Origin of the sequence: Vibrio scophthalmi LMG 19158, from assembly GCF_000222585.1 — a bacterium.
Classification (GTDB): domain Bacteria; phylum Pseudomonadota; class Gammaproteobacteria; order Enterobacterales; family Vibrionaceae; genus Vibrio; species Vibrio scophthalmi.
The window spans coordinates 1-57,671 of the sequence record NZ_AFWE01000200.1 but is presented as its reverse complement, the minus strand read 5'-3'; the positions used below and the strand labels follow the sequence as shown (position 1 = coordinate 57,671).

Sequence of the window (57,671 nt, the reverse complement as noted above, 5' to 3'; positions counted from 1 at the left end):
CCTGATTTCGCCAATAACTTCGCACGCTGATACTCTGAACGTTTATCAGTGCGAATAGCGATGATCTGAGCAAGATCGCGCGCTTGCACTGAGCCAGGCGCCACGTTTTTTAATCGTTGATACGTCTGCTTCGCCTCGGCCAATTTTTGACGTTTCAAATACATATTGGCCTGATAAAATAAGCCTGTAGGATTTGCATCTTCTATCGCAAATAGCCTTTCTAGCGTACTTTCAACAATGTCATCTCGGCCAATAGCATCCGCCAGCTTCAACTGCTGAACCAACCAATCCACTGAATTAACTCTAGTTGCCGACGTTGAAAACTGTACAAGCTCTATAGGTTGATAAACGCCCGTAAGTTGCTCTTTACTCAAAGGCTTGGTGCTAAAGCCAGCGGCGTGAGCGGTACTCACTCCCCCTGCTATACAGCATAATGAAACCAACCATGAAACTCGTCCTTTTACTGGCATGATTCACCCCAAGCTGGGGACAATTCACCATTCAAACCAAAACGATAACGGCCTTCATACCAACCTAGACCAAACAAAGCCAACACATTATCGTAATAATGATCATTGCTATCGCGAACCAAGGCACTACTCGCTCGTGTCGCTTGCTGCTTGAGCAAATCAGGATTATTTGTGGCGTCAATCAGCGGCAGAGCTGCTGCAGAAAAGCCAGCACTCCCCACTTTGCTATACTTGCCACTTTGTGTATCCACTTCTCGAGGTGGGCCGCCAAGTGCACGCGTTGCTTTAATAAATGGCTGCATCGCGCTGACCAACTCAATTTTATGCGGCGCTCCATCATCAAGCATTCCCGCCCACAGATAAGTACGGATTGCGTTATAGCTGCCAATTGGCCCCGTTTCGGGATCCACTTTGTACTCACCATTGATCTCTAAGGCCCAGTCAGGACTGAAACCCGCAGGCATAGTGTTAACAATCATATTTACGCTACTGTGATACAAGCTATCCCATGGTTGCTGAGGAAGTAGCGCATGCATGCGATCAATTAATTGCAGCGGCACATAGCTCGGGTTCACTCTATAACCCGCTTGTGTTTCAAAACCATGAGGAGCAGGTAATAGTAGAACCTCCCCATTCGTTTGAGTGATTGTTTCTTCACGTAAAATGCGACTAGCCAGTAGATAACCTAAGGATTGATAATAGTAATTATCCCAAAGACGCCCTGCTTCAATCAGCGAATAAGCAATCCATAAATCCGAGTCAGAAGCGGGATTATTATCTAATACTCCCCATTGACCATTGGCTCGTTTTCCCCATAACCAAGCCGGCAATTGAGCGGTTAAGTCGCCCCCAGCAAGGTGCTGTTGAGTCCAAGAAAGTACGTGAGAGAAAGCCTGTTTATCATTTGCCACCAGCGCAAAAAAACAGCGCGTAAGATTGCCCTTCCGAAGTCGTAATAGAACGCGAATCACTGCCATCAACCACACGACCTTGCTCTATATAAACTGACTTAAAGGTTTGCCATTGTGGCCAATCACAGTTATTTGCCAGCACTGATGAAGAGAGAAAAAGGCTTATGAAAACCATCAGCTGTTTCATTCTTGCTCCTCATTTTTCTCCAATCGCTTAGTCGCAACCTTTCGCAATACACGCCAAAGCACGATAGTCACAATCACAACCAGTAGCGCGGCAAAACATGCGACAACGATCGGATGATTAGAAAAGTGGTACCAAACCAACTTCCAAACCGGTAACTGACCAACGTAATAATGTTCGCCAACGTTGTAGCTTGCCACTTCATCATTTCGCAACGTCACCACTGAGCCGAACATATAGTCAAGCTTGCCTGAATCAACCAGCGCTCGATCGACGACCGCAAAATCACTCGGTTGAGCGGCCATAATGGCAATAATGCTGCGATTACTTGTAAACGGGCTTTCCTGACCATAAAGCGCCGCAAAAGGACCATTTGCTTCAACTGAAACAAAGTCAGCCGGTTGTTGACCGCTCGTTGTTGGGTTCATCCAATTCAAACCGAGCTGTTGTTCGTTTTTACTCGGTAAGCGAATTTGGCGTTCGCCAGCCTTTATCACCAGGTCGACTTGGTCAGGATCACTTGCTGCCTGTAATAGCGAGCTATCTAAGCCAATACTAAGGATGTCTTTATCTGTGAGTGTTTCTGCATTCCATTGATCAGTTAGTAATACTTGAAAACCCGGGTAGCCTGAATCCCCGCCAAGTGAGCCCATGACGTTCAAAAAGGTTTGTAGCACCTCGACTGGCGCATTTTCTGGGATCACGACAGCCGTTTCAGATAAATCAGCCATCCGCGTATATGGGAACCCCGAGGTCGCAAATGCGCGCATATTCGGCATTTCGATATAATGAGGGAAACCACTAAAATCGATGGTTGAATCACCATCGACCACCGCATATTGTTTGCTTGGTTGAGTGACTTGGCACTGCCCATCCGTGACAGAAGCAAAACCAAATTCGAACTCAATTAGGTTTTTACTTCCCACTTTAAACGCCGGAATTCGGACCCGATCTTCGCCTCCTAATAGCGTATCATCAAGTAGTGGAACGCGAATTCTGTTTGAATCCCCACCTTGACCATCTGTAGTAAGATTAAATGCTTCGATAAACTGGTCATTGATACTTAACGTTAAACGAGAACCCGAATGATCTTCTGTTGGGGGGGAATAACGATAGTTGAGATCCATCGGAATACCACGACTTTGCCATGTAAACAGATCTGGCGGTAAACGCAAACTGACACTAATTGGTGGTGGTGTTCGGCCTTCAACCTGAAGCATTGCTTTTTGTTCAACTAATTCCGAAAGAGCAACCGGCCTCTCTGTTGTCACCCAATTAGGCGCATCGTATGCAGTTCGCGGCTTAATTTGCTCTACAGAATTAATCTTGGCGATCGGTCCTGTCAAAATCTGATTACCGAGCGCTAAACCTCGGACTGCGGTATTTAAATCAGCACTATCACGGCCAATGACCAAAAGTAATTTAACGAACGGATCGGTTGGATGAGTGATCACTTGTAAGCGTGGGCCATCAGTATCTGGAAAATCGCGCAAAAAGTCAGGCTTATTGTCATTAGTCACAAATACGATCGCATTGCGCTCAGGTAGAGAGTCAAAACTCAAAGGGAACTGCGCGCCACGCCAGCCCGCAAGTGAACCAAAGTATGAACTCGCGACACCAGCCGCTTTTATCTCTTCCAGATCGTATTGATCCCCCATCACGAGAGGCAAATTCAATTGGCTAAAGTCACGAACATCAAAAAACGGTGCCGGCAATAAGCTTAAATCGCTCTCCAGTCGTGTCTTTTGCACCAACATTTCAATCCGGCTAGTCTGACTAATTTCAGCCCAAATACTTGCATCATTAGGATTGGCACAATCTTTTTGCGTATTGCCAATCAACTCAAAGCGGATCTGATTGTAGTTACTAAAAAATCGAGTATCCAAAGGCATAGATAAACTCAGTTTCTTGCCTTGCTGGCCATCAACAATCGGTGTGACACCCATGAGTTCATTATTCAAATAGACTTTGATATGAGAGACCAATGAAAGCAGTGCTGGAGACGGTGTAATATCAAAATAGAGCGTTGCTTGCGAAACGACCTCATCCAAACGAGAACCAAATCCAATGTAAGCACTGGTTTCACTGCCTTGAATCGCGATCGAGCTGTTATAGCCGAGTTGGCTAAAAGGCACCACTCGCTTAAATACCGACGAATTCTCAAGCTCATGAGAGGATGCCTGAGAGACATTGACTGACTGATTTACTTCTTGTGCTGCGAGACTACCCGACATACTCATTAGAGTTATGGCCGCCGTCAAAGCTGTTAGTTTTTTATTTTTGAGCATGACTTAAGGTCCTGGTTGGGACATAGCGAGGTCTAAAAGACCAAATAAATTTAATACAAATTATCAGTGCGGTCACACAGACTCTAATCAACTTAGGACTATGTTTTAGCAAGCGTTTGTATCCATTAAAACCGACATGAAGAACGGCGTGCATACTAGATAGAGGCTTATCAGATTGATAACCTTGTTGCCATTTCGCCCATGTATCTGCACGAGCAAAAGTACATTGAACGTATTGGATTTGTTGTTGATGAGATAACGCATTAAGTTGCAAGCCAAAAATGCCTTTATGAGCATAGGCGACTGTCATCGGAAAGACGAAATCTTGCCCCCCTCGATTCAGTACAACTTGTAAAACTTGACCTTTTAGGTACTGACACGCGTCCTCATCGATACCTTCAATTTCGATCCGCACACCGCCTAGTGAAAAATCTTTCATCACGGCTTGAATTAGGTGCCCGGAATTAAGCCTGACTGTCATTGGAATGGACACTTCAACACGGTGATCTTTTCGCACTTGTTTTGCCTCAACCGCGACTGCGACCGCCGCACCTAAGATCAACAAGTTATACATCGTCCAAACTAAGTTCACGATGACCGTGCCAATCTCATCTTGAGGTCCCCACCCTAAGCGATAAAAGCCAACGGCAAACCCGAGAATATTGAAAGCGACCAAAATCAAATATGGTCGTGATATCACCCAGTCATAGTGCGATTTTTCGACTAAGCCACCCTTAGCCGTTACATTAAACTCCCCCTTGTGCGGAGCAAATAACGCGACGGTCGTTGGTCGGGCGATATACCAAGCGAGGACGGTTTCATATACCTCGCCCCAAAAGGAATAACGGTAGTCTCCCTGCATTCTCGAGTTGGTCATGCTGGCGTGAATCATATGTGGCAGCACATACAAGATAATGGCGAGCGCTGGTGCATAAATCACGTACGAATGAAGCAGCAGAAATGCCAACGGAGCCACCAAAAAAACAATCCGCGGTATACCAGATAAAAAATGCAACATCGCATTGGCATAGCAGAGCCGTTGCGACCATTTAAGACCTTTACCGGTTAACGGATTATCCACTCGAAATATCTGCGCCATACCGCGTGCCCAGCGAATCCGTTGCCCCACATGAGCAGACAACGTTTCTGTCGCTAAGCCGGCTGAAATAGGCTGCTTCAAGTAAGCGGAGTGGTAACCTAGGCGATGCATACGCAAAGAGGTATGTGCATCTTCAGTAACGGTTTCGACTGCAATTCCACCCACTTCTTCTAAAGGCTTGCGACGCAAAATAGCGCAAGATCCACAGAAAAATGTTGCGTCCCATAAGTCGTTACCATCCTGAATTAAGCCATAAAAGAGGCTGCCTTCGCTCGGTACATTGCGAAAATTGGACAAGTTTCTTTCGAACGGATCCGGTGAAAAGAAATGGTGAGGCGTCTGCACCAAAGCCAGCTTGGGGTCTTTAAGAAACATGCCCATGGTTAACTGGAAAAAAGCTCGAGTTGGGATATGGTCGCAATCAAAAATGGCGACATACTCACCATGCGTTTGCTTTAAGGCATAATTGATGTTGCCCGCTTTAGCATGTTCATTGGTAGGTCGACGAATGTAATTCACGCCCACACTTTGAGCGAACTCGCGAAAACTATCTCGCTTACCATCGTCCAACACATAGATATTGAGCTTATCTTTTGGCCAATCGACGCCTAAGGAAGCATATACTGTCGCCTTAACAACATCTAAATCCTCATTGTAAGTCGGGATCATCAAGTCGATGGTCGGCCACGTCGAAGTATCTTTCGGCATCTCTAAAGGCTTACGACTAAGTGGCCAAATATTTTGGAAATAGCCAAGAATCAATACAATCCATGAGTAGGATTCAGCGATAAGTAATACGCCCCCCAACACTAATGCTATGGGATCATCCCAGTTCAACGTGGATGAATAGCGCCACCAAAGGTAACGACAAGAAGCGGTCACCGACATAATGATCAGCAACATTGTCGGAAAGCGCCCCGGTAAACGACGCACCATCATCGCCAGCGCCCAAAGCAAAACCACAAACACTAGCTGCGCTTGATAACCAAACGGTACGGTAAAACAGATCAATGCCAAGAAAACAACGCATATCAATAGTAAGTAATTGAGCACTAGAGCGGACTTGCTGGATCGGGCGGCTTGGCGCAACTCCGGCTGGTTAACCTGACTAGCCTTTTTTTCTAGCCAACCCACTATTTTTGCAACCGATTCAAAAGGTAGATAAAAGATGTGGCGTAGTTGAATGATTGCGCGCGAGAGAAGTCTTCGGACAAAATCAGAGCCCGAATGGGTGATGCATTGCTTGAATAAAATCAACCAAATACTTTGAACAACAAATCTAATGGAATCAAATAGACGCGGAGCGGCAAAATTAACTTGTGGGAAATACACTAGCGGCAGTTTCCAAGAGGGTACGCCAGCAATCACAGGTTGGAGAAAAACAAAACTAACGCAAAACCAAGCACTTAAAATTAGCTGCCCCATCCAGTTCGAACTGCATTGCCATTTCTGTTCATAGACTTTCTTTTGCGTTTCAAATCGTTCAACTATCCAACGCTGAAAAATTAAGTTTAGCCCCTTCATACTTAGCCCTGTTCTGCGCTAGAAGAGAAAGCAGATACACACCAAAACGCGAGAGCTTGGTAATCTTTCGCTGCTTGGCTAATAGGTGAATAATGTTGAATTGTCGTTAGATTAGCAGCGCATTCTATTAGCGCGGTATCTTGATGCATCAATACAGGTACCAATAAGGTTTTTAGTTCTTGCTTGAGAACCAACGCAAGATCGCGCCCAATTTCAGTTTCCGGTTGATATTGATTGAGAATAAAACGGATTTTATCGTTATCCATGAGTTCACGTAGGACATGGTTGTGCTCAAAGAGCGACTGGAGTACTGCGTAATTCATCGCATCAGCCTTAATCACCACAAATATCATGTCCATTGAAGCAATAAAATCTTGCCATACTGGCGTGGAAATTTGCCAAAATTCACCGTGAAATAACTGCCACTGCGATGGCTCACAAACTGAAAGCAACCCCTGATTCAAGTCGTTGATCGGTTGGTTATTTGTTTGAGTAAAACTCTGATGTAGGATTTCATTTGATTGGCCATATGGTAAAAAATCCACACCTTGAGGGCTTGAAAAACCAGCCTCATTCCACAGCGTTCCCCCCATCATACGGACCGCCCAACCATCATTCTCATCGTAGGGTGTACCAAAATGAAGGCGTAACAAGTTCTCCGCAGATACATCTATAGCGAGCACAGGTTTATTGATCTTCACTAATGACTGAGCCAAATTCGCAGTCACTGTTGTCGAGCCACATCCTCGTCTTAAACTGACGACAAGAAGGCGTTTCATGCTGTTTCCGTTGTAAGAACTAATGATTTCGAACTCCTGTCCGCGGCGATAGAACCAACATGATGGCGCTGACTCTGTAACACTAGCCACTTATTTTTCACTTGTATGTACGATTCATTTTCAGCGGTTTCAACATATTGATGTTGAACCAAGTCATATGAAGAGTAGATCGAATTGATATCTTTTGCGGGCTGTGACAAAACATCTTTTCCACATTACAGGCACATTCGTTTGGAGTGCGGACTTCCTCGTCGAGCACTATCAATCCAAATAAATGACGCTAATAACGACTGATGCACCTAACCTGCGCATCCAAAGCGATACAACACGATTCGATATCACAATGTAAAACATTGCATATTCGTGCTGTGTCTCCTTAAGTGATGTTTTTCAGAACTGAGTTTGAAAGTAAGTTGTAATTATCCGTTTACGACATATAAGCTAAAATCTCATTCACCGACATAATCAATACACCCGATGAGAACACGAAATTTGCTTATAAACATCAAGGACAACAATGCTATATGTAATTTTACTTTTGATCAAATTGGTTTAATATCTGCACGTCATTTTTTTGTCATAATCGACTAGAATTTCAGAACAAACAAGCATAAGCGTCTGGATTATGGCGCAAAAAACCACATTAAATCACTGAAAGAAAGGCAATTATCATGTCATCAACAATCGGATTACCGGCAGCGACCAGTGAGTTAGAAAATAAGTCTACCTATGTCAATTTATTTACTAACAAGCACATGACAATTGAGTTTCTTTTAAATGTTTTGAATAAAAAACAAACAAACATTCTACTCAGCTGCATCGACAAACAGTCGATTCTATCGGGACTTGATACCACTCAAACCGCAACGTTCAATGCCTTACAAAATCATTATTTCAGCTCAAGGTATTTTATTAACGAGAGAAGTCAAAAAAAAGCGATCAGTCCTATCGCTTTAACGAAAGACATCCAAGCGATCAATGTCCCACCACAAACACATGTCATTTTATTGCTTTCCGACGCATCACTTGCCCACTACAGTGATGAAGAAATAGACACATTTCTAAGCAACTTAGCCGCTTTCGCTAGCAAAACGAAAACCAAATTAAACCTGTGTATTTTTGGTCATTTAGCCACCTCAGTTCTAAAACCTAAACTGTTAACTCACAATCGTACACTTGCAGGGCTAGCAAGCATGACCGCTCTTGATGAATCGCGCTTTAGCTATTGGATTGACTTTTGGTCTAATCGCCATGGCGTCATCGCTGCACAAGAATTTGTATTAACTCGTCAGAATGAGGCATCTCTGTTAGCTAGCCAACACAACCATAGCCCTATTCAACCGTTAAGTGAGGATAAGTCTGATAGCGAGCGTGTCTATATCGTAAGAGCGGCTTTAGGTGATACGTCAAAAGCCCCTCCAAATATGCATGTTGCCGAGAGTAATCAGCATTTAATTGGCCTATTAGATAGCCCTAGAGCATCAACCATCATTTTTAGCTGTTCAAGCCAAGAAGAAGTACAGCAACTCGCTATCGCTTGTTACCAAATGAGGGTAAAAGCTGGCTCACAATTAAAGATCATCATTAGAGAAACGCAGCAATGTTTGCGCTATGCCGATGAAAAATACCTACTGCGATCAGGAGTCAATCTTATTTGTCCTGTCCAAGTCCCCCCAATGCGCTTTATGACTCAAGTAGAAGCCATTCAAGGGCAATTGTTAACGCGCCCTATTCCTTCGAGCCTAGACGCTTTAACCAAATACGACTTATCATTTGGCAGTAAAGGCTATCTACGCGGTAAAGAGTTTACCCGCTACTGCAATGATGTAATTTCAGTTTCGGCACAATCAAAGGTCAACTTTGCCTTAATAAAACTCACTTTTTTACCAGGGATGCAAGCAGAGGAATGTCTACGACTTTGCCACGTTAAGCGCGATGGTGATGTGGTTACCGCCACGCAAAAAGCTCTGTATGTGTTATTCAGCGCCATACGTCACAGCGACATTGATATTGCATTAAACAATATTTTCGAATTCCCCGTTCGCGATTTGTTTCACTCAATGCGTACATTTGAAACTCAGTATGACATTGACTCTGAACTAAAATACATCCTAGAGGATGAAGCTTTGATCTCAAAAGAAGTCACGGATCTGACGACTGAGACGCAAATTTTTCCCGAACAGAACCCAGCGATAACGGATGTACCAACTCTCTTTGCCATCAAAAAAACGATCGCGCTAAAAGGATAACTATGAACATCAACGATTTCTTGCTCACAGTCGGTATTAGCTTATTTGTTGGTATCGTTATTGGGTTTTTCCTACGAGATATGTTGCACGCACTTCGCACCCTTTATACAAAACGATTTAAACGCTCTGCCTATTTTGAACTTGACACAAAACAAGAAGAATAACCCATGACATCGAAAACGCTTGCGAACTCCATACCGTCAATCGGATTGGGTTGGTGGAACATCTATTTCATCATCAAAATCGCCCTATTTTCACAAGGGGTGATCGATTTTCACCCTCTGTATAACTTCGCATTATTATTCGCTATTTTGCTACCAATTAAGAGCAAGGGGCTTAATCGTACCCGTCATGTTCTGGCCGCGTTTATCGCAGTATGGTTGCTGCATTTTGACTCTTACTTACCCCCTCTCGAGCGATTGTGGGCGCAAGCTGGGCAATTAATGCAGTTCGAATTAAGCTATCTAATCGAACTGCTTGGGCGCTTTGTCACGCCTCATGCAGTGATAGCGCTGTTTGTCATTTGTGCGGCTTACGCAATCCTCAGCAAGTACCTACGTGTATCCGTACTGGTTGTCATTGCGATGTGCTATATCAGCTTTCCAAGTATCACTACATCCAAGCCTGAATCGATCACCGAGAACAAAGAAGCCGAACAATCAGAAGTACAAGTTACCGACAACGCACCTGTATCCGTTGCTGAAATCAACGACAACACGCTTAATGCTCTAACCGCAGAATTTTTTGCTCAAGAGGCATCACGAAAGGTCGATTTCAATCGTCAAACCGCACAAGATGCACCCTTTGATTTACTACTACTGAGTATTTGCTCGGTCGCTTGGGATGATATCGAAATTGCAGGACTCGAAAATCATCCACTGTTTAAAGAGTTCGACATTATGTTCGACAACTTTAGCTCTGCCACCTCTTACAGTGGGCCTGCTGTGATCCGTTTATTAAGAGCAAGTTGCGGCCAGCCAGAACATAGCCAATTATTCGCTCCTGCACCAAACAAACAGTGCTACTTGTTCGATGATCTCAAACAATTAGGCTTTGGTGAAAATTTGGTCATGAACCACAACGGCGTATTTGATAGCTTTTTAGAGCTAATTAAAAAAGATGGTGATATACAAGCAGACTTAATGTCACAACAAGGCTTCACGCCTTACCAAAAGTCATTTGACGGCTCAAACATCTTTCGCGATAAACAAGTTCTCGATAACTGGTGGCAAGAGCGACTAAAAAGCGACGACGACAAAATTTTCACGCTATACAACTCAATCTCACTGCACGACGGAAACCGAATCATCAACGCCAACTCAACCACGTCGATGGTGAGTTACAAAAAGCGCCTCAAAAATTTACTAGACGATTTGTACGCGTTCTTTAAAACCTTAGAAGCATCAGGAAGGAACATCGTTGTCGCACTGGTCCCTGAACATGGCGCGGGAATGCGGGGAGATCGGATGCAAATATCCGGCATGCGTGAGATCCCTGCCCCAACGATCATCCATACCCCTGTCGGCTTGAAGATTTTTGGTAAAGATATCCAACGCCAAGGCGAAACCAAACATGTAGAAGCACCTTCCAGCTATTTGGCGCTATCACAATTAATTGCCAATATTCTGGATAAAAATATCTATCAAGTTAAACAGTTTGATCCTGAAAACTTAACCGCCAATTTGCCTGAGACTAAAGTTGTCGCGCAGAACTCTGGTTCCACCGTGATAGAAGTGAATGGTAAATACTACGTATCATTAGATGGTAAGAGTTGGATTGAATATCCTAATTGATATTGGATATCCCAATTGATAAAAGGGGCAGCCTATCCAGTTAATTAGCGCCTCACTCAAACACATCAAAGATAATCAAAGCCCGTCTGACTAGACGGGCTTATTGTCGATAATATCGAGAACGACACCTTAACGGACTCTTAAGCTGCATATAATGCAAACTGTTTACTTGATATTACAATGGGTTAGTGACCGACTGATTTAGATAGCAAATTAACGATCAATACTCCTGAAATAATAAACGCAAGACCAATTACCGCCGGTAAATCAAGCTTTTGGCCATAGAGAAAGTAGCTAACGGTTGCCACAAGTACGATACCAGCCCCACTCCAGATTGCGTATACAATGCCGACAGGCATTGTTTTGACCGTAACCGATAGCAGAAAGAACGCAACGCCATAGCCGAAAAGAACAATTAAACTCGGTGAAAGCTTGGTAAATTGTTCAGTTTTCGGTATGAATGAAGTTGCTATCACCTCGGCAACAATTGCAATACTCAAGGCGATGCCAGCAGGAATAGACGTAATATATTGAAACATAAATCAGGTACAACCATTTAACAGAATAGGAACGGCTCATATTCTTAACGAGCGAATTATAATCATAAATCCCATCATTGCTATGATTAACTCAATGGTGTTGTTTGGTTGTAGTACGCAAGGTAAGGACACGAAAATTCGGTTAAAAAAAGCAGTTCACAAACCGATTTGATTACTATTCAAAACGAAAGATACGCAAAAACACGCCGTTAAGCGCTTTTGCAATTTATTTCATATGATGGGAATTATGATGCCAATTGTTGAAGACTAAATTATCTATTTTCTAGATGTCAGGCCAAATTCACTATGCCCCTCTATATGGCATGACATGACGCCCGCTGATCTCTATAGCGAAAGCCCATAATTATAGGGTCGGATAACTGAGTAAAATGATCCACCTAATCGGGGATTGCGTACAAATTGAGACGACAAAAAAATAAAGTAAATCAATAGCTCCACTGACGAAGTTTTTACTAAGGGATGTACACATTGTGCTAGAAAGAGATACTAGCGCTTGCCAAACATGATACCGAGAAAACATTACAAACAATCTATAGTAGAGCCTTTTTAGACTACCCTCAGATTGATACGGACGCAGCCAATACCATTTTGTATGTTTTAGGAAAGCTACTGCTGGGTTTAGGTATACACTAGCAAGCATGGAACTTTGTAATGAACCTTGATACCCAAAGAGAGCCTTTATGTCGACAAAAGAAAGAAGTCTACCTACCCATCGCTTTTCAAGATTCAGTAAGTTCGCATCGCTCGCGACTCGAGTAGCCGGAAGTGTCATCACAGAAGGCACGAAACAGCTCGCGCAAGGAAACAAACCCAAAGCAAAAGACTTGCTATTAACACCCCAAAATATTGCCCGACTCACCGATCAACTGGCGCATTTACGCGGCGCAGCGATGAAACTCGGTCAAATGCTGTCGATGGATGCAGGTGATATTCTTGAACCCGAGTTAGCCAACATTCTCGCTCGCCTGCGTTCAGACGCCGACCCACTGCCAGCCAAGCAGCTCAACCAAGTGTTAGAAAATTCACTCGGAACAAACTGGAAAGCAGAGTTTATCTCCTTCAACTTCAAACCCATCGCCAGTGCATCCATCGGTCAAGTTCACCAAGCCTACAGCGATGCCGGTGATAAATTGGCCGTCAAAGTTCAGTATCCAGGGATCAGAAAAAGTATCGATAGCGATGTGAATAATGTCGGTACTCTGCTCAAAATTGTTGGCTTGATTCCAGAATCGGTCGATTACAAAAGTTTGTTGGAAGAAGCAAAAAAACAACTACACGATGAAGCCGATTATGCTCGAGAGGCAGATTACGCGACTCGATATTACAATGTACTAAATGGAAGTTCTCACTTTGTGGTTCCCAAAGTTTACCTACAAAGCTCATCCGAATCGGTGCTAGCGATGGATTTCATCGAAGGCTGTTCTATCGAAAAAATAGAAAATGACGACCAACAGACACGCGATTTTGTCATGCAAAGCCTGCTTGAGCTAATGTTCAAAGAGCTGTTTGACTTCAAAATGGTGCAAACCGATCCCAACTTCGCTAATTACTTGTATTTAGAGCAAACACGTCAAATTGGCTTATTGGATTTTGGCGCTACTCGTGAATACAGCGATCGATTCAGTGATGGTTATCGTTTGGCTTTCACATCTGTAGTTAATCATGATGAGCAGGGACTAAACAAAGCCCTAGAGCAAATTGGATATTTTAGCGAGACCATTCTCCCAGACCAACGCCAAGCCATTCTCAACTTAGTAAAAATAGCATGTGAACCCATGCTTGTTGATGAAGATTACGACTTCAAAGCCAGTGGTTTAGCACAAAGGCTTCGTGAAGCAGGAACCATACTCAGTATGGAGCAAGAGTATTGGCATACACCTCCAGCCGATGCCCTATTTCTCCACCGCAAGATAGGAGGCATGTACCTACTGGCATCTCGCCTTGGAGCCAAGGTGAATATTAGGCGCTTGGTAGAGCCCCATTTGCTCACCGATAGCTGATTTTTATGCGATTTCGGTCTTTAAAGTGAATGCAAAGCAAATCCGCGCTAAGCGCTCTAGTCAGCCCCGGTTATCTAGACAATACACAGATAAGAAAAAGTAGGTCAAACCACCTGTGAGTGATTCATGAGATTGGGCATACGGGCATGAAAAGTGACATTTCTGAGCCCAAAAGCGCCCCATAAAGGTTCTGGACAAAAATCGTTTAGCGGGATTGCTCTAAACGACTTACGCCAGATTAGAAAAAGTATCTTGAAACCTTAAATGATTGTTAGCTCTCGGACTTAAATACTTCATGCGATAGATATATGTTCATATTTTCATATATTGGGGTGATATACCTTATGACCAATGGAGCCAATTCCTTGCAGTTAATCAAATCACTTACCCATGAAGAGCAGTCATCTTCCATGAAGGACGCTTTAGACTTTACACCTAATTCAGTCATTATTTCTTGTACTTTTTTGTTTGGTGCTTGGTCCTTTTCTAGCAACTCACCCTTGTAATGAACAAGTTCGTTACGTAGTGCTTTTACCATGTTAAATGATTTAAAAGGTTCTTTGGTGTGCTCCCAGCATTTTCCATCAGTAACCTTGACGATCATATTCCACTTTTCGGCTGTCGATTTACGCGAGTATTTTTCCTGAACTTGTTTCCATATTGAGTCTTCGTCACCAATAGATGCATACATACTGATCAGTTCATTTAGCTTTGCTTCAATTGCTGAAATTGAAAACAAAATACAAGACATATTAGCAGAACGAATTTGGTAGATTTTGTCGGAATTTTTAGCAATATGAGCATTGTACTTACACCCTTCAAACAAGTCCGTAGAGAAGTCATACATCGAAGCACCAATAGTTGCCCCCTCACATGTATCACCATTTGTTTCATCATAAATCCAGAACTGCATATTTTCTCCTAGATAGCTATATACCCCACTGAACCAGCCAAGAACACCAGACTCCGAACCAAAACCGCCGAGTGTAACGCAGCACCTTGATTGCCACTTGTTAGCACTACGTATCTAGCATATCCCATTCTTCACCAAGCACCCAACGTAATGCGGATACTTTCCCATTTAGCATTCCCCATTCAAAATCATCCCAACCGAGATTTTCTTTTCCAAATTTATCTTCAACTTTTTTAGCTGAGGCGAGTGCACCTTCCCAGATTTCAGGGGCGACTTTCTCACCAAGAAATTCAACTTTATAACGCAAATTTAAATGACGGTTATACCAAACCTTTTGGATCATATCGTCTAGTTCAATCAGTATTTCATCAACACTACGGTCGTAGTCATGCTCATGCATGTTCAACGTGTAATTTTTAAACTCACTATAATCAGCGGCTAATAGTTCTAATTTTTCAGTGTAGAAATTAAGCTTATGCTCCTGTTGTGCAAAGAAAGCTAATTGCTCTTCTTTTGTTAACTCAACATCAAGATACTCTAATCTAACTCCATAATTAGAAGGTTGATCAAGGATGCTACTCACTCTTTCCAAGTGATATACCGTCACCTCAAAATTAACAGATTCGTCTAATGTGTGGCGCTGAGATAATGAGAGCTCTTGATTCGTAATAAATACAATTCCATCAGCTTTATTTTTTATTACACCAAGAGCATCGCCATCAAATTTACTCTTTATTTCGCTGAACGACTTTTGACCTCGAGGGAAATATACCGCACCAACATATTTCTTTGAGTTTTTGGCACATAAAATGTCTTTCCCTCCATCCCGACCACCTAAGGGGTGAGAAGGGTCAACTGAGTGGTATTGCTCAGATTTAAGGATATGAGCTGAAATTCTTTCTGCTGCTTTCTGCCCCTTTGTCCAATTTAGTAAACGAAACCAAGTTTCGTCACCCTCAGAAGATCTTCTATTGCTCAACTTTCTCTCCAAAATATCCATGTAGTCCTGTTAAGGTATAAGCAACGCTACCACCAAACCTAAACCTTACCACCGTAAACACAAAACCCAACACGGAGCTGAAAATGCCAAGCGTTGGGAATCTGCTTGAATTGCTTGTATGTGTATTACCCAAAGGTTTCCAAAATACTATTTTCTAGCTCTTTCTTTTTCATGACTGTCTTGTGATTACGAGTTTTGAACCTAATACCAAAAGAGATAAAGTGATGAAATATAATGAGATGGCTTCTGTTTTTTGACCAGACAACACACTCATCTTCTGCGACAACCCATGATTTTGAGTTGGATTCTAGGTCTTTGATGGGATTGCTAGAAAACTTGTTCCCATAATTTTGCGCAAAACTTGAATGAACCTGTTTATTGAAGAAGCGAATATGCATAACGTCTCGCTTTTCGCTGAATACTCGTTGATGCTTTAGGAAAAACAAACCCTTACCAAAAAACGTTGCATAGTCGATCAACTCTTGGCCATAAACTGGCATTTTAGCTTCAACGTGGTCACCTACCTCTACAGCACTATCATACATTTCCCAAAGACGGTTAGGCACGTTCTTACGTTTAGTAAAAGCACGAACTAGTGCTTTTACAGCTAGCTCACTGTCACTGGATTGGCATCGGGCAATCAGACCAAATATTTCATCCAATGTACCTTTTTCAGAATTGCACTTACGACAGGCATAGAAGTCACCCTCTCCGTTGTTTCTCTTTCGCGATAAAGTTGTATTTGGAACAAGATGCTCTACAGAACGACTGTTGAGCAAATTCTCGCCTTTTACCATTGCGACTGAACAATAAGGACAAATACTGTTTGCGATCAATTTGTTAGTTCCTCTATACACATACCGCTTATTAGCCGAAAAATTGTCGTCTTTCGCCCCTCTATAATGCAGCCTTTCTCATATCAGTTCAATTAATTAACAATCAATAGGTTAAGTCAAGTGAAGGAAAGTTAGGCTGCAAGATGTCTCCTAATAACGGTAATGCTGATTTATCAACTCGTTCGGATAATATTTGGTAGGGGAAACACACGTTAATAAGTATGTTACGAACTTCTACTCTAAGAAGCTTTGGGGCATTTTTGATTTTGACTGATTTGTGCAACAGGCTGTTGCAAAATTGAGAGACGGCTTGTTTTACGAACAAGCGAGCCTGATTTTAGCGAACAACCTGTTGCCCCAATTTTTCTTATGAAGATTTACCGTGCTCTAAACACATTACGAAAACGCACGGGGTCAGGTCTTGTAGTTTGGGAATTAACATTCGAAAGCAATCTGCTACAAAATACTAATTAGTAGAAATTACATTTTGGCTTTGATTGTAAGTGTAACAAAAGAAGGTGTTACGTTTAGCGGATTAGCATTTCTAATATTGAGCTGATAATTTGGGACCATACCAAATGAACTTAACGTAAATAGCGCTAGTCTCAATATGGTCTCAGCAAAGAAAAAAGAATAACTAGGATTACTATTCCAAACGACAGATACGAAAAAACACGCTGTTAAGCGTTTTATTTTCAATAACTTGGGATTGGTAAAACTTTAGAAAGGATTGGAGCGTACTGCGGGAATCGAACCCGCATCATCAGCTTGGAAGGCTGAGGTAATAGCCATTATACGAAGTACGCACACTGTGTCTCGAAGACGTAGTTAATATGCCACAGATAATTGAAAATGAAAGCTATTTTTATCTAACTTAGGTTTGTTTGCTTGGTATTTGTTCACCTTGCTGGTTAAAAGCACAATCTGGTAAGTCATCGGTGAGTTGAGCTATTGCGTTATTGGTTTTAATGAATCACTGCCCTGCTCTACAATTTCCATCACAACTTGATCTTTTCCTTTCATCTTCGCTTGATACATTAATCTGTCTGCCTCTGAAAGTGAGATCGCCTCACTACTCTTCTTATAGTAAGCACAGCCGAGGCTTATCGTTACATGTTGGGCATCATCAAATACTTTAAGTTGACGTACAACATCACACAGTGCTTCCGCGTAGTACGAGGCTTCTTCAACCGTACTGTTGCGACAAACCGCAGCAAATTCCTCGCCACCTATTCGGCCGATCAAATACGAGCTTTTTGAGACTTGTTTCACCGCTTTACCGACTTGTTGAATCACGACATCACCAACCTGATGGCCGTAGGTATCATTAATCGTTTTAAAGTCATCAATATCAAACAGCAATACACTCACGCTACTACCTTGAGCCACCGTCTTACTAAACTCTTGATAAAAGTGGCGTCGATTACTCAACCCTGTCAGTTGGTCTGTTTCAGACAAACATCTTAGTTCGCTATTGGCCTTCTCTAATTGTCGCGTTTTTGCTTTTACCGCCATTCTCAACATAATCATGTAGCTGATGATCGCGATAATCATCAACATAAGCAGCAGCGGCATTAAATAATTAGGGTAAACAGTTTCGATGTACATCCAACGATTAAATATACGATGCTTATCTTCTTCACTGATTTGGCTCATGCCTTCCGCTATTTTAAGTAGCATTCCTCCATTGCCTTCCGCTACTGCGGGCCTCACGATTCCAGAATAGAGGTGAAAAACACTAGCGAATTGATCACTTCGCCCGACGCTTTGAAAATAGAAATTGGCCACTTGGAGATCAGCGACAAAAGCATCGATACGCCCTTCAAAAGCGGCTTTGATCAGTTCTTGGTTGTTGGAATAGTTGACTGTCGCCAATTTGGGAAAGTTCTTACTCGCATATTCTTGTTCAAATCCGCCTTCAACCACGCCAAGTGTAAAGTTATGCTCTCCCGTTATGAGTTCTGAAATTTCATAACTAAGCATTGTCTTATTAACAAATAGCTGGGTGTCAATGGTCAGAATAGGTTGGCTAAAATCTAAATATCGGTCTCGCTCTTTCGACAGTAATAAGCCTGCATGGAAATCGGCACGCCCATCAGCCACCGCTTTAAGCGAATCGGCCCAATCGAGTAATAAAAATTCAACGGGCTGCCCTGTGACACGAGAATACTCACGCCAATAGTCAATCAGTATTCCTGCAGGTTGACCGCTACTGTTGATAAATGAAAATGGTTTCCACGCTTTAGAGTTAGCGATGATAAGAGTTTCGCTCTGGTCGGTCTGTTCAGCAGAAGATGCTGATGCAATAACAAATAGAAGCAGTGATAAAAAACGAGACACAACAGCCACCAAAACAACAGACAACGGATCACTAAATAAGACTTAGCAATATGAATAGGAATTATTCCCTACCTGTATATAGTCTAAATACAGTAATCATTCGTTACGCCATTGAGTTTATACGACAGACATCACATACCTTTGCTGGGCATTTTCCGTCGGGCACAAAAAAGCCCTCAATTTTTGAGGGCTTGAAATCCTAGCGCTTCAATTAGATTTGAGCTGAGGTAATGTAATCGCTCAACTCTTGGTTAGAAACGGTTGTTACTAACTCATCATTCAAGTAAAAGTCTACACTTTCAGCGCCTTTGACACCGCGCAACACTTTGTGTTGGCCGTCAATATAGGTAATGTCCATCTGCATGGTGTCTTCATCAATTTGCGACATGGTCGCATTCTCGATGTTATTGGTGCTGGTTAGCGGTACGCCCGTTAATGCAGGATCCAATTGACCATTCACTTTGATGTAGTTTTTGGTTGGCGTATCGACAACCGCTGGAGAACGACCCGATACCGGGTTAGTACCCGTCCAAAATTCAATTGAGTTGAAGATGAATAGGTCAATCGTACCAGCCAAACCATATACTGGTGATAGAAGTAAGAATACACCTTCACGACCGTAGCGGTTGTCGACAATCTCAAGGTTGAATTTCGACACAAGTCCAGTTGTCGCCATTTGACCCATACAGCCCGTTAGAGACGAAACGCTCAGCGCCGTTACCACCGCCATTGTTACTGCTTTTGCTTTCATTATTACTACCAAAATTTCAAATTCGGCGCGCATGCTACTCTCAGTCATCTATCTTGCAAAGAGATATAAGCCTTAATTGACAGAAAACTAACCGGTTTCAAATAGTGCTAACCGCCAGTTAATATCTCTTCATATAGAAATAAATACAGTAACTTATTCCTTTTTGGATGCATTCGTTTGGTTGATGGATTCAAGCCAATTCCACTCAGCCTTTAAAGCACAAAGAAGCAACATAAACACCAAATTATTAACATACAGAATTAATTTTAAGAATCGCAGAAAAAGAGATTCCAATCACACTTCAATTGGTTATAATTCGCGCCCATTGCGCTTTATGTTGATAAACGCAAACTTATTTTTAATATATCGAGTGTTAACCATCCTCAGAAATGGGGACAAATGAGAAGAATATGAGCAAGATTGATAAAGCTTCACGTATCCTTTTAGCAGGATTCTGTATCAACCTTTGTCTTGGCATCCTGTATGCTTGGAGTGTGTTTAATAAAGCGTTAGTCACTGAATCTGGTTGGAGTGCTGCAGAAGCATCTGCACCATACGCAACAGCAACTATCACTTTCTCTATCTGTCTTCTTGTTGCAGGCATCCTTCAAGACCGTATGGGTCCTCGCATGATCCTTATCCTAGGTACAGTTCTTACTGGCCTTGGCATGATCGCGTCTGGTTTTGTTAATACACCAATGATGCTAAACATCACTTTCGGTGTAATTACTGGTGCTGGTATCGGTTTTGGTTACGCGTGTCTTTCACCTTCAGCGATGAAATGGTTCCACCCGTCGAAGAAAGGTATGGTTAACGGTCTAATCGCTGCAGGTTTTGGCCTTGCTGCTATTTACCTTGCACCAGTGACTTCTGCACTGATCGATAGCATGGGCATTCAAACCAGCTTTAAGATCCTAGGTGTTGGTATTTTGTTGATTGCAGTTCCTCTAGCGGCAACCATCAACAACCCAGCGGCAGATTACACGCCAGCTGAGCCTAAACTAAAAGAAGGCCAAGCACCTAAAGCGGTTAAGAAATCTGAAGACCTAACTTGGAAAGCAATGCTTAAAACACCACAGTTTTACTCACTGTGGATCATGTACGCACTTGCAGCGTCAGTTGGTCTTATGATCATCGGTAACATCACTACAATCGCAAGCGTGCAAGCTAACCTGCCAAACGCAGTTTACCTAGCATCGCTTCTAGCAATCTTTAACTCAGGCGGCCGTGTTTGTGCAGGTATGCTTGCAGATAAGATTGGTGGTGTTCGCACTCTTCTTCTAGCGTTCGTTCTACAAGGTATCAACATGGTACTGTTCGCAACGTTCCAATCAGAAGTAACATTGATCATCGGTACTGCGGTTGCAGCAGTAGGTTACGGTACGCTACTAGCGGTATTCCCTACTCTAACCGCTGAGTTCTACGGCCTGAAAAACTACGGTACTAACTACGGTGTGCTTTACACATCATGGGGTATTGGTGGTGCAATCGGCGCGGCAGTTGTTGGTTTCTCAATGACTAACGGTGACGGTTACGGCCTAGCTTACACAATCTCTGCAGTAATGATGGCTGTGTGTATTGTACTAGCACTTGTGACTAAGCCTCTTTCAGAAGCAAAAGTTGCTGAGCTGAAAAACGCATAATTGCGAATTGATTTAAAACGAAAGGCTTAACCTAACGGTTAGGCCTTTTTTACATCTATATCTAGCTTGAACTTCTAACCCATTCATCTGCTGACTGTTTATTTGCGAAAGCATAAATTTCACCTCTTCAGATTATCTCAACAAGGCTTACACTTCTTTATTCACGAACGCTTCACATTCTTGCACGCATACTATGCGCACAATAACTAAGAGAATGAAATCATGAAGAAAAGTTTACTCGGTCTGCTCGTTATCTGTTCTTTTTCTGCAACGGCAGCACCCTATGTTGGATTGGAATATGGTTTTGGTTCAAGCAATACCGATTTTGACAGCACTTTCAAAGCTGAAGGCATCAAACTCGAACCCAAATCAGATGATGGCATCATGGCTGTATTTCTTGGCTACTCCGTTTCCCCTTCATGGGCCGTAGAGCTTGGTTACAGCCAATTTGACCTTGACGATAGCCAGTCGAAAAAACTAGGTATCGCCAACGTGGGAGGTAAAGATTATCACCATGAAATGGAATGGGATTCATCAGTAAAAGCAAAACAGATCTCTCTTGCACCTGTTTTCACCTATGCTTTAAACGATCGCTGGTCGACTAAACTTAAAGCCGGTCTAACCTATACTCAGTACAAGTCGAGTGAAAGCAAATCTGAAGAATACGAGCTGGTTACTAACGACGACATCGAAATGGACAACAACCTATTTCATCGTTCATCAGACAGTAATGAGATTGGAGCAATGTTTGCACTCGGTACCGAATACGCAGTTCTACCGCAATTAACTGTGGGTGCAAATGTTAAGTATCAGCTAGATAACTATGCCAATACGGCCTCATTCAACCTAGGCACAACCTATTACTTCTAAACTAATGCATCTAAACTAATGCATCTAAACTAATACTTCTAAACTATTACTTCTGAATAATAAGAGAAATCAAAATGAAAAAAATGCTCACACTCTCTGCTTTATTACTTGCTTCCAGTTCTGCTTTCGCGGCTTTCAACGGCCCTGAAGTTGCCTCAATCAATGCGGTAAATGAAGCTCTCAATGCAAAAGACGATAGCTTTGTCATCCTAACGGGCAATATCACCAAGTCTTTAGGTAATGAAATGTACTTGTTTGAAGATAAAACGGGTGAAATTCAGATCGAAATCGACGATGACAACTGGATGGGCGTTGATGTGACTCCACAAGATATTGTTGTGATTCGCGGTGAAGTCGACGGAGAGTGGACAACCACCACTATTGATGTTGATACTATTCAAAAGCTTAAATAAGCGCCAACCCCAGCTCTGTACAACCCGCCTAGCGCGGGTTTTTTTATGAAAAATTTGCTCAAAGGTGTCATCTCACACGCAAAACTTACATTCACATAACCTATTCTTTTGAGTAAATTGAAAGTTAATTAAATATAATTGATAATGCGAATCATATTCACTTAGGTAAATTATGATGTTTGATGCATTTCACTCAAGCCCGGTTACAAGCTCTTCATTGAGTCACGAAGATAGTACGTCTACCCGAACAATATTGTTGGTAGAGGATGATCTTAATCTCAACCATCAGCTCACCGCACTGCTGCAAGCAAATAGTTACACCGTCACCAACCTGGAGTGTGGTGCGCAAGCGTTAACTCTATTGAAAATGCGTCAGTTTGATTTGATCTTATTGGATGTTAACGTGCCCAATATTGATGGTTTTGGCTTACTAAAATACGTACGTTCTCACTCGCGAACCCCCGTCATTATGCTGACCGCATATGGGGCAGAAGAACATAGAATAAAAGGATTGCGCAACGGTGCAGATGATTACATTAGCAAGCCATGCAATTTCGAAGAAGTGAAACTAAGAATAGAGGCAGTGCTTCGTCGAACCCAGCAATTAGCCGCTCCAACTTCCTCACGTTACCTTAGTTATCAAGAATTAACGCTCGACAAACAATCCTACCAAGTCACCGTGACCAAATATGATGGTGAAGAGCAATTAGTTCTCACCCCGATACAATTCAAATTACTTTGGACTCTGGTACAGCATAAAGGCGCAGTACAGAGTAAACCTTTTCTCTATCAAGCTGTTTTAGAACGTGAATTTAGCCCTTATGACCGGGCACTTGATATGCATTTAAGCCGCGTGCGTAAGCAACTTTCTTCGCTTGGTATGGCGCAAGGACGCATCCAAACGGTTCATGGCAAGGGATACATCATCAAATGAAACGGATTTTATTTTGGCGCTTATTTGTCATTCTTTCTCTTGGCGGAGTGATGTTCTTTTCATTGCTGCACAGCGCTGCATTGCTCTCCAATGAAAAAATGAGCTACATCGAAACACAGCACCAACAAGAAATACTTCAATGGGGAGAAACTGCACAACAATTTATAGAACAAGGTGATACGCAAGGCCTAAACCAATGGTTAACGCAACTCGCTAACCAAGAACAAACCTGGGCGACCGTAGTGAAATCGCAAATTGACGTGGTAAGCGGCAATCCTCTCAATCAACGTTTTTGGTCAGGCTACGGCATTGGCCGGAATGTAGAGTGGAAAATCCATCTCGATTTCCCGGACAATCCCATAATGGAAGTGGCACTCTCGCCCAGTAATCATCACTTTTTGATTATATTGCCCGAACGTATGCGCCCAGGCAGTTATATGTCTCACGCTTTTTGGCTATTTCGCTTAGTGATCCCATTTATTGCCCTACTCAGTTTAACCATCTACTTATATCGTTACGTAATGCGTCCTCTGCGTAGTTTTCAAAAAGCAACCGATGCTTTTAGCCAAGGAAACTATCAAGCGAGAGTAAGCCATTACCTTACTCTGGGTAACGACGAGATGAGTCAGGTCGCGAAGACATTTGACATGATGGCAGAACGCACCGAGAACGTCATAGAACACAACCGCAACCTAATTGCTGAGATGTCCCATGAAATTCGTACTCCGCTCGCTCGAGTTGAAATGGCAACAGATTGCGTGGAAAGCCAGATTGATTCTCACACTATGGTTGAACGTATCCGCACCGAGGTTAAAAATATCCGTCATATGGCGGAAGATACCCTAACTCTGGCGTGGTTAGAAAACGAACGCCCTAACTTATGCCAAGAGTCTTTCGATTTAACTGAATTACTTGATGCCATCATTGAAGATGCTCGATTTGAATACCCAGACCGGACGATTTCCTGTCAAATGCCCGCGAGTATGATGTTAACTCACTCGAATCAACGTGCCCTTTCTCAAGCGTTAGAAAACATCATTCGTAACGGTCTGCGTTACACGCCTGCAGGGGAAATTTTAATGATCACAGCCGACAACTCAGAACACGCTATCAGCATTACCATCTCAGATTCCGGCCCCGGGCTTGACCCTTCACTGACCAAAACCATCTTCCGTCCTTTCTTTAAGGCCAATAACCAGAAAGATGCTCGAAAAGGCTTTGGGGTTGGGTTGGCATTGGCTAAACGCCACATAGAAGCGGTTAATGGCACCGTAGAGGCCAAAAATGGCAGAGGTAAGGGGCTCGATATGGTCGTACTACTACCCGCCTGAAATGATGAGATGAGATCGCTAAAAAGAGTGCCGATTTAACAACTTCACGATAACTCACAAACAGCTTAAATAGGCGATAAAGAGCTGTTTATCCGGTTATTTGCATGACAAACATAAAAGCCTTATAGCGTTCAGGGCATTGATTTGTAACAGTTGTAAAAGTCATTTACTCAATATGGGCAAATCTTCAAAATCCACAACCGATAATAATTCTCATTTAATCAAGGAGTTTACGGGAATGGATACCGTATTTAAGTTAAGCCCAGTGGCAATTGCCCTCATCGCATTTTCAACATCCGCTCAAGAAACAGAAGTTATTGAAGTCACGGGACAACAGCTCATTGGGGTTGATACCATCATCACCGCTGAAGAGCTTTCTCAACGTCAAGCGAGTGATTTGAACGATGTCTTTCGTAACGATCCTGAAGTTACCGTCGGCGGCTCTTCAGGGATCAGTCAAAAAATTTATGTCCGTGGCCTTGAAGATACCATGCTCAATGTCACGATTGACGGCGCACAGCAAACAAGTAATCTGTTCCACCATCAAGGTCGTTTATCGATTGAGCCTGAACTGCTAAAACAAGTCGATATCAGTGCCGGTGCAGGCCGTGCAACCAATGGACCTGGCGCTTTGGGTGGTGCAATCCAGTTCAAAACAAAAGATGCCCACGATCTTCTGCACAATGGCGATAAGTTTGGTGCACAAGTTAAAACAGGTTATTACACCAATAACAAAGGTCAAAAATACTCAGCAAGCGTTTACGGCGAAGTCACTGAAGGGCTTGGCTTACTCGCTACCTACGGCTATGTCGATGGCGATAACATCAAAGATGGCAACGGCGACGAACAAGACTATACCGCCACAGAGCAGCACGTTGGCCTGATTAAGCTTTCAGGGCAAATTAATCCCAATCACTACCTTTCTCTTGCGTATGATTTTCGTGATGACGATGGTACGCGCCTAACGAAACCGCACTTCCAACCTAGCTTTAAAAATACGCCGCTTGAACAAGAAGCCGATCGTAAAACCGCGACGTTAAACTACCGCTACACGCAAGGAAACTATATAGCGATTGACGCAACAGCGTACAATACCCGTTCACGAATTGCGCACCTCGACAATCCTCGATGGGGCACGAGCGATGGCACCATCGAGACCTTTGGCGGAAAACTGTTTAATACGGCAACAGTGCAACAGCATACTGTCATCATTGGGGCAGACTACCGCGATGATGAATCAGAATTTGAAACCAACTGGGATGGCAATCGCTTTGACCATGAAAAAGGCAAAGTCTACGGCCTATTTATCCAAGATGATTGGCAGATTAGCGACTCGGTATTACTAAGCGCTGGTGCTCGTTACGATTGGTATAAGCTCACTGATAACATCGACCAAGAGTTTGAATCCTCGGGCTTTAGCCCTAATGTAGCTATCGATTACGAAGTGGCCTCTGGCGTGGTGCTTTTTGCTAATTATGCCGAAGCCTTTCGCGGCCAAACCGCTAAAGAGTTATTTATTATCGATTGGTATGAAAACGATCCTAATCGCGGACCAGAGCGCGCAAAAAACTTTGAGTTTGGTACCCGCGTAATGAAAGATAACTTCTTTGCCGGAATCACCGTGTTTGATAGCCGAATTAAAGATGTCGTCGACAAAGATGCCACCAGCGGTCATTACACCAACGTTGGTGAACTCATTACCACTGGCGTCACCGCCTATGTAGGCGGCCATGTTGGCCAATTTTCAACGCAGCTTGGCTACAATCAATCGAAGCCGGAGCTCAACGGCGTTCCTTTGAGTGATGGTGACAGTACATTGGGTACCTCAATCGGCGACACATGGGTGCTTGATCTTAACTATACCGTATCTCAAGCGCTGCAGTTTGGTTGGACATCCACCTTCGTTGAGCGCCTTTCAGATGTTGCGGATGAATCAACCTATCCTGAAAAGCCTGGCTACGGCGTTCATGACCTCTATGCGCAATGGCAGCCTATCACCAACGAAGAACTCATTCTCACTTTCTCTGTGAAGAATGTGTTTGATAAGCAATACTTCGATCATGGCTCTTACATGGGCATTATTGGTAGTGAAGTCGCACAAGGCTACGCATCTGCTGGTCGTGATCTTCGATTCAACCTTAGCTACGCGTTTTAGAAAGGTACCGCCCATGTTTAACACCGCCAAGATATGGCTATTGACCGCCCTGATGGCGGTCTCTCCTTTTGCTATCAGCGAGACGATCACTATCGAACATCCTTTAGGTTCAACCTTAGTGACAACTCAACCAACTCGTATCGTGGTACTTGGAATGGATGCACTCGATGTACTCGATTATCTTGAAATTAAGCCTATCGGCGTAGTCAAAAGGCCTATGCCTGAGTATCTATCCAAATATCAAGATCAAGAATATGCCAGCGTCGGGACGTTGCACGAGCCTGATTTTGAGACAATTTATTCCTTAAAACCTGATTTAATCATCGCCAGCAATCGCAGTTCCTCAGCCTACGAAGAATTATCTAAAATTGCGCCAACCGTTGTTTTCATGGTCGATTCACGTCGATTCTGGCCGACGACTCAGCTGGCATGGCGCATGATAGGGGATATTTTTCAGCGCAATGAGGAGATCGAGAAAATCATCACGGCAACCGAGAGCAAAATCAACTCTATTGCTCATGTCGCCTCCGCAAAACAAGCTCGAGCACTAATGGTAATGGCCAATGGCGACAACATTACAACCTTTGGCGCGGGCTCTCGTTACAATGCCATTTTTGATGAATTTGGTTTCAAACAAGTGGTAAACAATAACGTGACTGCGGCTCATGGCGATTTGATCAGCTATGAATTTATCGCAGAAGCCAACCCCGATTATCTATTGGTGATCGACAGAGATAAAGCAATCGGTCGTCAATCAGGCTCAGCAAAACAAGGCTTTAGCAATGCACTGATTAATCAGACCAATGCCGGCAAGCAAAATCGTATCACGGAGTTAAATCCACAAGCTTGGTACATCTCTGCCAGTGGAATCACCGCCACGCAAATCATGATTAACGATATTACGATGGCATTAGAGTAGCAGCGATGCCATTTTTGCCGCGAGCGCCACCTCGCGGCCTTTTTCTTTATCGTCTGAGCACAAAATAAGAATTTATCCGAGCCATTTTATTGTGCGATTGAGTTCAATGTTCCAACTAATTTATCAACTAATAAACAACCACTTAGCTTTACACTAGACGTTCTCATAACCTTTGTCACTATGCCCTACGCGGGTACAATCAGAGAGCATTCCCTTGGGTAATCTTCGTGCATTATTAAGCGGACAAAGCGGCGTGCTGTTCGCGATCAACTGTGTGACCGCACTTTCGTTTGCGTTTATGTTACCCGTCATGAGCCTATTTCTCATAACGGAACTCAATACCCCACCCGCCTATTTAGGAATCTACACCACTTTAACGTCGATCATCACCATTATGGTCAGCCAAAAACTAACCGGATTAATAGACCGAGGTGTTTCCAGTAAACATCTGTTTTGTTTCGCGTTGTGCGGCATTATCGTTTCCGCGATCGGCTTTTCATATGCTGAAAACTTCTGGCACGCTCTCTTAATTGGTTGCACCGCTATGCCAATTGCTTCGAGTGCAATCCCACTGATTCTGACCATGGTCAGAAACTATGCCGATGCAAGCGGACAAAATAGCGCCAAAATTAATTCACAGATGCGCTCATCAGTATCATTATTGTGGATATTCGGTCCACCACTGGCCTTTATATCCGTTGATAAATTCGGCTTCACCACCAATTATTATCTATCTATTAGTTTCGCGCTGTTGGTATTACTCATCGTTACCTTAACGCTAAAGACGCCAACAACGAATAGAAGCAATCAGAAAAAAACGGCCAATACTTCATTACCAAAGCAGGTGTGGTTTCTGGCCTTAATTGTATTACTCGCAAATATTGGCAACAGCACTTATATCAATGGTATGCCGCTGCTAGTCACTCGTGAACTTAATTTACCAACATCTTATCCTGGCTTTTTGTTTGGCCTTACCGCTGCGGTAGAAATTCCGGTGATGCTAATGGCGGTCAATTGGGCTGAGCGCTGGGGTAAACCAGCGGTAATACGCTGGGGATTTATGAGTGCTGTCTTGTTTTATATTGGCATGTTGCACGCACAAACAATGCCAGCACTGTTAGCCCTACAAATATTGAACGGCATCTTTTTCGGCATTTTTGTCGGTCTCGGTGTGACCATTATGCAGGATTATTCTCCCGGCAGTATTGGAAAAGCCTCAGCTATCTACACTAACGCCATGCTCGTTGGCACAATGATTGGCACGAGTTCTATGGGAATTATCTCTCAATATTTTGGTTTTAGAATGATTCTATTTTCTAGCCTGGTAGCCATTAGCTGCGCTTTAATTGCCCTGACCGGATTCATACTAAAAAATCCACTTCAAGATGATAATCAAGCATCAACAGTGAACTAAATTGTGAATTTGTCAGAAAAAACCTACATTTTCGCTTAAACACTAAACAGTTGTAATCTCATGACTAACCAGTTTGATAATCAGTCGTTATACTTACGATAACTTCAAACTACTACGATATACCATGAGTTTACGTAAAATATTCCTTCTTTGTCTGGTCACCATTTTTTCAGGCTGCGCCACCTATGCTGGCTTAAACTTCGACCAATTATTTGGTGAGCCTCAAGTTCGTGAACGCCGAGCTGATATAGGTAGCGAAGCCAGCAATCAATTTTTGGATGACGTAAAACCCATCATCAATAACCGCTGTGTCGTTTGCCATGCCTGTTATGATGCGCCATGCCAGTTGAAAATGAGTTCCGTCGAAGGGATAGATCGTGGCGCAAGTAAAGCACTCGTCTATGAAGGCACTCGTTTAACGGCCACAACACCAACACGTCTGTTTGAAGATGCTGACACCACTGAGCAGTGGCGAGCACTTGGTTTTCACCCAGTACTCAATGAGCGTGATCAAAACTCAACCGCCAACATTGAAGCCGGTTTAGTCGCTCGCTTGTTAGTACAGAAAGAAGAACACCCTTTACCCGCTCAAGTGCAGTTAGAAGGATTTGATTTTGCTACCGATCGTGACCAAGTATGCCCAACCATTGAAGAACTCGATCAATATCAAAATGATTACCCAACTTGGGGAATGCCTTATGGTATGCCTAACCTTTCTAAGCAGGAATACTCTACGCTAATCAATTGGCTAAATGATGGCGCCATAATGAATAAAGCGATTCCTCTGACGTTTGAACAACAAACGCTAGTCAACGTTTATGAGACACTATTTAATGGTGATAGTCATAAACATCAACTGGTCGCACGCTATGTTTATGAGCACCTGTATTTGTCTCATCTCTATTTTTCAGAACTTGATGACGCGAAGCCCCGCTTTTTCACTTTAGTTCGCTCGACAACTCCTCCAGGCCAGCCGGTAAAGCGTATCGCCACTCGCCGCCCTTATGATGACCCACAAGTGGCACGTGTGTACTACCGTCTTATTCCTGAGCAAGGCACTATCGTTGATAAAACGCATATGCCGTTCGCTCTCAATGAACAACGCATGCGACACTGGCAAAGCTGGTTTTTCTCCGATGACTATCAGGTAGAAACATTGCCTAGTTATGATGCTGACGTCGCCGCGAATCCGATGACAGCTTTTACTGCACTACCTGTGAAAGCACGTTTTAAGTTCATGCTCGATAACGCGCAAAACACCATTTCTGCCTTTATCAAAGGCCCAGTTTGTCGCGGACAACTAGCATTGAATGTTATCAATGATCACTTCTGGGTTTTCTTCTTAGATCCCGACAAGTCAGATTTACCTGAGGTCAACGCCTTTTATCGTGCTCAACAAGATAACCTCAAACTGCCAAGCGAATTGGAAAGTAACACGTTACCGATCACTAACTGGGTTTCCTATTCGCGTCAGCAAGCACGCTACTTAGAAGCTAAGTCCGACTTTATCAACCAGACTTTTAAAGATGGTCAATACCTAGATACCAATCTTATCTGGACAGGCAATGGCACCAACCCTAATGCAGCTCTGACGATTTTTAGACATTTCGATAGTGCGTCAGTGGTACGCGGAATGGTAGGCCAACAACCTAAAACCGCATGGGTTTTAGATTATGCCTTGCTAGAGCGTATTCACTACTTATTGGTGGCTGGATTTGATGTATACGGCAATTTTGGCCATCAACTGATCACTCGCATGTTCATGGACTTTTTGCGTCTTGAGGGTGAAAGCAACTTTGTTGCCCTACTGCCACGTGATGTGCGCCATAAAGAACAATCAAGCTGGTACCAAAACCAAAGCTCACAGCTCAGTGATTACTTACAGCGTAATGTGAAACCGTTTGATCAACCTACTCAAGTTCCTTATCACACCAACGATCCTAAGAAAGAGTTGTTCGATATTTTACAGCATAAACTCGAACCCATTCTCACGGACCGCTATGAGATCGTCAATACAGGCTTTAGTGCTGATAACCAAGCATTGCTACGTCAAATCAGCCATATCCAAGGTGAAGGCTTGCGCCCTATTCCGCAGATCATGATGCTGATGATTGAAAGCGATAAGGGCCATCAGCAACTGTTTACGTTATTGCACAATAATGCGCATACCAACATCTCTAGCTTATTCGATGAGGAGAGCAATCGAGATTATGCTCATGATTCGCTGACCTTAGTCAGAGGAGTGATCGGCAGTTATCCTGCTGCGTACCTATCTCTTGAAGATAGTCAAATCCCTGCCCTAGTAAATATGTTGAAAAATATGCGCAGCGAAGATGACTACGTTAAGTTATTGGATGCCTTCTCGATTCGCCGAAGTAATCCCGATTTTTGGTCTTTCAGTGACCGTGTTCACCGTTGGTACCAGCAAGATCAACCGATCGAATTCGGATTACTTGACTACAATAGATTTGAGAATAGGTAGAAATCATTAACTCTTCTTTCCTATTTGAGGAGGTGTGTATGAGCAGCCAAGATACGATACGATCTATCGAACAACAGATTTACGTGGCTTGTTCAGAAGGTGACTACGATACCCTTAACATGCTTGAACATCAGTTAGAACGGCTTCGCAGTAAAGCGGAACACCCTTTTGACGATGATCCTTATGCGCCAGAGGGAAAAATCTTCCCCGACGATGAGTGGTAAGTCGCCCTGCATATTTTAAAGCCCCAATTTGGGGCTTTTTGTTTGGGTGGTGTTTATTTGGCTTTGAATACATCTTTTTCCAAGCCATGTTTTTTCATGCGTAGGTAGAGCTTTTTACGTGGAACTTGCAGATAGTTTGCAGCCTCAGCAACCTTACCTGAATGTAAATACAACGCATCTTCGACCAGTTGTTTTTCATAATCTTCAATCAATTCGTCCAGCGGTGAACGCATCGATTCTTGAGTATAACAACGTTCCTTACCGGTTAATTTGACGATTCCAATCGCATATAGCTCCGCAACATTTCTCAATTCACGAATATTGCCAGGCCATAGATGCGAACGAAGGACTGCAAGATAATGAGAGTCAACTTTGGGCAGCGTTTTACCTAACTTACGACAACTTTGCTTCAAGAAATGGTGAAACAAGGGCGCGATATCATCCGGACGCTGATTTAACGACGGCACTTTTATTGTGCCTTGGTTAATTAGGTAAAACAGTTCTGGAATAAGAAGCTCAGATGCAACCAGTTCTTCCGGCACAGAATCAAAGATTGACAGCAAGGTAATTTGACGATGATTACAACGTTCAAGCAAGATTAACTGCTGGACCAACTGGCGTTGTTCACTATCGTTTAATCGTTCGATACCACTGAGAATTAAAGTCCCCTCAAAGCCTTTTTCGAGGCAATTCGACAATGCGCGATATTCTTCGCCCAACTCAAAGCGAAATTCACTCAGCGCTGGTTGTGGGGTTGTCATTTGATGAATCAAATGCGCAATATTATGTCGCCCTGTACCCGAGTCACCATAGATAACAACATGAGAATTCAGCAATGCATACTGAGCCACGTGTTGACGAATCTGTGTAATCTGCGCAGATTGCCCAATAATGTTCTTATCTATCTGTTGGTGTAAATTCTTTTTTTGTTCAATGTAGCCTCGGCGTAGATCCAAATATTGCTTCACTTGAACCAACAACTCAGGCGGATTAATCGGCTTCTCAATAAACTCGCACGCCCCTTTTTTAACCGCATCCACCGCCATGGGAATATCACCATGACCAGTAATCACTATCACCGGAATGAGTGGATCCAGTGCTTTAATTTGGTTAAGCAGTTCCATACCATGCATTTGTGGCATGTACATATCGAGCAACACCACCCCCGGCCAATCAACCGAAAGATATTGCAGTGCATGAGTCGGATCGTCGATGCATTTAGCGGTTAAGCCGGTAATCGACATCAAATGAGCATAGGAATCGAGTACATCTTTATCATCATCAATCAGTAAAACTGAGAAATTACTTTTGTTCACTAGGTAACTCCATAACAACCATGGCTCCTCTATCAACACTTGAAGCCAAATAAATATGCCCGCCATTCGATTCAATCAATGAGCGGCAAATATTGAGCCCTAATCCAAGTCCGACTTCTTTTGTGGTAGTGAAAGGCGAGAACAGTTTATCCATAATTACCCCATCAAAACCGGTTCCATTATCGACAATAGCAAAGCGATGAAAGGAGCCATCTTTGCCTAAATAGCACACGTTGACTTGCTTTTCCTGTTTTCTCGATTCAACTACCGCATCACAGCCATTAACGAGTAGATTAACGAGTACTTGCTCCAAGCTTACATCGTTTGCCCACACAAAAGCGTCGGTTGGAATATCGCTCTCGATGTGAACTTGTTGGCGCTTAAACTTAGTGGAAACCAGTATTGTTGCTTGCTCTACCAACTCCGCTAGCGGGTACTGCTGCTGAGATTGTTTACCATCCGCTTTTCGGGCAAAGTGTCTTAGATTTTTAATAATCTTACTCATGCGACCAACCAGACCACTGATCTGATTGATCGAATGGTTTACCGCACTAATATCCCCTTGTTCAGTGAACATTTGCGCACTATAAACATAGGTCGACATCGCATTGAGTGGTTGATTGAGCTCATGCGCTAAACTGGTCATAGTCTGGCCGACTACCGCCATTTTCGCCGCCTGAATCAGTTCGTTCTGAGTATCTTTGAGGTGTAACTGCGCGCGTTTTCGCTCTATTACTTCCAGAGTTAACTGCTGGTTTTTCTGCACAAGATCACGGGTTTTTTCTGCGACTAGCTGCTCTAACTGCAATGCTGTATGAGTTTGTTGAGTCACATCGGTAATTGTCACAATTACCTTTTGTAGATTCGCATGGCTAAACAGTTGAAAGTCAAAATGTAGATAGCACTTTCTTTCTTCTCCCTCCAAAGCCAACGTCACTGACTCTTGATCTGAAATCGCTAATTGACCATAAGAGGTAAATACATGGCGTAACTTGGCTTGATTTTCCGCGTTGAAACTAGCCCAAAATTTTTGCGGTTCACAAACGGTTTGTAAACCTAATAGCTGACGTGCACTTAAGTTAGCCGATTCAATTTGACCGCGTCGGTCACAGGTAACCAAACTTGCGGTGGTATTGTTAATTAAACTAATCGCATTGGTGCGTTGGATCTCTCGTACTTTATCGCCATATTCAATCAATTTTTCACTCAATCGCCCAATTTCATCTTTGCCATCAACTTGAATCGGATGGCTAAAGTCATCATTGATGATTGCGTCAATACTGCTACTTAATCGTGTTAATCGCCCTACAATCCGTTTATTAATAAAGTAGTAGGTCAAAAATAGACTGATTAAAATCGATAGGCTAAAGCAGACTAACAACACATGGTTACCGTAAGAGACCATCTGAGTTGTTTCTTGCTTAACCAATACAAATGCCTCATCGGTTTCCACGATAAGCTTGGCGATTTGCTGATGCACTGATTCTAAGCGCTGATCAATTTCTATGTTGGTTTGATCTAAACGGTGGTCCAGCGCAACGTTTTGTAACAGTAACTGGTGAAATTCACCATCACTCTTCAACACCAAGGTAAGTTCATTGATCAATTGTTGATAGGCAATTGAGGCCGGATGCGCAAAAATGCTCGTACTCAAGCTATTCAATTCAGCCAAGCGATAATGGATCATGGTTAGACCATTGTTAACCAGTTCTTTTTGCGGTGCGGAAATCACCTCCTCAAGCATCGCGTACACTTTGTTTTCTAAATCGAGCACCTGCTGAATCGTATTTAGGATTGCCAACATATCACGGGTATCTTCACCTGAATCATTGCGTTCGATTCGCCAGTGATACTCTTGTCTCAATGGTGTTAGCTCAGTTGCAATGTCTTGATGTAACCAATTGAGCTGCTCTCGAAAGCGATCTATCGAACGTTGGTGGTCGATTTTAGATGATACTTGATTCGCCAATAAATCAACGGAGCGATCAAGCTGTTGATAAAACAACTCAAAGTGCTGAAGTTCACTTTGAAGATGATCATTATCGGTTAAAGCTCTCTTCACTTTATCAATTTCGTTACTCAACCCTTGCCACTGTGCTTCCAGCTCGACCTTGTTATTGGCGTTAGCGAGCAGATCAACCCGACGACGGATCTCGCTACTACGGCTTTCCAACACGTAGCTCAAATTGTACTTAGGGACATTGGATTCAAGTAAACTTTCAACCTGACCATCCAACTGATTCCAAGTCCCCCATGCAACTAAACACGCTATCGTCAACATTAAACTACTGCACGAAAACGCCGCCACCAGCTTCGCACCAATAGTATGACGCTGCTTCAATCTCATTATTTAGCCTCTGCTTTCAGATCTTTGAGCTGCACTTCCACTTGTGCCATGCTCTCTGCCAACGCTAGCGTGAGCTGATGATCAAATTCAGCCATCAATACCTCACTCTGATTTCGTTCTAGCGCCGTTTTTGCATTGAGCCGCATGATACTTTCTCCCCTCTGTTGCACTTCTCGTTCATCAAATGGCAGTGTAAATAACAATATTTTGATCTGCGCTAAACGTTCAAGATGTTCAACTTTGGTTAATTGTTTTTCGAGTGTGGTAATGGCAAGCCAACTGTCCTTTAGCATCGGTAAGCGCTTAGTGATTGCCATATCAAAAATTTTGTTTATCAATTGCTCTCGCATCATCACCGTGGAAAACGCGATGGTTGGTAACGCATCAGAATAAAGTTGATCATCCATCAACGCATGTTTAGCGAAACTACTGTGGTCGAGCTTGGCTTGTACTTCATTTGATAGCAGCATTTGTACAAACTTCTGCGTGTATTGGTCGCGACCTTTATCCGAAATCTCGGCGATATACGTCGGCATTAAGGTGAAATCCTGATCATAACTAAACTGCAAGTGGTTGAAGCCTTTTTGCAATAGCAGCGCATAGCTATCAATCGTTGGGCCAATACCAAACTGACCTTTAGCTACATAGTCACTAACACCAAAGCTACGCGCCGAAATCGTGCCTAAATTGGCGCCGACGTTCAAAATAATGCGCCACCCTTTTTCCCAGCCATATTGATGCAAAATGCTTTCAATCATCAGCTGAGTGGTGCCCGAACGAGAAGGTGTACTCATGGCTATGTGACCAAAATAAACGGGGTCTCTCAGCGCCGCAAATGACTGTGGTGCGGGTAGCTGTTTTGCTGTGAGATAATCTTGATTCCACACAATGCCCGCTCCCGAGTAACCTAACACTGCGACCTGCTCCTTAGGCGGTAAAATAAATGACTTCATCCATTGCGGTGCACTAGTTCGCCACTTAATAACATTCAACCTGTCATGCTCAGCGAGTTGCTGCATCAAGAAGGGCGACGAGCTCAGCACCATATCTACATCTTGAATGTAGCTTCGATTAAGTAATTGAATCGCTGATTGAGTACGTCGGTGAATCAACCGAACTTCTACCTGAGGGTAAAGTTGACTAAATTGCTCAATCAATGCATTCAGTGGTTCGCGAGAAAAAGTGGTTAAAATCACCAATTCATCCTGCTTTTCCTGACTATAAACGGGTAAAGAAGCGCAGAAAAACGCCAACCCTAACCCTATAAGTTGCTTAACTACCTTGTCTCTCACTTCACAAAAACCTTGCGTTATGTGCGCCAATTCAAAAGTCTCAATTATTACCTAAAAAAGATGCTGAGTATGTTTGAGTCACAACTGACGCAGTCGCTCAACCGTTGATGGCAATTTTATCAGCAAGTGATCAGTAAGGAGTGGTCATAATTCCAGTTTTGACTCATTAAAAACAATGGATTGAGTCACTTTTGTCCCAAAAGCCCTGTTTTGTCTATTTATCTCTCGTTATCGATGATGGTTGCGTTGAAACAACCTAATTTAAATTTCGATAGAACACGGAGAGCACTATGCTTAATTTCTTCAAAACACGTCCGGACCTTCCTTTGTCCGATAACTCAAAAGAAGCGATGCAATCGCGCTTCAAAAGTTTCCAATGGCAAGTATTCTTAGGTCTTGTTTTTGGTTACGCCACTTTCTATGTCGTTCGTATGAGCTTAGGTGTGGTAAAAAAACCAATGCTGGATGCTGGCATCGTAACCATTGAAGAACTCGGTTTGATGGGTTCAGCATTCTTCTTCACTTACGCGATAGGTAAATTCTCGAACGGCTTCCTTTCTGATTATGCCAATATCGGCCGATTTATGTCGTTCTCACTACTACTATCAGGCGTAACGGCTATCGCGATGGGCTTAAACACCGCAGGCTTGTTCTTTGTTATTATCTGGGGATTGAACGGTTGGTTCCAATCCGTTGGCTCTGCGCCCTCTTGTGTATCTCTATTCCAATGGTTCTCACCAAAGCAGCGCGGTACTCGCTACTCAGTTTGGGGCGGTTCTCGTAATATCGGCGAAGGTATCACTTGGATCTTAACTGCAACGCTTGTGAGCTACTTAGGCTGGCGTGCCGGCTTTATCGGTGCGGGTATTGCAGCTATCGCAGCAGCATTATTTATGTTCTTCATCCTAAAAGACCGTCCACAAACTTACGGCCTTCCTGATGCAGCAACTGCGTTTGATGAAGAACCAGAAAACAAGAAAGCTAACGATCCTAAAGAAACGCGTCGCGCGCAACTATTTGTGCTCAAACAACCCGTCGTTTGGCTAATTGCTGCTGCTTGTGCTGCGATGTACGTATCACGTTATGCAATGTCTTCATGGGCTGTACTTTACCTTCAAGAAGTGAAAGGATATTCACTAATTGACGCGGGCTTTGCCATGTCAACCTATCCTATTGCTGGCCTAGCGGGTGCTATTCTTTCTGGCTTTATCTCAGATAAAATTTTCAACGCCAATCGCCATATTCCAACGCTCCTTTACGGCATTGCCAACATCTCAGGTATGTGCTTAATGTTCTTTGGCCCAGATGATCGCATGGTTGATGCTGTCGCACTTGGTTTGATTGGTTTTGCCATCGGTGGTTTGGTTGTCTTCCTTGCAGGTCTTACTGCTTGTGATCTCATGCCTAAAAATGCGGTTGGTGCTGTAAAAGGATTCATTGGTTTATTCTCATACATTGCAGCTTCTGCACAAGAAGTCGTGTCGGCATCACTTATCACCATTACTGAGATTGATGGCGTAAAACACTATGACTTTGGTAACGCACAGTACTTCTGGTTAGCAGCTGCGGTTGTTTCACTCATCCTTGCCCTGACAGTTTGGAATGCTAAAAAAGTGATAATGGAAGATGAGCCGTCTGAGGCAACATTGACGATGAAACCTAGTCACTAAAAATTTAAATACGTACCACAATTCGGTTAGTAGGGAATCCTTTGCTGCTAACCGAACATTTCCTTATCGAATCACTTTCCCCCTTCCTTTTGTCGTTATAGGTACAAATATGTGTAAAACAAAAATTGTCGCCACTTTAGGCCCAGCCTCATCTTCACCAGAAGTGTTAACCCAATTAATTCAAGCCGGCGTCAATGTGGTGCGTCTAAATTTTTCTCATGGCAGCTCTACGGAACACACCGAAAGAGCAGAGTTGGTTCGTTCGATTGCAACCAAACTGAACAAAACCGTCGCTATTTTGGCCGATCTTCAAGGGCCCAAAATTAGAATCTCTTGTTTTAAACATGGTCCAATCGTTTTGAAAAAAGGTGACGTATTTTATCTCGACGGCAACCTTGCCAACGATGAAGGCTATTTACAACGCGTTGGCCTTGACTACCCAGAACTGATCGATGATCTCAACGTCAATGATGTATTGCTTTTGGACGATGGCCGCGTACAGCTGCACGTCGACGAAGTTAATCGCACCGAACGCTGGGTTAAAACCCACGCGTTAAATAGCGGCAAACTCTCGGATCGCAAAGGCATCAACCTGCTCGGCGGTGGATTATCCGCCCCAGCTCTCACCACCAAAGACAAAGCTGATATCGTTACCGCTGCACAGATTAAGGCTGACTTTATCGCGGTTTCGTTTCCCCGTAACGGCGAAGATATCGCTTATGCCCGACATCTAGTGCAAAAGGCTGGTAGTGATGCCCATATCGTGGCAAAGGTCGAACGTGCGGAAGTGGTCGCCAGTGATGAGGCGATGGATGAACTGATTGAAGCTTCTGATGTCATCATGGTTGCACGTGGCGATCTCGGGGTGGAAATTGGTGATGCGCGATTAGCCTTCACTCAGAAGAAACTGATTGAACGCGCCAAGCTGCAAGGTAAACCTGTTATCACCGCCACGCAAATGATGGAATCGATGATTGATAACCCACTGCCAACTCGCGCCGAAGTACTTGATGTCGCTAATGCAATTATTGATGGCACTGACGCCATCATGCTATCAGCAGAATCCGCCGCAGGTGCATTCCCGATTGAATCGGTCGAAGCGATGGTTCGTATTGCGAAAGGCGCCGAATTGGAACTCGAATGTACTCAAAATTGCTGGGAAGATCTCAACCATCTTTGCTCAGATCCTGGTAAAAGCTTTGCGCTCTCTTCGATGATTTCAGCGTCACGTGTCCACCAAGATCTCGGTGTTGCGATTCTAACTCAACACGGTGAAACCCCGCGCTTGATGTCTCGTTGTCAAAGTAAAGCCTCAATATGGGCACTGAGTGACAATACCCGCCTATTATCAAAGCTCGCTTTGCTGCGCGGTGTTTCACCACTGTATTTCTCTGCGAGCACCGCAATGCCACATGAAATACCGCGATTAATCGCCGAGCGCTTAGCAAGTCACACACAATTAGCGAAAATCAGTTCATTACTAATCACACAACTCGAGTCAGTAGAGGGTAGCGGTAATATTAATGTTTGCCGACTACTTAACTTAAAAGAATACACCTCTTATCACCATTCAGAGGTCGCAGTGTAGCGCCCACCCTTCCTACATTTAGATTGTATTTCTTACCCTCAGAAAGTTCCCCCGTTTTCTGCTCCACAGGGATTTGGCCTGCCATTTGGCAGGTCTTTTTTTTAGGCGTTGTAAATTTTTCTTGTGGAATTTTAACACTGCGCTCATAGTGACTCTCTTTTGATGAGCTACGTGCTACAAACTATTCCTTTACAAAGCACAAATTGACGCTATCATGCTTGCGCAAACGTTTGCTCATCCATTTATCTCGCAATATTGAGGGTTTTATGCTGTCGGATATCAACATTTGCCGAAGCGCGAACTTAGCACCAATTGGTGACGTTGCCATTCGTGCCGGCTTAAAAGAAGAAGAATTTCATAGCCAAGGCAAGTACAAAGCGAAAGTATCACTAAATTGCCTTAAACGCCTAAATGACCAGTCAAACACTGCAACACAAAACAGCGGAAAACTAATCGTTGTGACAGCCATTACGCCAACCCCACTTGGCGAAGGCAAAACGGTTACCACCATTGGCCTGGCGCAAGGTTTAGCGCAATTAGAACGCTCAGTCATAGCCTGTATTCGCCAACCTTCGATGGGGCCAGTATTTGGCGTAAAAGGCGGCGCTGCCGGTGGCGGTTACTCTCAAGTTGCGCCGATGGAAGAACTCAATCTGCACCTAACGGGTGACATCCACGCGGTTACCGCCGCGCACAACCTTGCCGCAGCGGCGATTGATGCACGTATCTTCCACGAACAACGTAATGGTTACGACGATTTTGAACAGCGTAGTGGTTTAACCGCGCTGCGAATTGATTCAAAACGCGTGGTGTGGAAGCGTGTCATGGATCATAACGATCGTGCTCTGCGCATGGTTACTGTTGGCCAAAATGAGCTCGGTAAAACCATCAACGGCTACGAGCGCGAAGATGGCTTTGATATTTCAGCGGCGTCTGAGTTAATGGCGATATTAGCGCTGGCTTCCGATCTTAAAGATCTCCGCGCGCGCATTGGCCGCATTGTCGTCGCTTATAATTTAGAGGGTCACCCAGTCACAACCGAAGATCTCCAAGTGGCAGGGGCAATGACCGTTAGCATGCGTGAAGCGATTGAGCCAACGCTAATGCAAACCCTTGAAGGTGTGCCGACGCTTATCCACGCTGGGCCGTTTGCCAATATCGCCCATGGTAACTCTTCAATTATTGCTGACAACATCGCGACGAAACTGGCTGAATTCACTGTAACTGAAGGTGGCTTTGGCTCAGATATGGGCTTTGAAAAAGCATGCAATATTAAAGCGCAAGTATCTGGAAAAGCACCAGATTGCGCGGTCATTGTGGCAACATTACGTGGATTAAAAGCGAATTCAGGTCTGTATGATCTTAAACCGGGCCAAGCAATCCCTGACTCACTATTTAGTGACGATTCTGCGGCGCTTGAAGCTGGTTTTGATAACCTAAAATGGCATATCGACAACGTCAGTAAATATGGTGTTCCTGCGGTTGTGGCAATAAACCGCTTCCCGCAAGACAGCGAACACGAATTGGCCAGGCTTAAAACCATGATTGAAGCGCTGCCAAATCACGTTGAAGTTGCGATCAGTGAAGGTTTTGCCAAAGGCGGTAAAGGCACTCTAGAACTGGCGGAAAAAGTCGTTCAGCAATGCCAAGTTGCTACGCAATTCAAACCGCTTTATCAACTAGAACAGATGACCGAAGAAAAGCTAATGGCGGTGGCTGAAGTCGGTTATGGCGCCTCAAGCGTCACCCTAAGTTACCAAGCACGCCAGCAGCTTGATGAATATCAGAAGCAAGGATTCGATAATCTTGCTGTCTGCTTAGCCAAAACACCGTTGTCAATTTCGACTGACGGGAGTGTGAAAGGCGCCCCAACTCACTTTAATGTGCCAATTCGAGAGCTCAAATTGTGCGCTGGAGCCGGCTTTATCTATGCTCTGTGTGGTAACGTCATGACAATGCCCGGTTTGCCTGAAAAACCCGCATTTATGAACTTAGACCTTGATGATGATGGAAACATCATTGGATTGAGTTAGTTAAGAAAGCGAGCTAAGTAGCTCGCTTTTTTTTCGTCTATCCGAGACTGATCTCTGGCATCATGGAAGCATTACTACTTCCCTTTCTGAATATATCCTGTAATTTTTTGCTCGCTTAGCCGTTCTTATCGGTATAAAGGAAAAACAGATGAGGATGGTATGAAGAGAACATTTTCTACGCTATTGCCAATCATGGCTATTTTGCTCGTCGTGGCGTCATTTATTGGCCGCGCAAGCAGTGATATGGATAGCAACGCGAGTCAGCATAATGCTAAAACGGCCGTGCCAGCAGGGGCTAAAATCGAGACTGCAACACTGGCCGGCGGATGTTTTTGGTGTACGGAATCTGACTTAGAAAAGCTTCCGGGGGTGATTGATGTGGTTTCCGGATATTCTGGTGGCGCACAAGAAAACCCAACCTATAAGCAGGTTTCTTCAGGAACATCAGGCCATATTGAAGTTATTCAAGTCAAATATGACGCCAATGTGGTGAGTTATGAGCAGATCCTCGACCAATTGTTCCGTCACATTGACCCGACCGATGATAAAGGCTCATTTGTTGATCGCGGCGCGCAGTATCGGCCAGCTATTTTCTATCATAATGCCGAACAGCAACAGATTGCTACGCAATTCATGACGGACATTGACCAACTGGGTGTTTTCAAAAAGCCGCTCAAAACAGAGCTTATTCAATTTGAGAAATTCTGGCCCGCAGAAGAATACCATCAAGATTATTACAAGCGTAATAAGGTCCGCTACAACTACTATCGCTACGCGTCTGGTCGCGACCAATACCTCGATTCAATCTTTGGCGATGACAGAGAAGCTAATCCAATCACTTTGCGTCAAATGATTGATGAGCATAATGGCCTCACCCAAGGTAAAACGTTCACCAAACCGAGCGATGATGAACTCAAAAAGACACTGACAGAAATGCAGTATTATGTGACGCAAGAAGATGGCACCGAACGCCCTTTTGAAAACGAATACTGGGACAATAAAGAGATGGGTATTTATGTTGATGTCGTGACAGGAGAGCCGCTGTTTTCATCAACCGACAAATATCGCTCTGGCACGGGTTGGCCAAGCTTTACCAAACCAATCAACGACGCTTTTGTGGTGATTACCACCGATTACAAATTGATTTATCCGCGAAAGGAAGTACGCAGCCGATTTGGTGACTCTCACCTAGGCCATGTTTTTAAAGATGGCCCAGCACCAACAGGATTACGCTATTGCATGAATTCCGCATCAATGCGATTTATTCCCAAAGAACAATTGGAGCAGCAAGGTTACGGTGAGTATCTCTACCTATTTGATAGTTAATAGCGAGTCGTTGATGTGTGCGACACCGCGATTCCGCCAACCTAAATCAAAGCCCAACTTTTGTTGGGCTTTTTATATAGATAGAACTAAACAACGATCAGTCCTAAAGGCTCGAGCAATTGAGATTGCTGCCAACTTAAAATTGTCACGCCGGTCAGATCCACTCGCCTTGGATCCAATCCGGTTAAGTCACAGTCTGTCAGGTCACATTCTCGGATGCGCACCCCACTCCATATATCTTCTGAGAACTCTCCGCGACTTAAATCAGATCCTTGCAATGATGTTCCTTGTAGGTTGGTTCCAATCCAGCGGTTCTCAAACAGTTCGCATTTTTCAATACACAAGCGCTCCATGTTGGCATAAGAGAGGTTACATGCAGTGATATACGCTGAACAAAAATAGACATTATGGCTAATTTGGTTAGCAAAACGGGCCTGAGAAAAATTGACGCCTTTTAAATCACACTCTCGCATTTCAATGCCAAAGCAATTCGCACCAACAAATTGACTCATTGATAGTTGGCACTGTTTAAAACTGGCATCGTGTAAATTGGCATAGTGGAAATCACATCCTTCAATTTCACCTTGCTCGATAAAAGTGCAATGCTCGAAATGCGCTTCCATCATTTCAGCTCGGCTAAAATCACAGCCATAAAATTTACAATGGCTGAACTTAGCATAACTCAAGTTTTCACCAGCAAAGCTGTGATTTTCAAAAATCTGATGTTCGAATACGGTATCTTGGTAATGCATGAATAACTCCTTGATTTGATGCAAGGCTATCATTTCATTCCAAATTAGGCATTAAATAAAATTCGTTTAAAATCAACATGATAAAAACCCAATTTTTACATTAAAAATGGAGCTTAATACCACCTAAATAACGTCAAAATAAAACAAGCCTATGCCGAGAAGGGAAAAATAGTTTTGCGCCATTGTGAAGCAACTGAAGACTTATATGGACTAGATCAAGCAAGAGGCCTAAGTTGGCTTTTTCAAACCTAGTAATCATGTTCGGATACCGGTTTCTGTTGATCGTGCTTTGGCGATAAAAAACACCGCCCTAAGGCGGTGTTCTTTCTTGACCACATCGTGGCGAAAAACCGATTTAAAACGATCAGCCGAATAACTTGCTCCAGATACTCGGATTGCGTTTATCGTGGAATTCAACTCGCAAATCATCAATCGCTTTTAATTGTGCTTTGGCTTGCTCAAGGTTGCCTTGCTCGAGTTGTTTTTCGACACTCTCAACGACTAAGTCCAATTGTTCAAAACCCTCAGTGTAAAGCGCTTGTTTTTCCGTTGGGAAACTGGCGCTTTGCAGTTCAACAAGCACTTTATTGAACGAAGTCATCGCCGTAGTCATTTCTTCTACGCTTTGCGCCTCCGCTGCATGCTTAAAATTCAGTTTCATTTCATTCATTGCCGATTTCATATCAAAAGGCGAAGCAACCGATTGAGCGGCAAATATCATCATAACGAACAACAAAGTAGGTCTTAACACAGTGCGTATTAACATAGGGTTCTCTCAATTAGGCTAAATTTCGTGCGTAGGGTTTGCAGCCAAAAAGTGGCTTAAACATCGTTGTGTTTGCCCTTTCGCGTTCAGCATACTAAACATTGAGGTTAATGCAGAGTAATATTCGTCAACAAATTGTTTCAAACAGCCTACCTAATGAATCCATAACATGGCCAATAGCACCTATACTAACGAGCAAAATCTTAAGCAGTCACTCTTAACGCAATCGTTAACTATAAGTGTAATTGTTTGATTCTCTGGCTTATATTCGATACCCCTTGTTCAAAGCATGTAAAAAACAAGTCATATATTAAGCAATTAAACACTCGGGAGTTGATGTGAATCAATTTGTCGTAGACAATACAGCGCCGTATTGAGTGTTAACTCAACGAGCTTCGATTTTATCTATCAATCAAATAGGTAGCATCGATTATCTATTTTGAGGTGTCGTTGATAGGGTTGCTTTCCTACTATATAAGTGAAAAGCCAAACCTAGGCACGCAATCACTACCTCGTTTTAAGGGAAAGATGATGGTAATTCCAGAAAACAGCAGCATCGTTATTTTTGGTGCTTCGGGCGACTTAACATATCGTAAGTTGATCCCTGCTTTATACCACCTCTACGCGAACAAACAGCTTCCTGAAAATTTCGCGATTTTAGGCGTGAGCCGCACTGAATATAGTGATGAATCATACCGTGACAAGCTGAAGCACTCTCTTCAAGAAATGGAGAAAACTGAGCCAGCAACGTTGGATGCCTTTATTGATCATCTTCACTACCAAGCGATCAACACTTCTGATACTGCAGATTACAATAAACTTACCGCTCGCCTTGATCAGCTAGCCGACAAGTATCAGTTTGAACAGCGCAACACCCTATTCTACCTCGCGACACCGCCAAGCTTGTACAGCGTCATTCCTGCGAGCCTTGCAGCTCATGGTCTTAATGATGAAAAAACCGGTTGGAAACGTCTAATTGTAGAAAAACCTTTTGGCTATGATTTAGCATCAGCACGTCAATTGGATAAAGATATCCATGAGCATTTCCAAGAACATCAAATCTACCGTATTGACCATTACCTAGGTAAAGAGACCGTACAAAACCTGTTGGTGTTCCGTTTTTCTAACGCAATGTTTGAACCTCTATGGAACCGCAACTTCATCGATTATGTTGAAATCACTGGAGCGGAATTCCTAGGTGTTGAAGAGCGTGGTGGATACTACGACGGCTCTGGTGCTATGCGTGATATGTTCCAAAACCACCTGCTACAAGTGTTAGCAATGGTGGGCATGGAGCCACCAGCACAAATCAACGCCGATTCAATCCGTGATGAAGTAGCCAAAGTACTGCAATGCTTAAAACCATTGGAAGAAGATGACCTGCGCAACAACCTTGTGCTTGGCCAATACACCGCTTCTGATGTTCGTGGACAACATTTACCAGGTTACCGTGAAGAACATGGCGTTGCTGAAGACTCACGTACTGAAACTTACGTTGGTCTTAAAGCCTATATCAATAACTGGCGTTGGAATGGTGTGCCATTCTATGTACGTACCGGTAAACGTTTACCAACTCGTGTGACGGAAGTAGTGATTCACTTTAAGAACACACCGCACCCAGTATTTGGTCAAGATGCGCCAGAGAACAAACTGATCATCCGTATTCAGCCTGATGAAGGCATTCAAATGAGCTTCGGTCTTAAACAGCCAGGGGCTGGTTTTAAAGCCAAAGAAGTGAAGATGAACTTCCACTACGCTGACTTGCTTGAAACGCAGATGTTGACGGCTTATGAGCGTTTATTGCTTGATGCACTTAACGGCGATGCTACTCTATTTGCACGTAGCGATGCGGTTGAAGCGTGTTGGAAATATGTTCAGCCGATTCTGGATTTCAAACAAGACCCTCAATCGCTATTTGGTTATGCCTGTGGTACATGGGGACCAAAAGAGTGTGACGATTTATTACAACGCGATGGACGCGCATGGCGCTTCCCTTGTAAAAACCTAACCGATACGGATTACTGCGAACTATGATCAATCATAAGATCTTTGATACGGCAGATCAGGTTGTTGAAAGCCTGGCGAAGGATATGCAAGCGTACAGCGAATTAGGCCGTGCTGTGCATATTTCTCTATCTGGCGGTAGCACGCCAAAAATGCTGTTTAAACTACTCGCAAGCGAGCCATTCGCAAGCGCGATTCAATGGCAACACCTTCACTTCTGGTGGGGTGATGAACGTTGTGTGGCACCGGATGACACAGAAAGCAATTATGGTGAAGCCAACACACTTCTGTTCAGCCAAGTGGCTATTCCTGCAGAAAATATCCACCGTATTCGCGGGGAAGATGAACCGCAAGCTGAAGCGGAGCGCTTTGCTAAAGAGATGGCCGATGTCATTCCATGTGAAAACGGCACACCGGTATTTGATTGGATTTTGCTTGGCGTAGGCGCAGATGGCCACACCGCTTCGCTATTCCCAGGAGTGACGAACTACGCAGACGAAAATCTGTCTGTATTGGCTTCTCATCCGGAGTCGGGTCAGATCCGCGTATCAAAAACAGCCAAAGTATTACAAGCGGCGAAACGCATCAGCTACCTCGTACTTGGCGCAGGTAAGGTTGCCATCGTCAACGAAATTTCCACCACTCCTGCTTCTGAGCTGCCTTACCCGGCAGCAAAAATCCAGTCTACAACTGGTGAAACAGAATGGTACTTAGATTCAGACGCGGCAGCACAGATTGCTTAACGTTATCGTTAGCACAATAGCCCGTCCTTTAGCGTAATTTGGAGAGAAACAATGAAAGGTGATATCGGTGTAATCGGCCTTGCTGTAATGGGTCAGAACCTTATCCTAAACATGAACGACCATGGTTTTAAAGTGGTTGCACATAACCGTTCTACTGACAAAGTAGACGAGTTCTTAGCAGGTCCTGCAAAAGACACCAACATCGTTGGCGCATACTCGCTTGAAGAGCTAGTAGAGAAACTAGAATCACCACGTAAAATCATGCTAATGGTTCGTGCTGGTGACGTAGTTGATATCTTCATCGACAAACTGGTACCGCTGCTAGACAAAGGCGACATCATCATTGATGGTGGTAACACCAATTTCCCTGATACCAACCGTCGCGTTGCTGCACTTCGCGAAAAAGGCATTCACTTCATCGGTACTGGCGTATCTGGTGGTGAAGAAGGCGCTCGTTTTGGCCCTTCAATCATGCCTGGTGGCGCTCATGAAGCTTGGGAAGCTGTTAAGCCTATCTTCCAAGGCATCTCAGCAAAAACTGACGCTGGTGAGCCTTGTTGTGATTGGGTGGGTAACGATGGCGCTGGTCACTTCGTTAAAATGGTTCACAACGGCATCGAATACGGTGACATGCAGTTGATCACTGAAGCATACCAATTCATGAAAGATGGCCTTGGTCTATCTTCTGACGAAATGCAAAAAGTATTCGCTGAGTGGAATACCACTGAACTAGACAGCTACCTAGTAGAAATCACCGCTGATATCCTTGGCTATAAAGACGAAGACGGCGAAGCTCTAGTTGAGAAAATCCTCGACACAGCTGGCCAAAAAGGTACCGGTAAATGGACCGGTATCAATGCACTCGATATGGGTATCCCGCTGACGCTAATCACCGAATCGGTATTCTCTCGTTGCCTTTCAGCATTGAAAGACCAGCGTGTTGAAGCTGAGCAACTATTTGCTAAGACGATCGCACCCGTTGAAGGTGATAAGCAAGAATGGGTTGATGCACTACGTCAGGCTCTACTGGCTTCTAAGATCATCTCTTACGCGCAAGGCTTCATGCTAATGCGTGAAGCGTCGAATGAAAACGGCTGGGATCTTAACTACGGTAACGTGGCACTGATGTGGCGTGGCGGCTGTATCATCCGTTCTGCATTCCTAGGCAACATTCGTGATGCTTATGAAGCGAACCCAGAAATCGCATTCCTAGGCTCAGATGCTTACTTCAAAGGTATCCTAGACAACTGCATGAGCGCTTGGCGCAAAGTGGCAGCGAAATCGATGGAATCAGGCATCCCAATGCCTTGTATGACATCTGCTCTAACCTTCCTAGATGGTTACACCACGGCTCGCCTACCTGCGAACCTGCTGCAAGCACAGCGCGATTACTTCGGTGCTCACACTTACGAGCGTATCGATCGTCCACGTGGTGAATTCTTCCACACTAACTGGACAGGTACAGGCGGTAATACTGCTTCTACAACTTACGACGTATAATTTTTGTCACACGCCATTCACCTTCGACTGGAATGAGTAGCGCTAGATAAGCCAATAATTTCAAGCCGATAGTTATGCTATCGGCTTTTTTAATCCCCCTAATAACGCAATCAAGGTAAGTAAGCCTTGCATCTACGCCTATAATAAAATGTAAGCGGATGAGGTTAAGCCCATGAAGCTACCTTATTATCCAAATCCGAATTTATCCACCAGCGAATGATTCGCTCGGTTAACATGAAAACCAGGAAGGCGAACACGAACAATTGAGGTTCTCATGACTATTAGTTCTCACTTTGTGTATGTCCCTGAAAACGATATAACAGAACAAACACAGCTCGCGTCTCAACAACCACAAAAATCAACCATTTGTGAAGCTGAGGCCCATCGCCAAGCGCTAGTAACACAGGCTCAGCAACGTGGTGGTCTCGTTGACTAAGACAGCCATACAGTTACAACGCGAAAAAAAATGATGTGTTATTTCGAGGTATTATTTCAAGGTATTGTTTCGAAGTGCAGTTTCAAGGCGCGGTGCCAAGAATATTGGATGAATAGCAACAGATAGATAAAAGCCCAACAATGAAGTTGGGCTTTTATCTAATGAATACACATCTAGCTTTTAAATAATCCGCTTGTTCTACTCACGCCAAATAAGCTTAGCGAATTTTTGCCCGATGACGTAACAAGCAAAAGTGACTGCCCCCAAAATAACAATGCCAGCCAAATAGGCAAGATACTTGGGAAAACCTAATCCCCAAGCAAAAGTAAAAGCGAGACCATGCAAAGCTTCAATTGGCCATTGATAGACGGGGATATTTGCGCCGATAGAGAAAACAGAAACAAATAAACTCACGCCAACACATGCTGTGATCACAGCAAGCAAAATTGCTTTATTCATAAACGAGCAACGATAGTATTAAAAGCAAATTTTATTCCCACCCTAACCTTCTTGCTAGTAAAAGTTCACCAATCAAAACAATTCAGCGCGCTTAAATTGGCCTTTAATTCTAAACGTATGAATCAGCATCATGTTTGCAACATACTTCCATGTTATTATTAACATCAATGTAAACCAATGATCTTAGAGAACTTAATGATTCATGATATTTCAACCTTAGCGATCACCGTTTTTATGGGCTTTTTCGCTATGATGAATCCCATTGCCAATACCGCTGTTTTCGTTGGCCTCACAACCGAACAATCGAAAACTGAACGCAGAAACACTGCTATTAAAGCACTGCTGTGCGCTTTTATGATCGTCGCCGCATTTTGCCTGTTAGGCAAAGCTATCTTCGATCTCTTTGGTATAACCTTACCTGCATTAAGGTTGGCCGGAGGAATTCTTGTCTTCTTAGTCGGTTATCACATGTTGCAAGGCAACCCATCTAAACTTCACTCAGAAAATGAAGAGAATACCGATAAAAAAGACGTTGCCATATCCCCTTTAGCATTACCAATATTGGCAGGCCCTGGAACAATCGCGACTGCAATGAACTACTCCGCTGCAGGTAATGCACTGCATATCGTGATTACGATTGCGGCTTTCGCCTTGCTTTGCCTTATTACACTGGTTTGCTTTTTATTTGGGCCTAAATTAGTCGATAAGCTTGGTGAGAGTGGCATCAGTATTATCACGCGTTTAATGGGGTTAATTCTGGCGGTAATTGGCATGCAAATGCTCATTCAAGGTGCCCACGATGCTTTTCTACTCTTTGCCCACGCGCCAAAATAACTCATGACGCTTAAAAGATGACTAGCATCATGGAGTAAGTTTACAGGTTTAGCCTCAGGACACTTAAAAGGGCCTTTCGGCCCTTTTTGTATTATATTTCAGCGGGTTTAATCAACTCATTGAGCAAGTTGGTCAACTCATTACCTGTTATGTTACCACTACCACTGTTGATGCCATCAATTTGATCAACCACACCATCCAGCTGTATCGTTTGAGTGCTGAGGCCATTATCCCGACTAATTGTCAATTCAACATGATTACTGTCTACCACCGTCGCTGTGATGCTGTTAAACAGATCATCCATCGTCTCGTTTTGTCCTAACAAGTCAGAGATATCAATCTTATCTTCGTTGACGGTAAAGTCTTTAATCACATCTAACCCGCCATCAAGATCGCCATTCATCCAGAGGAAAGTGTCATTACCTTCACCACCGGTTAAGACATCATTACCAAGACCACCAATCAATACATCGTCGCCTTCACCACCGAAGAGATAATCATCGCCTAGGCCACCATCAATAACGTCATTGCCTTGGTGACCAAGTAGAACATCATCAGCATCACTGCCCGTGATGACATCATCACCAGTAGAACCATTGAGGCTTGGTGAGTTTGCTTTCACGTCACCACTTTGGCTGATATTCAATGTCGCTAAATGCTGTGACTCTACTCCGTTAGTATCAAGTACGGTATAAAGGATGTTGTAACCAACGGCTTCACCTGCTCCAAGTTGTGGGGCTGTCGGATCGGGTTGGAAGAAGTATGAACCATCTTCTTTAATACGCAGATCACCATAGTCTGTTTCGATCACCAGATCGTCTATATCAACTCTAGTGGTAACAGACGCTGGGTTGATCGCTCCATTGACATCGATCTCTTGCAATACTTCAACGCTCGATGCATTAATGACAATCTCTTCGACATCCATCCCCGTAATCATCGCAAGTAACGTACCCGGTAGACCGATGGTTGGACGTAATTTTGGTAGTTCAGTTTTGATCTTAGAATCGGGTATATAGAGAATATTCCCCGAACCTGCGACCTCTTCTAAACCTTCTTTAGGAATCGATGATGGCACACCTACCCCAACAGAGGTGACTTCTTTACCAACAATAAAGGCATCCCACTCACTGTTGGTCGTTGAATCCCAGCCTCGGTTATTACTACCGTCACTAAGGAAGAAGATCACATCATTGGTATTGGTCAAATCAACACTATTAAGGGCAGCATCATCATAACCATTCATCACGCCATAAACTGCCTCTTCATAATCTGTATAACCTGAAGGGTCAAACACGCCGGTATAGCTACTATCAGCGACACTACTCAAGGCCGATCCTAACATTGAAATGGCTTGATTAACGGTCATCCAGCCTTCACTTTGAGCATTTCGATCGGCATTATCATTGGCTTGTCCATCCTTACCGTCACCGAGTTGGTCATCAAAATCGACGAGCTGCACCAAGACATTTTCCGATCCTTCTTGCACATTTACATGCTCAAGCATCTCTATTGACGCCTCAAGCACTAATTCCATTCTCATTTTGTTTTGATCCGGATTTCCTGAATCATTATAGAATGGTCTGCTACGCATACTGCCAGACGAATCGATAATCAAGCTCATCAAGGTCATTGGCGTTTCACCGCCTTGATCGGCATAGATATCTTGTTGTGATGCGGCATTTTCGGTACTGGTCGCGGTATCATTATTAGCCGCTTCAATGCTGGTCGCAGTAACATCAATATCTAAAACTGTCCCTTGAGGATGGGTAATAACAAGGTTATCGAACCTTTCCGACACAGATCCTGTTACTGGCAGCACCCAATTGACACCATCTTGATATCCAGCAGAGACCACCGCGGTTGCAGGCAGCCCTTGAATAATCACAGATTGAATCTGTTCACTGCCATCCAGATCGGTGACTGAAGCCGTAATATCTACTTCGGTTTCAATCTCCCCTTGGCCATTCACAGTTGACTCACCAAACACAATTGATACTGTTGGGTCATCGGCGACCGGCGATACATCTATCGTGAGCGTTTGCTCTTCACTACGGGCATCGCCCTTCTCCAAAATAAAGCCCAGACTCGAGTAATCTTGATACTGGTTGCCTTCTCCCGCATCTGGATATTGGTCATAACCCGTTTCATGCTCTGCTGGTACAAATCGAACATTGCCGAAGCTAATTTCTGATGCATCCACTCTGTCACGTTCTGAGATTGGTTCCCAAGTGTCTAGCGACGTTTGCAACTCATACTGACCGTTGCTCGATAAATGCGTAATGAACAAGGTGGTATCAGGGTCGGTAATGCCAAAGTCATTCAAGCTCAGAATATGCGCGGTATCTTCGACAATCTCAATTTGTTGGCTAACTGCATCCAAAATCGGTAAGACAGTCACGTTGATCACTTTATCAACGCTTTCTTCGACACCAGGGGCATTATCTTGAGCAGTGGTTGTCACAACCAAAGGGTAGTTGCCAGGCTCAGGTACATTAATAAACAGCTCGGCCAAGTCAGATTGCCATGCAGTGATATCAATAATGCCATTACTGTCCGGGGTGAGATCATCACCATTTGGGGCTTTGACTACCGTACCCGATGGGAACGCACTCAAGTCAAGGTGGGTTGTTAACGATTCCGAACCATCAGTATCCACCAAGCCAACGACAATATCGCTAAGGGCGATATAGCTGTCTTCATAACCGATGTTGTCGAGTGTTTCTAGCTTAATGTCATCGAGCAATGCTCCATAACTATTGGCGGAGGTTTCTGACTCAAACACCACCTTATATTGACCATCGTCTGGTGTTTGGAAATTGAGCGTTTCACTACTCCATTGCTTACTTTGCTGATCGGTATATTCAAACAATATCGTACGATTACCTTGACTATCCTCTAAGAATACCGTCATAGGCGAATCATCAAGTCGGCGAGCAGCGACATCAAAAGATAATGCGTAAAACTGGCCTGCTTCACCATTAAATTGAGTGTAAAGTTGATCATCACCATGACGACCTTCTAACTCATAAACCTGATTGCCCTGCTCTCCTGCATTACCACGATAAACGGTTTCCTTACCAACCTCATGATAATCTTTGTTTCCTTTATTGTTGTCTGTTCCCCAAACACCCTCGGCACCATCACTAATGCCAGAAACAACGTTGGCGTCGGTGAGCTCTTGTGAGTCAATGTCACCACGCCATGAACGACCATCCAGATCGATTGTATCGAAATTATGGAACGATAAAATTTCCGCTCCTTCGATATCGATCGTTGGTGTATCTGTGACCGCTTCAACATCGACCTCAATAATATGATCTTCAATCACCGTGTCATTCGCTGTATAGCCTTCAACGCGCAGACTGAAGTTCACGTCACTATGTTCTGGTGGTGTTATCTCCAGAGTATCCAACTGGCTTGGCGAGACAGAAGCCATACCATTGGTCACACTAATCGCATTACCGTTTGAAGCGAGAACTGCACCATCAGGAATATCTTTAATGACCACTTCCACAACAGAACTGTCAGCGGGTAGGGAAATATCAAGCGCAATCGCGGTATCTTCTTTACCTGAGGCACTATCAATAACATCAAGATCAGACACTTCGATTACTTTAATGGTTGTCGTTGCAGTATTGGACGCTTGTCCGGCGTTGTCAGTCACTTGAACTGTGACTGTACGATCAGTCTCATCAGGATTGTCACTCGTATTCTCAAAGCCAATTTGTTTCAAGAAGGCTTCAAAGTCCGCGGCAGATAGGCCGTTAGGATCATCTGCGGTCACAGTGAGTACGATCGATGAAGCAAGTACACTTTGACCGATGGTATAACCGGTTGTATCAGCAGGTAGCACCAAAGTATCGCCGTCGAGTTTGTTGACTAAGGTCACTTCCATACTGCTAATACGGTCATGGTCATCAAAAATGTCAGCATCGATATCAGCAATGGATACTGGTGAATCACCTTCGGTAAAGGTGGTCTGATAGTCAACATTCGTGTCAACTTTCGATACTTTAATAACCAAGTCATCATAATCATCGTCATCGTTCGGATGTACTAGCTGATCATCAAAACTCAATACGGTGTTGCCGTCGTTATCTTCAGAGATTCGAATGGTTGAATTTTCACCGTGCGTCGAGAAAACCGTTTGGTTTGGAACGACGGCGCCATTGATCAGTAATTCACCATCGTCATTCATAGTGAATTCAGCATTGTTCGGAGCATTGTTGATAACATCAGCGCCATCCGGGATAAGGAAATATCCCACATTATCCAGACTGTCTAGTTGCCCCAGAACAGGATCCACCACATTGCCTTGATAATCATGAGAGTCAGCGATCAGAATCATCAATTCCTGAGTATCACTCGCGTCATCATAGACGTAGTAACCAAACACATTTTGATAACCGGCATTTTCACTGACAAACTCGATTTGATACTGGCCTCCATCCAGATCTAACGTCGGAGCTTCATTATCGGTAATGGTTGCGCTGCCTTGCTCTGCTCCTTGTTGATACTCGGTTGCAGCAGATAAGGTAAACATTTCGTTGTTATCGGATATGGCATCATCTGTTGTTTGCACTAAGACATCAAATGCAGACTCACCTGCTGGTAAAACAAATTGAGCGGTACCATCATTTGCGACTGCGAGAACTTGTGTGGTAGCACCAAATTGCACCGTCAGTTCTGCACCCTCAAAATCTTCCGGTGTTGTTGCACTCAACTCCGATAGCGTCAATGTGATGGTCGTATCTGTTAAACTGCTGGCCGATAGATCAACCTCAAAGGTCGCAACACCCCCCTCTTCGACTGTCGGCTCACTCACCGCGGTCACCACTGGGCGATCATCATCCGCTGGAGTTGGGCCTTGTGGATCAACACTGCCATCATCAAAAATGGTCGCCGTGCCGGTATCGCTGCCTTGCACGCCCACCACACCAACGGCGGTCAGCTCAAAGCTCTCAGGGCCTTCATACACTGGTGCATTGTTGTCATCGACCGTCGGTATCGTTACGCGAATTTCATTCACGCCGGCGGGCAAGATAACATCACCATTATTAGCGACCGTTAAAGCTTCCCAACCACTATTGCCTTCAAACTCAACCACCATCGCGCTGATATCATCACTTTCCGTGGTCACATGATTGATGCCCAAATTAATGGTGGTTGGCGCTTCTGTTGGCATAGAAAGAGAGACGGTAAAGACCGCTTCTTGGCCTTCACTCACGTCCACATCGGCAGACACTTCGATTTGCGGAATATCGACGTTTTCAATATTCCCTTCACCACTCACACCACCAATGGTGAGTGTGTAGTCTTCCGTTATTTCATAAATCCCATCGACTAGCGTTGGAATGACAATGCTGAAATTGCTGATACCAATTGGCACCACAATTTCATTCGTATTGGCGTCGTAAGTCACACCGTTGGTGAACTGAACATTGCTTAAATCAACATCGTTATCGCTTGCGGTGTCTCCATTGGCGCCAAACTCAATGCTATAGCGGGTTTCCTCAAGTACACCGTCTTCAAGTGCCACTTGATAAACCAAATTATCGCCTTCCACCACGATGGTATCGAGCATCTCTATGGATTCTACCTCCACCGGAGTCGGCAGTGGGTTGACGATAATGGACACTTTGGCTTCATCAAAGCCGCCTTTATCGTCGGTGATCACATAATCAAAATGGGTATTCCCGATGAAGTCATCATCTAAATCGATGTAGACGATGCCATCCTCTATCCAAATATTGGCATTGTTAGCATCTGACACATGCGTAAAACGGATATTATCGCCGTCTGGGTCAGCATCGTTGCCCAGCAACTCAGCGACAGGAATTTGCAACACATCCCCTTGGTTTGCGGCGTAGGCACCATCACTGGAGGCTTTAAATCCGGTGAGGAAGTAATCGGAAGAATCAGAGCCGCGACTCGGCTCATTAACAAAGTCGACCGACTCAAACACGATGTTGTCAAAAGCGACACCACCTAAAGCTGTTTCATCGAAGCTGTAGGTGCCGTTGCTATTGCCTTCATTCGCAATGAATAAGCCACTCGCGACAGCATTATCACCAAGATAAGCGACCCATTTACCTTGCTCATGGTTGCCAGAGCCACCTTCATTTTTAAACAGGTTAGAGACAGAGAAACTAAATTCAGTCACGGGCTCATCCAGATCAATTCTAAATTGCTCTGATTCGCCCTCTTCACGATTGTATTGGATTTGTGCGCCCGGACCACCGTTTTCATCGCCTTCCACACCGCGTTTTACGCCACTTTCGGTAATGCCTTTGTCATCGCCTTGATAGCTCGCGCTGATTTGCGCATCAGGATGGCTCCAATCGTCACCATTAAATTTACCCAATGCCACTTCAAATTCCACCGGATCATCGGTCGCAATCGGTGGCGCATTATCGGCCTCCACAAGGCTAACGGTGCGCTCTTCACTGACATTATCGTCACTGTCCACGGCGCGATAATCGAAGGTATCGTCTGCAGGGCTCGCTTCAAAGTAACGCAG

The 57,671-nt window shown here is 43.9% G+C and carries 40 protein-coding genes, 1 tRNA gene and 2 pseudogenes (1 of these 43 running past the window's edge); 24 read left to right on the top strand and 19 right to left on the bottom strand.

What is annotated here, in order from left to right; genetic code table 11:
* The 5 genes and pseudogenes from RH88_RS17450 to bcsQ form a co-directional block, all read right to left on the bottom strand.
* A protein-coding gene (locus RH88_RS17450) for a cellulose synthase subunit BcsC-related outer membrane protein (RefSeq protein ID WP_174269666.1) crosses the window boundary here: on the bottom strand, positions 1-470 show its start. The gene continues 3,304 nt to the left of window position 1, outside the view; 470 of the gene's 3,774 nt are visible here — the first part of the coding sequence; it begins with the start codon at positions 468-470; the stop codon falls past the left edge of the window.
* Positions 461-1,568: pseudogene (gene bcsZ / locus RH88_RS17445) on the bottom strand (cellulose synthase complex periplasmic endoglucanase BcsZ). Before bcsZ ends, RH88_RS17450 begins: the two are co-directional and overlap by 10 nt.
* On the bottom strand, positions 1,565-3,853 hold the full coding sequence (bcsB, locus tag RH88_RS17440) for a cellulose biosynthesis cyclic di-GMP-binding regulatory protein BcsB (protein ID WP_005598483.1): 2,289 nt from the start codon (positions 3,851-3,853) through the stop codon (positions 1,565-1,567). Before bcsB ends, bcsZ begins: the two are co-directional and overlap by 4 nt.
* A complete protein-coding gene (gene bcsA / locus RH88_RS17435) occupies positions 3,840-6,476 on the bottom strand; it encodes a UDP-forming cellulose synthase catalytic subunit (RefSeq protein ID WP_005598481.1) in 2,637 nt (878 codons plus the stop codon). Before bcsA ends, bcsB begins: the two co-directional genes overlap by 14 nt.
* 2 nt (positions 6,477-6,478) lie before the next feature.
* Positions 6,479-7,255 (bottom strand): cellulose biosynthesis protein BcsQ, encoded by a 777-nt coding sequence (bcsQ, locus tag RH88_RS17430; protein WP_081467391.1) that lies wholly within the window; start codon positions 7,253-7,255, stop codon positions 6,479-6,481.
* A 671-nt stretch (positions 7,256-7,926) separates the two neighbouring features.
* On the opposite strand from bcsQ, the gene bcsE reads away from it, so the two are divergent.
* From bcsE to bcsG, 3 genes are read left to right on the top strand one after another with little or no spacing between them, the layout of a single operon-like run.
* Entirely contained in the window at positions 7,927-9,504 is a 1,578-nt protein-coding gene (gene bcsE / locus RH88_RS17425) for a cellulose biosynthesis protein BcsE (RefSeq protein WP_005598478.1), read from the top strand.
* 2 nt (positions 9,505-9,506) lie between these two features.
* Positions 9,507-9,668, top strand: a complete 162-nt coding sequence (locus RH88_RS23755) for a hypothetical protein (RefSeq protein ID WP_005598475.1) — start codon at positions 9,507-9,509, stop codon at positions 9,666-9,668.
* 3 nt (positions 9,669-9,671) lie between these two features.
* On the top strand, positions 9,672-11,297 hold the full coding sequence (bcsG, locus tag RH88_RS17420) for a cellulose biosynthesis protein BcsG (RefSeq protein WP_005598471.1): 1,626 nt from the start codon (positions 9,672-9,674) through the stop codon (positions 11,295-11,297).
* Positions 11,298-11,482: 185 nt separating this feature from the next.
* On the opposite strand, the gene RH88_RS17415 is transcribed toward bcsG, so the two are convergent.
* A complete protein-coding gene (locus RH88_RS17415) occupies positions 11,483-11,836 on the bottom strand; it encodes a DMT family transporter (RefSeq protein ID WP_005598469.1) in 354 nt (117 codons plus the stop codon).
* 504 nt (positions 11,837-12,340) lie between these two features.
* Here RH88_RS17415 and RH88_RS23965 point away from each other — a divergent pair.
* Positions 12,341-12,484 (top strand): annotated as a pseudogene (locus tag RH88_RS23965) (DUF393 domain-containing protein); the annotation flags it as partial.
* 53 nt (positions 12,485-12,537) lie between these two features.
* Positions 12,538-13,857: an ABC1 kinase family protein gene (locus RH88_RS17410; RefSeq protein ID WP_005598467.1), complete on the top strand. Its 1,320-nt coding sequence runs from the start codon at positions 12,538-12,540 to the stop codon at positions 13,855-13,857.
* A 271-nt stretch (positions 13,858-14,128) separates the two neighbouring features.
* Here RH88_RS17410 and RH88_RS17405 read toward each other — a convergent pair whose 3' ends face one another.
* The 6 genes from RH88_RS17405 to RH88_RS17380 all read right to left on the bottom strand — a co-directional run bounded on the left by RH88_RS17405 (position 14,129) and on the right by RH88_RS17380 (position 19,697).
* On the bottom strand, positions 14,129-14,770 hold the full coding sequence (locus tag RH88_RS17405; protein WP_005598465.1) for a hypothetical protein: 642 nt from the start codon (positions 14,768-14,770) through the stop codon (positions 14,129-14,131).
* Between the two features lie 106 nt (positions 14,771-14,876).
* Complete coding sequence (locus RH88_RS17400; RefSeq protein WP_138944304.1) at positions 14,877-15,770, bottom strand: hypothetical protein; 894 nt, start codon at positions 15,768-15,770, stop codon at positions 14,877-14,879.
* A 125-nt stretch (positions 15,771-15,895) separates the two neighbouring features.
* The gene (locus RH88_RS17395) at positions 15,896-16,606 is read right to left on the bottom strand and encodes a hypothetical protein (RefSeq protein ID WP_005598461.1); all 711 of its coding nucleotides are present in this window, start codon (positions 16,604-16,606) and stop codon (positions 15,896-15,898) included.
* Positions 16,607-17,337: 731 nt separating this feature from the next.
* Positions 17,338-17,412 (bottom strand) — tRNA-Gly (locus tag RH88_RS17390).
* A 142-nt stretch (positions 17,413-17,554) separates the two neighbouring features.
* Positions 17,555-18,946, bottom strand: coding sequence for a sensor domain-containing diguanylate cyclase (locus tag RH88_RS17385; protein ID WP_005598460.1), 1,392 nt, complete (start codon positions 18,944-18,946; stop codon positions 17,555-17,557).
* A gap of 211 nt (positions 18,947-19,157) precedes the next feature.
* Complete coding sequence (locus RH88_RS17380; RefSeq protein ID WP_174269665.1) at positions 19,158-19,697, bottom strand: DUF3332 domain-containing protein; 540 nt, start codon at positions 19,695-19,697, stop codon at positions 19,158-19,160.
* A gap of 410 nt (positions 19,698-20,107) precedes the next feature.
* Here RH88_RS17380 and RH88_RS17375 point away from each other — a divergent pair, with 410 nt between their 5' ends.
* From RH88_RS17375 to RH88_RS17330, 10 genes are all read left to right on the top strand, one after another.
* Positions 20,108-21,340: an L-lactate MFS transporter gene (locus RH88_RS17375; protein ID WP_005598456.1), complete on the top strand. Its 1,233-nt coding sequence runs from the start codon at positions 20,108-20,110 to the stop codon at positions 21,338-21,340.
* A 222-nt stretch (positions 21,341-21,562) separates the two neighbouring features.
* Positions 21,563-22,210: an AcfA family outer membrane beta-barrel protein gene (locus RH88_RS17370; protein WP_005598454.1), complete on the top strand. Its 648-nt coding sequence runs from the start codon at positions 21,563-21,565 to the stop codon at positions 22,208-22,210.
* A gap of 74 nt (positions 22,211-22,284) precedes the next feature.
* Entirely contained in the window at positions 22,285-22,623 is a 339-nt protein-coding gene (locus RH88_RS17365; RefSeq protein WP_005598453.1) for a YgiW/YdeI family stress tolerance OB fold protein, read from the top strand.
* Positions 22,624-22,798: 175 nt separating this feature from the next.
* Positions 22,799-23,557, top strand: a complete 759-nt coding sequence (locus RH88_RS17360) for a response regulator transcription factor (protein WP_005598451.1) — start codon at positions 22,799-22,801, stop codon at positions 23,555-23,557.
* Positions 23,554-24,888 carry a HAMP domain-containing sensor histidine kinase gene (locus tag RH88_RS17355; RefSeq protein ID WP_005598449.1) on the top strand — a complete coding sequence of 445 codons (1,335 nt, stop codon included), beginning with the start codon at positions 23,554-23,556 and terminating at the stop codon, positions 24,886-24,888. Before RH88_RS17360 ends, RH88_RS17355 begins: the two co-directional genes overlap by 4 nt.
* Positions 24,889-25,126: 238 nt before the next feature.
* Positions 25,127-27,043, top strand: a complete 1,917-nt coding sequence (locus RH88_RS17350; RefSeq protein ID WP_005598447.1) for a TonB-dependent receptor domain-containing protein — start codon at positions 25,127-25,129, stop codon at positions 27,041-27,043.
* A 13-nt stretch (positions 27,044-27,056) separates the two neighbouring features.
* Positions 27,057-27,962: a siderophore ABC transporter substrate-binding protein gene (locus RH88_RS17345; protein ID WP_005598445.1), complete on the top strand. Its 906-nt coding sequence runs from the start codon at positions 27,057-27,059 to the stop codon at positions 27,960-27,962.
* 214 nt (positions 27,963-28,176) lie between these two features.
* Positions 28,177-29,376, top strand: coding sequence for a sugar efflux transporter (locus tag RH88_RS17340; protein ID WP_005598443.1), 1,200 nt, complete (start codon positions 28,177-28,179; stop codon positions 29,374-29,376).
* Between the two features lie 124 nt (positions 29,377-29,500).
* Positions 29,501-31,858 (top strand): fatty acid cis/trans isomerase, encoded by a 2,358-nt coding sequence (locus RH88_RS17335; RefSeq protein WP_005598441.1) that lies wholly within the window; start codon positions 29,501-29,503, stop codon positions 31,856-31,858.
* Positions 31,859-31,896: 38 nt separating this feature from the next.
* Positions 31,897-32,082: a hypothetical protein gene (locus RH88_RS17330; protein ID WP_005598439.1), complete on the top strand. Its 186-nt coding sequence runs from the start codon at positions 31,897-31,899 to the stop codon at positions 32,080-32,082.
* Positions 32,083-32,135: 53 nt separating this feature from the next.
* Here the strand turns inward: RH88_RS17330 and RH88_RS17325 are convergent, their stop codons facing one another.
* Genes RH88_RS17325 through RH88_RS17315 form a run of 3 tightly spaced genes read right to left on the bottom strand, consistent with a single transcriptional unit; the run spans position 32,136 to position 37,037 of the window.
* Entirely contained in the window at positions 32,136-33,398 is a 1,263-nt protein-coding gene (locus RH88_RS17325) for a sigma-54-dependent transcriptional regulator (protein WP_005598437.1), read from the bottom strand.
* The gene (locus RH88_RS17320) at positions 33,385-35,745 is read right to left on the bottom strand and encodes an ATP-binding protein (RefSeq protein WP_005598435.1); all 2,361 of its coding nucleotides are present in this window, start codon (positions 35,743-35,745) and stop codon (positions 33,385-33,387) included. Before RH88_RS17320 ends, RH88_RS17325 begins: the two co-directional genes overlap by 14 nt.
* Complete coding sequence (locus RH88_RS17315) at positions 35,745-37,037, bottom strand: ABC transporter substrate-binding protein (RefSeq protein WP_241212203.1); 1,293 nt, start codon at positions 37,035-37,037, stop codon at positions 35,745-35,747. Before RH88_RS17315 ends, RH88_RS17320 begins: the two co-directional genes overlap by 1 nt.
* A gap of 290 nt (positions 37,038-37,327) precedes the next feature.
* On the opposite strand from RH88_RS17315, the gene RH88_RS17310 reads away from it, so the two are divergent.
* The 4 genes from RH88_RS17310 to msrB all read left to right on the top strand — a co-directional run bounded on the left by RH88_RS17310 (position 37,328) and on the right by msrB (position 43,654).
* Positions 37,328-38,707, top strand: coding sequence for an MFS transporter (locus RH88_RS17310; RefSeq protein ID WP_005598430.1), 1,380 nt, complete (start codon positions 37,328-37,330; stop codon positions 38,705-38,707).
* A gap of 109 nt (positions 38,708-38,816) precedes the next feature.
* The gene (pyk, locus tag RH88_RS17305) at positions 38,817-40,295 is read left to right on the top strand and encodes a pyruvate kinase (protein WP_005598429.1); all 1,479 of its coding nucleotides are present in this window, start codon (positions 38,817-38,819) and stop codon (positions 40,293-40,295) included.
* A gap of 266 nt (positions 40,296-40,561) precedes the next feature.
* Positions 40,562-42,328 carry a formate--tetrahydrofolate ligase gene (locus RH88_RS17300; protein WP_005598427.1) on the top strand — a complete coding sequence of 589 codons (1,767 nt, stop codon included), beginning with the start codon at positions 40,562-40,564 and terminating at the stop codon, positions 42,326-42,328.
* Between the two features lie 159 nt (positions 42,329-42,487).
* Complete coding sequence (gene msrB, locus RH88_RS17295) at positions 42,488-43,654, top strand: peptide-methionine (R)-S-oxide reductase MsrB (protein ID WP_005598425.1); 1,167 nt, start codon at positions 42,488-42,490, stop codon at positions 43,652-43,654.
* An 86-nt stretch (positions 43,655-43,740) separates the two neighbouring features.
* Here the strand turns inward: msrB and RH88_RS17290 are convergent, their stop codons facing one another.
* Both RH88_RS17290 and RH88_RS17285 read right to left on the bottom strand, forming a co-directional pair.
* On the bottom strand, positions 43,741-44,406 hold the full coding sequence (locus RH88_RS17290) for a Qnr family pentapeptide repeat protein (RefSeq protein WP_005598423.1): 666 nt from the start codon (positions 44,404-44,406) through the stop codon (positions 43,741-43,743).
* 364 nt (positions 44,407-44,770) lie between these two features.
* Positions 44,771-45,172, bottom strand: a complete 402-nt coding sequence (locus RH88_RS17285; protein WP_005598421.1) for a cytochrome b562 — start codon at positions 45,170-45,172, stop codon at positions 44,771-44,773.
* Positions 45,173-45,703: 531 nt separating this feature from the next.
* Here RH88_RS17285 and zwf point away from each other — a divergent pair.
* The 4 genes from zwf to RH88_RS23750 all read left to right on the top strand — a co-directional run bounded on the left by zwf (position 45,704) and on the right by RH88_RS23750 (position 49,855).
* Positions 45,704-47,206, top strand: coding sequence for a glucose-6-phosphate dehydrogenase (gene zwf / locus RH88_RS17280; RefSeq protein WP_005598420.1), 1,503 nt, complete (start codon positions 45,704-45,706; stop codon positions 47,204-47,206).
* Complete coding sequence (gene pgl / locus RH88_RS17275; protein WP_005598418.1) at positions 47,203-47,919, top strand: 6-phosphogluconolactonase; 717 nt, start codon at positions 47,203-47,205, stop codon at positions 47,917-47,919. Before zwf ends, pgl begins: the two co-directional genes overlap by 4 nt.
* Positions 47,920-47,970: 51 nt before the next feature.
* On the top strand, positions 47,971-49,419 hold the full coding sequence (gene gnd, locus RH88_RS17270; protein ID WP_005598417.1) for a decarboxylating NADP(+)-dependent phosphogluconate dehydrogenase: 1,449 nt from the start codon (positions 47,971-47,973) through the stop codon (positions 49,417-49,419).
* A 274-nt stretch (positions 49,420-49,693) separates the two neighbouring features.
* The gene (locus RH88_RS23750; protein ID WP_005598415.1) at positions 49,694-49,855 is read left to right on the top strand and encodes a hypothetical protein; all 162 of its coding nucleotides are present in this window, start codon (positions 49,694-49,696) and stop codon (positions 49,853-49,855) included.
* Between the two features lie 198 nt (positions 49,856-50,053).
* Here the strand turns inward: RH88_RS23750 and RH88_RS17265 are convergent, their stop codons facing one another.
* Positions 50,054-50,314, bottom strand: coding sequence for a hypothetical protein (locus tag RH88_RS17265; RefSeq protein WP_005598413.1), 261 nt, complete (start codon positions 50,312-50,314; stop codon positions 50,054-50,056).
* A 198-nt stretch (positions 50,315-50,512) separates the two neighbouring features.
* Here RH88_RS17265 and RH88_RS17260 point away from each other — a divergent pair, with 198 nt between their 5' ends.
* Entirely contained in the window at positions 50,513-51,148 is a 636-nt protein-coding gene (locus tag RH88_RS17260; protein WP_040758012.1) for a MarC family protein, read from the top strand.
* 91 nt (positions 51,149-51,239) lie between these two features.
* On the opposite strand, the gene RH88_RS17255 is transcribed toward RH88_RS17260, so the two are convergent.
* Positions 51,240-57,671, bottom strand: a 6,432-nt coding sequence (locus RH88_RS17255; protein WP_040758009.1) for an Ig-like domain-containing protein, incomplete at its 5' end; no start/stop codon positions are given.

Bases quoted from the DNA above. Each gene is read 5' to 3' on its own strand.
- bcsB (WP_005598483.1), bottom strand. From the start codon at position 3,853: ATGCTCAAAAATAAAAAACTAACAGCTTTGACGGCGGCCATAACTCTA.
- bcsA (WP_005598481.1), bottom strand. From the start codon at position 6,476: ATGAAGGGGCTAAACTTAATTTTTCAGCGTTGGATAGTTGAACGATTT.
- bcsQ (WP_081467391.1), bottom strand. From the start codon at position 7,255: ATGAAACGCCTTCTTGTCGTCAGTTTAAGACGAGGATGTGGCTCGACA.
- bcsE (WP_005598478.1), top strand. From the start codon at position 7,927: ATGTCATCAACAATCGGATTACCGGCAGCGACCAGTGAGTTAGAAAAT.
- RH88_RS23755 (WP_005598475.1), top strand. From the start codon at position 9,507: ATGAACATCAACGATTTCTTGCTCACAGTCGGTATTAGCTTATTTGTT.
- bcsG (WP_005598471.1), top strand. From the start codon at position 9,672: ATGACATCGAAAACGCTTGCGAACTCCATACCGTCAATCGGATTGGGT.
- RH88_RS17415 (WP_005598469.1), bottom strand. From the start codon at position 11,836: ATGTTTCAATATATTACGTCTATTCCTGCTGGCATCGCCTTGAGTATT.
- RH88_RS17410 (WP_005598467.1), top strand. From the start codon at position 12,538: ATGTCGACAAAAGAAAGAAGTCTACCTACCCATCGCTTTTCAAGATTC.
- RH88_RS17405 (WP_005598465.1), bottom strand. From the start codon at position 14,770: ATGCAGTTCTGGATTTATGATGAAACAAATGGTGATACATGTGAGGGG.
- RH88_RS17400 (WP_138944304.1), bottom strand. From the start codon at position 15,770: ATGGATATTTTGGAGAGAAAGTTGAGCAATAGAAGATCTTCTGAGGGT.
- RH88_RS17380 (WP_174269665.1), bottom strand. From the start codon at position 19,697: ATGAAAGCAAAAGCAGTAACAATGGCGGTGGTAACGGCGCTGAGCGTT.
- RH88_RS17375 (WP_005598456.1), top strand. From the start codon at position 20,108: ATGAGCAAGATTGATAAAGCTTCACGTATCCTTTTAGCAGGATTCTGT.
- RH88_RS17370 (WP_005598454.1), top strand. From the start codon at position 21,563: ATGAAGAAAAGTTTACTCGGTCTGCTCGTTATCTGTTCTTTTTCTGCA.
- RH88_RS17365 (WP_005598453.1), top strand. From the start codon at position 22,285: ATGAAAAAAATGCTCACACTCTCTGCTTTATTACTTGCTTCCAGTTCT.
- RH88_RS17360 (WP_005598451.1), top strand. From the start codon at position 22,799: ATGTTTGATGCATTTCACTCAAGCCCGGTTACAAGCTCTTCATTGAGT.
- RH88_RS17355 (WP_005598449.1), top strand. From the start codon at position 23,554: ATGAAACGGATTTTATTTTGGCGCTTATTTGTCATTCTTTCTCTTGGC.
- RH88_RS17350 (WP_005598447.1), top strand. From the start codon at position 25,127: ATGGATACCGTATTTAAGTTAAGCCCAGTGGCAATTGCCCTCATCGCA.
- RH88_RS17345 (WP_005598445.1), top strand. From the start codon at position 27,057: ATGTTTAACACCGCCAAGATATGGCTATTGACCGCCCTGATGGCGGTC.
- RH88_RS17335 (WP_005598441.1), top strand. From the start codon at position 29,501: ATGAGTTTACGTAAAATATTCCTTCTTTGTCTGGTCACCATTTTTTCA.
- RH88_RS17330 (WP_005598439.1), top strand. From the start codon at position 31,897: ATGAGCAGCCAAGATACGATACGATCTATCGAACAACAGATTTACGTG.
- RH88_RS17320 (WP_005598435.1), bottom strand. From the start codon at position 35,745: ATGAGATTGAAGCAGCGTCATACTATTGGTGCGAAGCTGGTGGCGGCG.
- RH88_RS17310 (WP_005598430.1), top strand. From the start codon at position 37,328: ATGCTTAATTTCTTCAAAACACGTCCGGACCTTCCTTTGTCCGATAAC.
- pyk (WP_005598429.1), top strand. From the start codon at position 38,817: ATGTGTAAAACAAAAATTGTCGCCACTTTAGGCCCAGCCTCATCTTCA.
- RH88_RS17300 (WP_005598427.1), top strand. From the start codon at position 40,562: ATGCTGTCGGATATCAACATTTGCCGAAGCGCGAACTTAGCACCAATT.
- msrB (WP_005598425.1), top strand. From the start codon at position 42,488: ATGAAGAGAACATTTTCTACGCTATTGCCAATCATGGCTATTTTGCTC.
- RH88_RS17290 (WP_005598423.1), bottom strand. From the start codon at position 44,406: ATGCATTACCAAGATACCGTATTCGAACATCAGATTTTTGAAAATCAC.
- RH88_RS17285 (WP_005598421.1), bottom strand. From the start codon at position 45,172: ATGTTAATACGCACTGTGTTAAGACCTACTTTGTTGTTCGTTATGATG.
- zwf (WP_005598420.1), top strand. From the start codon at position 45,704: ATGGTAATTCCAGAAAACAGCAGCATCGTTATTTTTGGTGCTTCGGGC.
- pgl (WP_005598418.1), top strand. From the start codon at position 47,203: ATGATCAATCATAAGATCTTTGATACGGCAGATCAGGTTGTTGAAAGC.
- gnd (WP_005598417.1), top strand. From the start codon at position 47,971: ATGAAAGGTGATATCGGTGTAATCGGCCTTGCTGTAATGGGTCAGAAC.
- RH88_RS23750 (WP_005598415.1), top strand. From the start codon at position 49,694: ATGACTATTAGTTCTCACTTTGTGTATGTCCCTGAAAACGATATAACA.
- RH88_RS17265 (WP_005598413.1), bottom strand. From the start codon at position 50,314: ATGAATAAAGCAATTTTGCTTGCTGTGATCACAGCATGTGTTGGCGTG.